The organism is Psychrobacter nivimaris, from assembly GCF_009812035.1.
Taxonomy (GTDB): Bacteria; Pseudomonadota; Gammaproteobacteria; order Pseudomonadales; family Moraxellaceae; genus Psychrobacter; species Psychrobacter nivimaris.
In genome coordinates, this window is the sequence record NZ_VZIZ01000005.1 from 1 (window position 1) to 42824 (window position 42824).

At 42.1% G+C, this 42824-nt stretch carries 35 protein-coding genes; 12 read left to right on the forward strand and 23 right to left on the reverse strand.

Annotation, left to right across the window (positions count from 1 at the left end; all coding sequences use genetic code 11):
* Positions 1–468: integrase core domain-containing protein (locus FQV37_RS01590; protein ID WP_160021012.1), on the forward strand; the 468-nt coding region annotated here is incomplete at its 5' end.
* 117 nt (positions 469–585) lie between these two features.
* Here the strand turns inward: FQV37_RS01590 and FQV37_RS01595 are convergent.
* The 7 genes from FQV37_RS01595 to fmt form a co-directional block, all read right to left on the reverse strand.
* On the reverse strand, positions 586–1047 hold the full coding sequence (locus FQV37_RS01595) for a hypothetical protein (RefSeq protein WP_134292684.1): 462 nt from the start codon (positions 1045–1047) through the stop codon (positions 586–588).
* 151 nt (positions 1048–1198) lie between these two features.
* Positions 1199–1828 (reverse strand): L-threonylcarbamoyladenylate synthase, encoded by a 630-nt coding sequence (locus FQV37_RS01600; protein ID WP_160021013.1) that lies wholly within the window; start codon positions 1826–1828, stop codon positions 1199–1201.
* 117 nt (positions 1829–1945) lie between these two features.
* Complete coding sequence (gene dprA, locus FQV37_RS01605) at positions 1946–3190, reverse strand: DNA-processing protein DprA (RefSeq protein ID WP_160021042.1); 1245 nt, start codon at positions 3188–3190, stop codon at positions 1946–1948.
* 75 nt (positions 3191–3265) lie between these two features.
* The gene (locus tag FQV37_RS01610; protein ID WP_420876961.1) at positions 3266–4375 is read right to left on the reverse strand and encodes a LysM peptidoglycan-binding domain-containing protein; all 1110 of its coding nucleotides are present in this window, start codon (positions 4373–4375) and stop codon (positions 3266–3268) included.
* 325 nt (positions 4376–4700) lie between these two features.
* Entirely contained in the window at positions 4701–6122 is a 1422-nt protein-coding gene (gene thrC / locus FQV37_RS01615; RefSeq protein WP_134292687.1) for a threonine synthase, read from the reverse strand.
* Positions 6123–6168: 46 nt separating this feature from the next.
* Entirely contained in the window at positions 6169–7740 is a 1572-nt protein-coding gene (locus tag FQV37_RS01620; RefSeq protein WP_160021015.1) for a transcription antitermination factor NusB, read from the reverse strand.
* Between the two features lie 65 nt (positions 7741–7805).
* Positions 7806–8876: a methionyl-tRNA formyltransferase gene (fmt, locus tag FQV37_RS01625; protein WP_160021016.1), complete on the reverse strand. Its 1071-nt coding sequence runs from the start codon at positions 8874–8876 to the stop codon at positions 7806–7808.
* 327 nt (positions 8877–9203) lie between these two features.
* On the opposite strand from fmt, the gene FQV37_RS01630 reads away from it, so the two are divergent.
* Positions 9204–11957 carry a response regulator gene (locus FQV37_RS01630; RefSeq protein ID WP_160021019.1) on the forward strand — a complete coding sequence of 918 codons (2754 nt, stop codon included), beginning with the start codon at positions 9204–9206 and terminating at the stop codon, positions 11955–11957.
* Between the two features lie 105 nt (positions 11958–12062).
* On the opposite strand, the gene FQV37_RS01635 is transcribed toward FQV37_RS01630, so the two are convergent.
* The 8 genes from FQV37_RS01635 to rpmH form a co-directional block, all read right to left on the reverse strand.
* On the reverse strand, positions 12063–12737 hold the full coding sequence (locus tag FQV37_RS01635) for a riboflavin synthase (protein ID WP_160021021.1): 675 nt from the start codon (positions 12735–12737) through the stop codon (positions 12063–12065).
* A gap of 431 nt (positions 12738–13168) precedes the next feature.
* Positions 13169–14224 carry a bifunctional diaminohydroxyphosphoribosylaminopyrimidine deaminase/5-amino-6-(5-phosphoribosylamino)uracil reductase RibD gene (ribD, locus tag FQV37_RS01640; protein WP_160021023.1) on the reverse strand — a complete coding sequence of 352 codons (1056 nt, stop codon included), beginning with the start codon at positions 14222–14224 and terminating at the stop codon, positions 13169–13171.
* Positions 14225–14337: 113 nt separating this feature from the next.
* Complete coding sequence (gene nrdR / locus FQV37_RS01645) at positions 14338–14796, reverse strand: transcriptional regulator NrdR (RefSeq protein ID WP_057762240.1); 459 nt, start codon at positions 14794–14796, stop codon at positions 14338–14340.
* An 86-nt stretch (positions 14797–14882) separates the two neighbouring features.
* Positions 14883–16271, reverse strand: coding sequence for a tRNA uridine-5-carboxymethylaminomethyl(34) synthesis GTPase MnmE (gene mnmE, locus FQV37_RS01650; RefSeq protein ID WP_160021043.1), 1389 nt, complete (start codon positions 16269–16271; stop codon positions 14883–14885).
* Between the two features lie 280 nt (positions 16272–16551).
* Positions 16552–18234 carry a membrane protein insertase YidC gene (gene yidC, locus FQV37_RS01655; protein WP_160021025.1) on the reverse strand — a complete coding sequence of 561 codons (1683 nt, stop codon included), beginning with the start codon at positions 18232–18234 and terminating at the stop codon, positions 16552–16554.
* Positions 18235–18449: 215 nt separating this feature from the next.
* The gene (yidD, locus tag FQV37_RS01660) at positions 18450–18830 is read right to left on the reverse strand and encodes a membrane protein insertion efficiency factor YidD (protein WP_160021026.1); all 381 of its coding nucleotides are present in this window, start codon (positions 18828–18830) and stop codon (positions 18450–18452) included.
* Position 18831: 1 nt separating this feature from the next.
* Positions 18832–19203 (reverse strand): ribonuclease P protein component, encoded by a 372-nt coding sequence (gene rnpA, locus FQV37_RS01665; protein ID WP_160021027.1) that lies wholly within the window; start codon positions 19201–19203, stop codon positions 18832–18834.
* 179 nt (positions 19204–19382) lie between these two features.
* Positions 19383–19517 carry a 50S ribosomal protein L34 gene (gene rpmH, locus FQV37_RS01670; RefSeq protein WP_007394757.1) on the reverse strand — a complete coding sequence of 45 codons (135 nt, stop codon included), beginning with the start codon at positions 19515–19517 and terminating at the stop codon, positions 19383–19385.
* A 590-nt stretch (positions 19518–20107) separates the two neighbouring features.
* Here rpmH and dnaA point away from each other — a divergent pair.
* The 5 genes from dnaA to FQV37_RS01695 all read left to right on the forward strand — a co-directional run bounded on the left by dnaA (position 20108) and on the right by FQV37_RS01695 (position 28114).
* Positions 20108–21547, forward strand: a complete 1440-nt coding sequence (gene dnaA / locus FQV37_RS01675; RefSeq protein WP_102094841.1) for a chromosomal replication initiator protein DnaA — start codon at positions 20108–20110, stop codon at positions 21545–21547.
* A gap of 160 nt (positions 21548–21707) precedes the next feature.
* Positions 21708–22883 carry a DNA polymerase III subunit beta gene (gene dnaN, locus FQV37_RS01680; protein ID WP_160021028.1) on the forward strand — a complete coding sequence of 392 codons (1176 nt, stop codon included), beginning with the start codon at positions 21708–21710 and terminating at the stop codon, positions 22881–22883.
* Positions 22884–23022: 139 nt separating this feature from the next.
* Positions 23023–24234, forward strand: a complete 1212-nt coding sequence (gene recF, locus FQV37_RS01685) for a DNA replication/repair protein RecF (protein ID WP_160021029.1) — start codon at positions 23023–23025, stop codon at positions 24232–24234.
* A gap of 511 nt (positions 24235–24745) precedes the next feature.
* On the forward strand, positions 24746–27361 hold the full coding sequence (gene gyrB, locus FQV37_RS01690; RefSeq protein WP_160021030.1) for a DNA topoisomerase (ATP-hydrolyzing) subunit B: 2616 nt from the start codon (positions 24746–24748) through the stop codon (positions 27359–27361).
* A 126-nt stretch (positions 27362–27487) separates the two neighbouring features.
* A complete protein-coding gene (locus FQV37_RS01695; protein ID WP_102078228.1) occupies positions 27488–28114 on the forward strand; it encodes a manganese efflux pump MntP in 627 nt (208 codons plus the stop codon).
* A gap of 106 nt (positions 28115–28220) precedes the next feature.
* Here the strand turns inward: FQV37_RS01695 and rlmF are convergent, their stop codons facing one another.
* Positions 28221–29258, reverse strand: a complete 1038-nt coding sequence (rlmF, locus tag FQV37_RS01700) for a 23S rRNA (adenine(1618)-N(6))-methyltransferase RlmF (RefSeq protein ID WP_160021031.1) — start codon at positions 29256–29258, stop codon at positions 28221–28223.
* 87 nt (positions 29259–29345) lie between these two features.
* Positions 29346–30101 carry a LysE family translocator gene (locus tag FQV37_RS01705; RefSeq protein WP_160021032.1) on the reverse strand — a complete coding sequence of 252 codons (756 nt, stop codon included), beginning with the start codon at positions 30099–30101 and terminating at the stop codon, positions 29346–29348.
* Between the two features lie 229 nt (positions 30102–30330).
* On the opposite strand from FQV37_RS01705, the gene FQV37_RS01710 reads away from it, so the two are divergent.
* Positions 30331–31131, forward strand: a complete 801-nt coding sequence (locus tag FQV37_RS01710; protein ID WP_160021033.1) for a crotonase/enoyl-CoA hydratase family protein — start codon at positions 30331–30333, stop codon at positions 31129–31131.
* 192 nt (positions 31132–31323) lie between these two features.
* On the opposite strand, the gene FQV37_RS01715 is transcribed toward FQV37_RS01710, so the two are convergent.
* Complete coding sequence (locus FQV37_RS01715; protein WP_160021034.1) at positions 31324–32142, reverse strand: hypothetical protein; 819 nt, start codon at positions 32140–32142, stop codon at positions 31324–31326.
* A gap of 366 nt (positions 32143–32508) precedes the next feature.
* Here FQV37_RS01715 and FQV37_RS01720 point away from each other — a divergent pair, with 366 nt between their 5' ends.
* From FQV37_RS01720 to FQV37_RS01730, 3 genes are all read left to right on the forward strand, one after another.
* Positions 32509–33666: a MalY/PatB family protein gene (locus FQV37_RS01720; protein ID WP_160021035.1), complete on the forward strand. Its 1158-nt coding sequence runs from the start codon at positions 32509–32511 to the stop codon at positions 33664–33666.
* A 241-nt stretch (positions 33667–33907) separates the two neighbouring features.
* Positions 33908–35518, forward strand: a complete 1611-nt coding sequence (gene guaA, locus FQV37_RS01725; RefSeq protein ID WP_160021036.1) for a glutamine-hydrolyzing GMP synthase — start codon at positions 33908–33910, stop codon at positions 35516–35518.
* 48 nt (positions 35519–35566) lie between these two features.
* Positions 35567–36553: a tetratricopeptide repeat protein gene (locus tag FQV37_RS01730; protein ID WP_102076599.1), complete on the forward strand. Its 987-nt coding sequence runs from the start codon at positions 35567–35569 to the stop codon at positions 36551–36553.
* A gap of 75 nt (positions 36554–36628) precedes the next feature.
* On the opposite strand, the gene FQV37_RS01735 is transcribed toward FQV37_RS01730, so the two are convergent.
* From FQV37_RS01735 to FQV37_RS01750, 4 genes are all read right to left on the reverse strand, one after another.
* Positions 36629–37477, reverse strand: coding sequence for an HNH endonuclease (locus FQV37_RS01735; protein ID WP_160021037.1), 849 nt, complete (start codon positions 37475–37477; stop codon positions 36629–36631).
* A 133-nt stretch (positions 37478–37610) separates the two neighbouring features.
* On the reverse strand, positions 37611–38615 hold the full coding sequence (locus FQV37_RS01740) for a YhdH/YhfP family quinone oxidoreductase (RefSeq protein WP_160021038.1): 1005 nt from the start codon (positions 38613–38615) through the stop codon (positions 37611–37613).
* Between the two features lie 187 nt (positions 38616–38802).
* Positions 38803–39780, reverse strand: a complete 978-nt coding sequence (locus FQV37_RS01745) for a zinc-binding dehydrogenase (protein WP_160021039.1) — start codon at positions 39778–39780, stop codon at positions 38803–38805.
* Between the two features lie 411 nt (positions 39781–40191).
* Positions 40192–40446, reverse strand: coding sequence for a DUF2798 domain-containing protein (locus FQV37_RS01750; protein WP_102078218.1), 255 nt, complete (start codon positions 40444–40446; stop codon positions 40192–40194).
* A 293-nt stretch (positions 40447–40739) separates the two neighbouring features.
* On the opposite strand from FQV37_RS01750, the gene FQV37_RS01755 reads away from it, so the two are divergent.
* Complete coding sequence (locus FQV37_RS01755) at positions 40740–41444, forward strand: aspartate/glutamate racemase family protein (RefSeq protein ID WP_160021040.1); 705 nt, start codon at positions 40740–40742, stop codon at positions 41442–41444.
* Between the two features lie 25 nt (positions 41445–41469).
* Here FQV37_RS01755 and FQV37_RS01760 read toward each other — a convergent pair whose 3' ends face one another.
* The gene (locus FQV37_RS01760; RefSeq protein WP_160021041.1) at positions 41470–42513 is read right to left on the reverse strand and encodes an NAD(P)H-dependent flavin oxidoreductase; all 1044 of its coding nucleotides are present in this window, start codon (positions 42511–42513) and stop codon (positions 41470–41472) included.
* Positions 42514–42824 lie beyond the last annotated feature (311 nt).

Here is a 42824-nt window from a genome sequence, read left to right on the forward strand (position 1 = left end):
AGCTGGAGCATGGACTTTATGCACGACGGCTTAAATGACGGTCGCAGCTTTAGACTGTTTAATGTGATTGATGATTACAACCGTGAAGCGCTCACCGTTGAGATTGACTTCTCACTACCAGCACAAAGGGTCATACGCACATTAGACCAGCTCATTGAATATCGAGGCAAACCTGTACAAATAAGATGCGATAACGGTCCTGAGTACATCAGCAATGCGCTCAAAGACTGGGCTGAGCAGCAAAGCATTAACTTAAGCTATATTGAACCTGGCAATCCACAGCAAAATGCCTATGTGGAACGCTTTAACAGAACCATGAGATATGATTGGTTAAATCAGGAGCTGTTTGATAACTTAGAGCAAGTACGCACACAAGCAGAAAACTGGTTATATCATTATAATCATGAGCGCCCAAACATGGGCAATGGCGGTTTTACGCCCATACAGAAACTCAATCAAGCAGCTTAATTCTATTTGTTAGGTGTCTTAGGTTTGGGAGGGTTACCACCCGTTTCGAACTTTCTTGACCATCCAAACGCATCATAATATTTCAGAAATAGTTTGATCAGCTCTTTATTTAATGGCTCAGCCTACGTCTTCAATATTTTCTTTCAATACTGGTAAAGCTGACATACCTGCTAATACGGCACTTACTCCTCCAGTTAAACTGATAGAGAACCATATCACTAAACCAAATTTAGAAAATATAAACCAAACAAAAAATAAAGCATTAATAAGAACTCCCATAAAAAAAGTTCTTATCCACCACCCATCTTGTATGTATATTTCTTTATACGAATGCCACTTTCCCATCATTAATGTAGTTGGCATCGCAAACAAGCCACCTGCAATAAGATAAACTGGAAAAAACAGTATGAACAATAGACCTATGCTGTTATCTGAGCTAAGAAGTGTCGCTATCCATGGAAAGATAATGAGCTCATACAGCGCACCTACGAATAAAAATAACTTAGTAACCTTCATTTTTGGATATTCAGCCAAACTTTCGTTCAAACTATGACTTGGCTGATTTAATTTATTTTTCATATGACTGCCTAAATCCTATTCAGGGCTACCGTCAGTATGTGATAAACAGTATTTGTGCCAGCATTATTGTAAAAATGTAGCTCATACAATAGAAAACATGTTGAGTAAGGCAAACAGGTAGCAAAAAAAACGTCTACATCTTTCTTGTCCACTAACGAATAACCAAGCCTGTCGTTGCGTCACGAATCTGGCTAGGTAAGGTATAACCCAATGTATCACCCTGCAAATAACCAATTTGCTCTTCGAAATAAGCATAGGCGGCTTCAAAGGTGCTAGCAGGCGTTTGCCCTGATGGGTTACAGCTTGTAGAAACCAATAGACCAAATAGGTTCTCTTCACTGACCATCTGTTGGCAAAGCTGACGAACTGTAGGATGCGAGATAACTCGAACAGCAATAGTCTCATGCTGACCGGTAATCCAAGTGGGCACAGTGCTCGCAAGCGGCTGAGGAATCGGTAATAACCAAGTATGTGCTTGGCGATTGTGCTGTTTATCTCCGCTACCGTCTGTCTGCCAGCTATCAATAATCTGCTGGCGCTGAACATCATCTAAAGAGGCTAGCAAAGGTGCTAAGCGAGACACACTATCAGTGACGACTATCATACCTTTGGCTTGTGGACGTTGTTTGATATCCAAAATACGCTGAACAGCCACTTGGTCATAAGGATCGCAACCAATACCCCAAACGCTTTCTGTGGGGTATGCGAGCAGTTGCCCTGCTTTTAGCCACTTAGCAGCTTGGATGGCAGAATTAGTAATAAGAGGTGTAGGTTGGCTCATGACTTAAATGGTTCGTAGAAGTAAATTCTAATAATACCACAAGAGAGATATTGTCTAGGAGAGTCTATAACTAAGCACTACCTATGCCAGTGTCTAATAGGGAATATTTACAATACTTTAAACGCGTAAATATCGTCCACCTTGTTCGCTGATAAGACCCATTAACTCAAGCTCCATTAGCTGCCCAATCAACTGCGGCGGTGCAAGCTTGGTTGCACTAATAAGCGCATCTAAATCTTGTCCATGCCAGTCAAGCTGCTCATAAATTGCAGTTAAATGCTCAGGCACAACGACTGTGCTGCGCGCAGGCTTTATCTCAGAGGATAGTTGCTGGCTAGTAGATTTGATTGAGTTTGTCTCTATCGCATCAGAAGTCTGAGTAATATTAGAGCGATTGCTATTAGAATTAGTAGCGTTTGCTGTTCTATAAGCGCCTTTATCGTAATCAAGCTGACCATTGACGTCCTCTAGTACTTGCTGAGGATGATAAACCAAGGTCGCGCCTTCACGTATCAAATGATGACAGCCCTCTGCATTGCTATTGTCAATATGACTGGGAATAGCAAAGACCTGTTTACCTTGTTCAGACGTGAGACGTGCTGTGATAAGCGAGCCGCTTTTAATTGTCGCTTCCGTTACGATGGTCGCGAGACTCAGTCCAGCTACCAAACGATTACGACGCGGAAAAGTATGTTTATGCGGCTGAGTGTGTGGTAACAGCTCACTAATAATGCAGCCACCTTGCTCAACAATTTGAGTAAATAATTGATCCCGATGATTAGGATAGTTCACATCGATCCCTGTGCCCATTACACCAACCGTCCGTCCCTGATGGTCAGGGTCTGCCTGTACTAGTGCGCCTAAATGTGCGCGTTTATCCACACCCATAGCCAGACCGCTAGTAATGATATAACCTGCTTGCGCTAAGTACTGCGCCATATCAAACGTGATTTTTTGCGCATGCGCGGTGGGTTTGCGGCTACCTACTATAGCGATTTGTGCTTGATGTAGGCGCGCGCTATTCCCACGATAAAATAATAAGGGCGGCGGGTCGTAGATTTGTAAGAGTTGGGCAGGATAGTCGGCGTCATCAGCGAATAGCAGACCATAGCGCCCATCTATCAATGCTTGCTGAATCTTATCGATATTGGCGAGTGTTTGCTCTGGCTGTTCATGACGTTTGAGATGGGTGTGGTGAATACCGAGCTGCTTCCATGCCTCTACTTTGGCTTGCCAAGCAAGCTGCGGATAACCGAAAGAAGTGATCAGTTTGTGATAAGCAGATAACGACGCATTCACCTCGTACCACAGCGCTAAGATAGCGCGCTGATCTTCGGATAAAGAAGAGGTGACTGCCGTCATTGTCATCTGTCTCGTATAGGCAAGCTTAGATTAGTATTTGGTTTAATATATTGCTTAATAAAGCCTTATAGCTATTTATAAATAAGGAGGTGGTAATAACTGATCACCAATACTAAGTGGTAACTCAGAGTCAAGTACATAAGCATAGCTGATGTGATCAAAGGTATTAAAAACCATCACCATACCGCTAGGCTCATTTGGTAGACGTACAGGCGTGTCATTGTCTTTAGTATCACGTACCAAAGGTCCTTTTTGATAAACCGTCAGCACATCACCTGGTTTAGCACCTTGTAAGCTACCCAAATTGATAGCGACCACACTACCCTTCGCAGCCGAGCTGATAGAGTCCATTACACGTACGATCATACCGCCGCGACTGACATTTGCAGGCGTTGGATAAAAAACAGGAGGAATAGCGTTGTCTAACTCTACAAACACCCGATCCCCTTCACGCACTTCTTTGCCATAGCTATCGATAAGCTGCAAGCTAGTCACACCATTACTTTCTGTAGAAGTAACGAGACCAGTCGCCACCTGCGTAACTTCTAAACCGATCACTTCTTGCGTTTTGGGGTCTACATATAGCTCACCCTCACGGTAAACACCGTAACGCTGGCCTACGATAAGCGGTACGCCTTTAGCATAGACTTTATCACCACGCGCAGTAATTAAGTTACGGTTTTTAGAAGCTAAAATATAAGGCGTGGTATTAAAGTCTTGGGGATTTACGATAAGCATTTTATCAAGCCAATGCTGAATAGCTGACCACGGAATAGGAGGAATGCTATTGGCCGTCGAGGTAATCGCGACCGTACTTGTACTTACACTTCCAGTAAGCTGCTTTTCAACGCCAGCACAGCCTTCACCAGTATCAACGCCAATCAGCGTTTTTCCTTGGATCACACAAAGGATAAGAACGTCATTGGGGTAGATAAGGTTTGGATTTTTGATTTGCTTATTGGTGGCCCAAATTTCTTTCCAGCGCCAAGGACTGTCTAGATAGCGACCTGAAATATCCCATAAGGTATCGCCTTTTTTGACGATATAACGATTGGGCGCATCAGCTTTGATAGTTGGCGGCGGATTGTTAGCTTGAGCCGTGCTCATCAACATGGCACTACTAAATGTCGTAACTAATAATCCTTTTGCCAGTGCTTTTGCTGTCTTTTTTAAGCTCATCTTCATCGTTATATCCACAATATGTACCACTGTGTTCGACATAAAGAACTGTACTTAACTTATCACTGCAAAAACCTCTAAAATTAATAAAAGTTTAATTATATCAGCAATTTACAAGTAAAATTCTCATGGCAATTATAGGGTAACTGTTCAGTGTAATTGGCTAGAATAATTCCTAAAAAAGCGCCTAGCACGATGATGACTTGCTGACGCCGTTTCTAATATTACAATTATATCTACCATAACACAATCATAAACACTTTATTACAATGGTGTAACTTTTACGCGGATATTTTTCCTTGCTGATGATAAGCCTAAAGACCGTTATTACTTAAGCAGAATTCGGCGTGACATGTTGGCGGATTTGTTCAGCAACCAGCTCAGCCTTATTATCCAGTACCACTACGTGCTGTGATAAATCTTCTAACCCTTCAGTATGCGCTGGACGAGCGATATCTATTTGACCTACTGCTTCCACAATAGTATCCGCAAACTTAACGGGTAATGCTGTCTCTGCACAAACAATAAGTTCACCATCTAACTGTAGCTCTTTAGCGACCTTGATACCATCAGCAGTATGTGGATCAACCAATTCACCATGCTGCTCATAAAGCGCTTTGATAGTCTGCAAGCGGTCGCTATGAGTAGATTTACCAGCAGCAAAACCGTAGCGGTTATTAACTGCTTCCATTAATTCAGACAAGTCAAACCCTCGACCTGATTTTACGCCGTCAAACAATTCATGAACGCGTGCGCTATCTTTTTCTAATAGCAAATAAACAAAACGCTCAAAGTTAGATGCTTTTGAGATATCCATTGACGGACTAGAGGTTACATAGGTTTTTTCAGTCGGACGCGGCTGATAAGCACCTTGATTAAAGAAGTCATTTAAAACGTCGTTTTCATTGGTTGCGACAATCAGACGGTCAATTGGCAGTCCCATTTCGCGAGCGATGTGACCGGCACAAATATTACCGAAATTACCTGATGGTACGCTAAAGCTGACTTTTTCATCGTTGCTCGTCGTAACCGCAAAGTAAGCTTTAAAATAGTAAACAATCTGCGCTAGGATACGACCCCAGTTGATAGAGTTTACCGTGCCTAAATTATAAGCGGCTTTAAACTCAGCATCTTGCTGTAGCGCTTTGACTATGTCTTGGCAATCATCAAACATACCATCGATCGCAATGTTATGAATATTGTTGTCGGTCAAACTATACATCTGCGCACGTTGGAACTCACTCATTTTGCCGTATGGTGACAGCATAAAGACTTCGATGTTCTCTTTACCTCGCAATGCATACTCTGCTGCACTACCGGTGTCACCACTGGTCGCACCAATGATCGTAATACGTGCGTCTTTTTTCTTAAGCACATATTCAAAGGCATTGCCCAAAAACTGCATGGCAACATCTTTAAATGCCAATGTCGGACCGTTTGATAATCCTAGAATATATAAATTGTCTTCGAGCTTGCGGACAGGAACAATCTCGTCAGAGCCAAATACATCAGCAGTATAAGTGCGCTCAATGATATCTTGCAAATCAGCCACAGGAATATCAGTGGCAAAACGCTGCATAATCGCCATCGCAAGCTTTGGATAGCTGAGCGTACGCCATTCATCAAGGGTTGCACTATCGATATTTGGATAATGCTCAGGCAACATCAAACCACCATCTGGGGCAAGACCCATCAAAAGCACATCACTAAAATCCATCGGCGCTGTCTGACCACGGGTACTGATATATTTCATTAGATTGTCCTGTCTACAATAATGTTATTCAATATTTAAAAACGGTTTATTCAGCAGTTTTTTGTAGCAATGCATAATAAAAACCATCGCCACTCGCGCTATCAATTGGTAAGCACTGACGACCGATTGCTTGTTCGATACCCCAACTGCAATCGTCAGTAAACTCAATCACTACTGCATCATTGTGATGAGTGATAAAGTCCTGCATTTGCTCGACGTTCTCTTGCTTTAAGATAGAACATGTCACGTACAGCAGATAACCACCAGCTTTGAGTTGTGGCCATAGATTATGCAAGATGTCTGCTTGTAGCAGCGCCGTTTGCTCGATGTCTTCTTCTGTACGCAGGATACTAATATCAGGATGACGACGAATCACGCCTGTCGCGGTACAAGGAGAATCCAATAATATCGCATCAAATACGGGTTCATTTGTCGCCGCTTTTTTATTTTTGCCATGCTGCCATCTGGTTGCATCTGCACAGACAATATTCAATGCGACGCTTTTCTCTGCTTGCTGCAAGTCATGCTGGCTTAGATTCAAGCGCTGTAAATTCTCACGAATACGTTCGATACGTGGTGCTTCATTATCGATAGCCGTTACCTTGATATCAGTAATCGCAGGTGACGTTTCAGCATCGTCTTGTTTCACGTGAAACAACGATGATTCATCGTTAGCGCTTATAAGCTCTAACCAATGAGCAAGCTTGCCACCAGGTGCCGCACAAGCATCTAGAATATGTATCTCATTATTCGTATTTTCCGTATCAGATTCTTCAGCACTGAGCTTAGCCATTAATGCTTTATTGATAATCGGTGCAGCTAACTGAGCATGCATATCTTGAACGCTAGCTGTTCCTAAAGCAAAATCAGGCAAAGCGTTAACGGCAGTGCTTTGATGTAGTCTAAGACCTTTGGTCGATAGCGTAGCAGCGGCAGACTTTGATGAGTTTGCTACCTTAAAACCAGTCGTTAGCTCAACGATATCTGCATCAATTTCTGCGCCATCCAATGCATGCTGATAGTCCTCTACCGAAGTAACCGCCGAATTCACTCGTAAAAACATCGGTGCTGGTTGGCGTAAGCCTTGTGTCAGCTCATCATACTGCTCGCTCCAATCTTGCTTAAGCTGGTAAGCAAGCCAATTCGGTAGACTATGCTTTTTATCGCATTTCTTACGGAATTTGCTTGGATTCTTGGCGACTTTACGCAAAATAGCATTCACCAAACCAGTCGAATGAGCAAACTCAATTTCTTTGGCTGCTTCAACGGTTTCATGAATTGCCGCATGGTCAGCCACTTCTAAATATAGCAACTGTACTAAGCCGACTTGAATGGTGGTACGCACTTCAACTTCGTCGATAGGGTTGTCTGCTAAGCTATCGAGCAAACGTGCCAGCGCATGCCATTGACGCAATGTCGTGAGCAGTAATGCATGAGCAAAGCCTTTATCGCCATCGTGCAGACTATTCAGTAACGGGTCAAGGACGCTTGAGAGCGACTGACCATTTTGAATAGCCAGTAAGGTACGAATCACACGCACGCGTACGCTGCCATTCATAATAAGATTGCTTGATGGTTTGAGCTTATTGTTTCTAGGCGCAGTACTGTTTTGTCTCATTAAATTTCATTTCCTTGACGTATGATCGATAGCGTCTTGTGCAAGTAGGTTAAATATAAGTAACGTTATTTTGTTTCTGACGTAAATTGATCGCCGTCATTTAATTGGTTGCCATGGCAAACTTGTTCAGCAGTCATCGGCTTACCACCCGCAAACTGTAAATGAGTAATGGCTAAAGTAGTGGCCGACGACTCGGTATCATTATCCTTACCACAAGCGACTAAGATCGCTTTTCGTCCGACACTGATAACCGTTCCAGCAGGTTTATTCGTTTGCTGCGATGTATTTACAGGTAAGCTAGCCAACACTTTGACGCGCTGCCCTGCTAGGAAAGTATAAGCACCCGGCCATGGTGTCAGCCCACGAATTTGGCGTTCAATAGCGGCAGCAGGCTGCGACCAATCAACTTCGCCTTCGGTTTTGACCAGCTTTTCAGCGTAGTTGGCTTGACTATCATTTTGAGCAATAGCTTGAGCTTGATAAGCAGCTAAATCTTTTAACACCGTACTAATGGCTGTCGCACCAAGTGCAGCCATCTTATCATGTAGGCTAGCAGCGGTATCATCAGAGGCAATACTTTCGCTAACTTTATAAAGCATGTCACCTGTATCAAGACCTTTGTCCATCTGCATAATGGTAATGCCGGTCTCATCGTCTCCGGCCAAGAGTGCACGATGGATAGGTGCAGCACCGCGCCAGCGTGGCAACAGTGAAGCGTGAATATTCAAGCAACCATGAGTAGGCGTCTCTAATACACCGATAGGTAGGATCAACCCGTAAGCGGCGACAATCATCACATCTGGCTGATAGGCGCGCAGAGTTTGCCTAGCAGCTAGCCCTTCTGCACTAGACTTCTTAAAAGTGACTGGTTGCTCTACAGCGATATCATGTGCCAACGCAACTTCTTTTACCGCAGAGGCTGACAGCTTCTGACCACGACCTGCTTTACGATCAGGCTGGGTGTAAACAGCAACTATCTCTATATTCAGCGCTTCTTGCTGCTTAATTAACGACTCAAGGCTAATAGCAGCAAATTCAGGCGTACCCGCAAATACTACCCTTAATCGGTTAGTAGTTGGGTTATCATGGTCAGTAAGCGAGTTGGATGTATCAAAGGTAGGAGCAGTTGTAGTCATAATCATGCATTATATAAGGTTTATTTGTTCATTATAGGTGAGTTTACGGCGCAGTGCCATGATTGTAATGACCTCAGTTCATGATAACCAATGACATTATTTGCCTTTATAATATCAAGGACATCGAACGTTCTATTTATATTTTTTACAAAACAATTTGGTGTTAATAACCACTCTCTGTAAACAGTAAGCCGTTATTCTGCTATAAATAGAAGGTAACACTAAAAATTTTAGACAATTCAACTGTCGTATAATTCACCTACTATATGTAGAAACTTCGTTTTTATTTCACTATATTCTTTCGTGTCGAGATAGGGCCACGCTTTCATGCAACAGTTTCAGTCCTTACAGCGCTTATTGATTTTTTATGCCTTGTCTCTCACGGTTATGTTACTGCTGTACTATGTCACACTGTTTGATGGGATGAAAAAACATAGTGAGCAACACAGCATAGATACTTTTTATGCCCTACAGCACAGTATTATTGAGCATGCAGCGCCTGTAGATAGTGAAATAAAAAGAATCTTAGAGCAACCTACTTTTGAGCACCTTAGTTATCAGCTGATTTTAATGACACCTTCTGGGCAGACCTATATTCATCATAATACCCGTCCCAATGAATCTGCTTTTTCTACCGTTGCTTTCCCTACCATCGGTACATCAGCTTCTAGCAGCAGCGACCATAGCTCCTATACAGTTAATAGCAATGAACTAACAGGAATCATTACTCTAAAAAGCGGACATCAGATTTATATCGTATTACGCCATGAACCTTTTGTTGTCGACTGGATATCTTACCGTTATTGGCTCCCCTTGATGGTCGCCATCGTACTGTTCTTCATGGCATTGCTCTATATGCTTAATCGTCGAACTAACTGGGAACAATTACTGGTTTATACGGATAATTTGAGTAGCCGCGCAAAAGAATCTTATACACCGCCGCCGTTTTTACAAAAGAAATCTACTACCGAGTTCATGCTGTTAGGTCATGCGCTAAGTCGCGTCAGCTACCAACTACATAATGACTATCGGCGTATAAAAACATTGACTCATCGGTTAGAACGTCTGGTTGATCAGGCGCCCTTACCGATGTTGATGAGTATACGACATGGTCAAATTAGTTTCTATAATCAGCGTTTTGAGCAAGTATTTACTCCTCCTACACAGAGAGAGCAAAGCTATGAACTGACTGATTTCGTTGAAGGGAAAGATGAGGCCACTCAAATACTCTTAAAAACTATTTCAAATTTACGCGTTACTCGCACACTGATAGTTTATGGCTTGGAAAATAAACAAGCCTACCAACTACACGTAACACCATGGTTCGGTGAACATGGGCAAGTTCACGGTTTCACTGTTATTTTCAATAATGTTGATGAGATTTTCCATCAGTCTGAACAACTACAGCTGCACAACCAACAACTGCAATTACAAATTGATGAATCAAACGAAGCCCAAGCATTTATAGGTCGTAAGTTAAGGATACCACTAGAGAAGATAATTGATTCGTTGGAACCCATCGACCCTTCAACATTGACGGCTCAGGGTAAAAAGACTCTAAATACATTGATTACAACCAGTCAAAGCATGTTGACTGTACTCAATAAGACTCTAGCAACAGAGGAAGTTGAAGTCAGAAAAACACGTTTGAGTATAGAAACGGTTGATATTTATAAGGTAAGCAAAGAGGTTAGCAATTTAGTCACAAAAGAAATAAGACAACAAGGGTTAGAATTGATCTATTTCTTTGCGCCGGACTGTCCTCGTTACATCGAAACTGATTACATTCGACTGCACCATATCCTATTAAACCTATTGAAAAACGCTATTAGTTTTACAACATCAGGCTATGTCGCGCTCACTGTTGATCGTGTACCTGAAGATAAAGTAACGCGAATAAGTAATCAGCCTTTAACTCCTAACAATGACACGACAATGCCTGCGCAGACATCTTATTGGATTCGGTTTAGCGTAAAAGACACTGGAGCAACTATTACTCCTGAGAGAAAAAATCAATTAGTCAATATCTTGAATCAAAGCAATCATAACTTAGTTGAAGACAGTAATATTGGCTTGAGTGATGCCAATAGCTTTGCTCAGTTACTCGGCGGTTTTATCGAACTAAGTAATACGGTGGATAAAGAAACGATATTTAGCCTCTACCTTCCTTATCCTCATGCCACTTATCAATCGGTATATCATCGTTGTTCGCAGCTGCCCCATATTCACCTTATCGCTGTCATCAATCAGCCTCTAGTTGCTGAACATTTACAACGTTTGTGCGAGTACTTAACGATATCCGTGACTATCTACAGCACTTTAGATAGAGCCACTGTACAGCAGCTAAAAAATAAATTAAAACAAGATGAGCAAACCATCATTCCTGTCTTGTTATTAGATTATGAATACAGCGAATCCATCACCTTATCAGCTCATGCGAGCAACAAGTATAGCGAGCAACAAGAAGTGTTAAACGACCTAGTCGCTACGCCTTCACTACCAAAGATATTACTTAGCATGAAACTTGAAAGGCATATACCCTCTATTTTACTAGGCCAATATGATGGATTTTTGACCAAACCCTTGGACGCAAGTTTATTACTTTCTGAACTGCTACGCTTAACCTTGTTTGCAAGGAAAACATTAAACATACTGGTCAAACATCAATATGACAGCAGTCTATCTTTTGTAGAAGATACACCTAAGAAAGAAATCTTGTCTCCACTGATTTTGGTCGTAGAAGACAGTCCTACTAACCAAAAGATAGCCTGCAAGATGTTAAGTAAGCTTGGTTATCGTAGTATTGTTGCAGAAGATGGACAGCAAGCACTCGAGAAACTCAAAAGCCAACGTGAAGAAATTTCTTTGATTTTGATGGACTGCCGAATGCCCATTATGGATGGCTTACAAGCCACACAAGTGATTCGCTCGCAAGGTGATAAAATACCAATTGTGGCGCTAACTGCGAATAATACAGAAGAAGATCGCGAGGCTTGTATACAAGTAGGTATGGACGAGTTTTTATCCAAACCCATTAGTAAGAAAGACTTAGAATCCGTTTTGCAGAGTTTTATACAATAAATCTATAGTGCAGATAAAAAATACCCTATCGATATCACTTAATCAAAGTAATATCGATAGGGTCAAAAACTTGGTACGAGGATAATATTTCAGTAAGCTTAATTGTTATTTCATAAACCCATTATCGGCCAAAAATGTTTCTGTGATTTGGCTTTGCGGGTTTGGCGCGTTCATACCCTCAGATTGAGGTTTATTTAGTAGTCGCTCTAGATAACGAGCCACGATATCTACTTCAATATTGACTTTATTACCTACTAACCAATGCTTAGCAATGTTAGTCACTTGAGCAGTATGCGGAATGATATTTAGAGAAACAATATTGTCACGCACTAAATTGGTCGTCAGACTAATACCATCTACTGTAATAGAGCCTTTGGTCGCTGTATAATGCGCTAGCTCTTGCGGTATCTCAATCTCAATATAGATAGAACGAGCATCTTGTTGTAATTTACTAACGACCCCTACGCCATCTACATGACCAGCGACAATATGACCACCAAAACGAGTCGTCGGTAGCATGGCCTTTTCTAGATTGACGGTATGTCCTGCTTTTAACCCTTCTAATGCTGTTCTAGCAATCGTTTCACGTGAGACATCAACAGAGTAGTAGTTACTTCCGAGCTCTACCACGGTTAAACAAATACCATTTGATGCAATAGAATCGCCTAGCTTCACGTCACTGAAATCCAAGTCATCAGACTCTACTGTCAAACGTATGTCACCGCCTGTCGCCTGCATCGATTTAACTTTTCCAACGCTTTCTATAATTCCAGTAAACATATTACCCTCATCTCATTACTGTATGGCCTTCATAGGCGAATATTTTAGTTTATCAAATCAGCTATCAATTCTTTATCACAACTTATTCAAATAACTGACAGTGAAACATCGTTAGACTTGACCTTTAATAGGATAGATTGTGGATAAGTAGAGATAAATCAATAGAGATATAGCTAGAAGTCGCTATAAAAACATAGTTATCCACAACAAATAAAAATTTCACATGAAACCTATTTATTTATGAATATACCGTTAAGGTATTGATTTATATAAATATTTATTAAAATAATCGAGATATAAACATCTTTTGTGTTTCATGTGAAACAAAGTTATACACAGTTCCATGTGAAACACGTAAATCAACAATTGATTTATCCATATTCTAAGCTTTTTTTTATAATTTGTGGAAAACCTACTTATACGAAGAATATCTATAAAGGTAATAAGGTTAATTTGAGGTCTGAGCCAAGCTGTTGATGACTTTCTATATCAAACCGTAACTGCTGAGCAAGGGACATAGGATTGAAATCAACCATTGGACGAGCTTGCTCACCAAGTAAACAAGGTGCTTGATATACGATTAACTCATCTACCAACTGTTGACTCAAAAAGCTACCTGTAACACTAGCACCTGCTTCCACCAACACATCATAGCACTGGTGCTCACTAACCAGTTTCGCCAACAACGCCGACAAATCGTCTTCATGCCAATAGATAGTATCTGGATGCCGGCATAGCTGATAATCAGACTGTAGGCTGTGCTTTAAACGCTGACGCCTATCAAGTATGACTATTTTAGGATTAGGTATTTTCTCAGGTGGCACGTCCAATTGTTCTGAGCGCACATTGAGTTGTGGGTTATCAGTTATTACAGTTTCACTACCGGTGATAATCGCGCCACTTTGTGCTCGTAGTTTTTGTACGTCTTCACGAGCAGCTGTCGAGGTAATCCACTTTGATTCACCAGATGCCATCGCTGTACGGCCGTCTAAACTGGTCGCTATTTTCAATCGTACATAGGGCATCTGAGTGCGCATAGCTTTTAGAAACCCACGGTTTAGTGCCTCTGCCTGCTCTGTCAGGACACCGACTGTTACCTCAATACCAGCTTGCTCTAATAGTTTCACACCGCGACCTGCGACCTGCGGATTAGGATCTAGACCTGCAATCACAACGCGATTTACCTTAGCAGCAACCAGCGCCAGCGCACATGGTGGTGTACGTCCCGTATGACTACATGGCTCTAATGTAACGTAAGCAGTTGCCCCTGCTGCCTGTGTACCAGCCTCTTTCAGCGCAAATACTTCTGCATGTGGCTCACCAGCTTTAGGGTGAAAACCTTGACCAATAATCTGCTCTGCCTGAACAATAACGCAGCCCACTGCAGGATTGGGTCTAGTAGTATACAAACCGCGCTTCGCTTGTTCGATAGCAAGCATCATAAAGTAGCGGTCTTGTGCATCTTGAGCATGGCTTTGAATAGACATAAGGCTGGTCTTAATAAATGATTGAGTGTTCTATATAAGAAAATAAGGTTCGAAAGCTGATTAACAATTAGGAATTACTTATCAACTAGGGCTTATTTAAAAGCTTACTTCGCCTACTTTTCATTTGGACGAATATTGGCAATTTCTTGATGAAATGCATCGATATCTTGAAAGTCGCGATATACACTAGCAAAGCGTACATAGGCGACATCATCCAAAGTTTTGAGTTCACTCATGATGATTTCACCCAAGACTTTACTACTGATTTCTCGCTCACCCATCTGCCTAACACGCTTTTCAATACGACTAATCATCGCCTCTTGTTCATCGATAGTAATAGGACGCTTTTGTAAAGGTAGTAAAATAGAACGGCGCAGCTTTTCATTATCATAAGGTTCAATCTTGTTGCTCGATTTGATAATCCTTGGCATGACAACTTCTACCATCTCAAAAGTCGTAAAACGTTCTTGGCAGCTGTTACACGAACGGCGTCGACGCACTTGTGCCCCTTCCGCAGCAAGACGTGAGTCAATAACCTTGGTCTCTGACGCATTACAGTACGGACAGTGCATAGCATTTCCTTATTTTACAATTGAGAATAAAAGCAGTATTTCTAAGATAGCTAATTTATTAAATAATAAAGAACACCGTGTTTCAGTTATTTACCAATACAAAAGCTACCAAATATTTTACCTAATAAGTCATCGGCGCTGAACTCACCTGTAATCTCACCCAAACTCTGCTGTGCTTGACGTAAGCTATCAGCAACCAACTCACCCGCTTCGAATACCGTTAATTGCTCATGGGCTTCTGCTAAGAAATTAGCAGTTCGTCTAAGTGCATCGAGATGTCTGGTACGAGCGATTAAGCTATTCTCTGGTGGATGAAAGCCTACTTTCTCACATAATGCTTCAACCAAGTTATCGATACCAATGCCTGTTTCACATGAAACATTAACCTGCTGATAACCTCTGTTCTTGATTTCAGCTTGGGTCATAGCAGCACTTTTTTCTCTGTTATTATCGCTCAATAAGTCGCTCTTATTAGCAATAATTAGTAAGCGTTTAGCTTCTGGCAATTCACCAAATAACTGTTCAGCAAGCTGTAACGGTGTGCTCTCTTCTTCAACATCGCGAGTCACATCATAGACCATTAGTAGCATATCAGCCTGCGTGATAGCAGTACGGGCACGCTCAATTCCGATACGTTCCACAGTATCTTCTGTCTCGCGTAGGCCTGCTGTGTCGGTCAGATGTAGCGTCAAACCATTGAGTACAACGGTCTCTTGCAGCGTATCACGTGTAGTACCAGCGACATCAGTCACGATAGCACGCTCTTGCCCTGCAAGGCGGTTAAGTAAGCTAGATTTACCTGCGTTTGGCCTACCTGCTAGCACGACATGGATACCGTCGCGCAAAAGCTGACCTTGCTTTGCCGTTGCTAAAACTTGCTGTATCTTATCTTGCGTCTGCTCAAGCTTACTTTGTATGACGCCATCAGACAAAAAATCAACGTCTTCTTCGTCGGGGAAATCAATCGCTGCTTCAACATGTAAACGAAGATGAATCAATTGTTCTAGTAGCTGGTTAATTTTTTGTGAAAACTCACCGCTTAGAGAACGAATCGCACTACTGGCCGCGGCAGCACTAGTCGCATCAATCGCATCAGCGATCGCTTCGGCCTGTACCAAGTCCAATTTATCGTTATCAAAGGCACGGTAAGAGAACTCTCCTGCACTCGCTTGCTTGGCACCTAGCTCAAAAACTCGTGCAAGCAACTGGTTTTGCAAAATAACACCACCATGCCCTTGTAGCTCAATAACGTCCTCACCTGTGAATGAATGCGGACCTTTGAAAAACAAGACGAATCCCTCATCGATGACAGTGCCATCAGCTTGATAAAAACGACAAAAGCTGGCCATCCGCGGCGTAAAAGCAGACTTACCTGTTAAAGCACATGCCATATCGTAAGCACGGCTGCCTGATAGACGTATGACACCCACACCCCCTCGCCCGAGCGGCGTTGCAATCGCAGCAATTGTAGCCAATCCAGATGTATTAGACTTTTCAGAAGAATTAGGTACGGCTAATGCTGTCTCTAAGGAATCCACAATTACTCTCAATGTTTAAAAGCTCCATTATAGACGTCTGGACTCATACTGACAAAGCAAACTTTGAAAGGTAGCCGCATCAGACATATTTTCGTTTTAATATTTATAAACTATGGATAATGTTGATAAGCTGTGGATAACATTTACCACTTATACACCACCTATAAAAAAACCACCGCTTGCGCGATGGTTTTTTGTATTTCTAAAAAAGAACTAATTAATCGACTACTTTTACCGTACGACGCTTCTGCTCTTCATCGACTTTCTTATTAACGATATATTGCTGAGTCATACTAAACAAGTTGTTGACTGTCCAATATAAAACCAAACCTGCTGGGAAGAACAACATGAACGCAGTAAAGATAATCGGCAAGAACTTCATGACTTTTGCTTGCATCGGATCTGCTGGCTGCGGGTTCAACTGCTGCTGTACAAACATCGACGCACCCATTAGCAATGGTAAGATAAACCATGGGTCCATCGCTGATAGATCTTGAATCCACAAAATCCATGGTGCATGACGCAGCTCAACACTCTCTACCAACACCCAATATAAAGCTAAGAAAATAGGCATCTGCATCAAGATTGGTAGACAACCTGCCATCGGATTGACTTTTTCTTCTTTGTATATCGCCATCATTTCTTGCGACATTTTCATCCGATCATCGCCATGCTCTTCTTTAAGCACTTTAAGTCTTGGTGCAATGGCACGCATTTTAGCCATCGAGTAGTAGCTCTTATTAGAGAACCACATCAAGGCAATTTTTACTAAGATAGTCAGTAAAATAATTGACCACCCCCAGTTACCAACAACCTTATGCACACCTTCCAAGATAGCAAATAAGACCTTTGATATTGGCCACAGCAGACCATAATCAACTGTTTTGTTAAGGCCTACCGCAACGTCTTTTAGCTCAGACTGAACTTTTGGACCTGCATACAGTGTTGCATTTAAAGTAACTTGTTTGTTTGGTGCTACGTTCACTGGTTGACTATTGAAGCCAATAAAGTAATCACTACCTGTTTCACGTGTAAAGAATTTGCCAGTGAAATTTTCAGGTGTCCAAGCAGATACAAAGTAATGCTGTACGATACCAACCCAGCCTTTATCGCTAGTCGTCGTCAACTCACCATCACTAAAGTCGCCAAATTTCAGCTTATTATAAGGATCATCTGGTGTACCCCAAGCGCCGCCTAGATAAGTCGCCATGCTCAGCGCGCCTTTATCAGACATACCAGGATCTTTACTATCATCACGCTTTAATTGCGCAAACATCTGACCTTGCCAAGCATTGGTAGACGCGTTTTGGATCTGATAGCTAATATCGATTGGATATTTATTTTCAGTGAATGTGAACGTTTTGGTAATCGTCACACCGTCTTTTTTGTAAGTAAGCGGCACTGACAACGTTTGCTGTCCATCTTCCATCACATAATTGTTAGCAGTATGGTTATAAGTCGCTCTACCTTCTGCTGTATCAATACCGTTCTGACCAATAAGTCCAGATTGAGCCACATACACACGGTTACTGTTGTTTTCTAACAATACGAAAGGCTTATCGCTATCGAGCGTTGCGTCATACTGCTTGAGCGCAGCATAAACAATATCACCACCTTCTGGATTGATTTTTATATCATAGCGATCAGTTGTTACCGTGATTAGACCAGCGTTTTTCGCAGGAGTCGCTGTCACAGCACTATTATCCACAGGTAATGTCTGTACCGGGATATCACCTGCTGCACCAGTAGTAGAAGGAATGTCAGCACCTACCGAACTCGTAGTTTCTGGCACCGCATCTACAGCTGGAGCATCGGCATAATCATCTCGCCATGCCAAAATCAGCAGATAAGCGGTAATTAGCATCGCAATGATGATCATCACCCGAAATATCTTTTGCATAAACCTTTCCTAGATTAAAAAATTAGGGAATGAAAAATTAGGGCATGTGTCATGACTGTCCTACACAGCTGTCCTGTCACATTGCAACTGCATCAGTAGTCATTTACATAAAATGTGCATCATTTTACTAAAAATCTGTCTTAAATGATACCAAGAGTGTGGATAACTTGTGGGTAACTTAACAGAGTATCGATCTGAGACTAAAGAGGGGGACTTCATGTTGATTTCATCAAATAATTAAGCTGTGAAACATAGCTAGTATAGTCTCGATAGACACCCAAACTCTGGAGGTTATTATTTGATACATCAGTAAAAGATATGTATTGATAGCTATAGCAAGCTAAGGGTAAGGGTACAAAGTCTATACCGTGCCCACCTAAAGGGTGACACCTGCTAAGACGTTTTAACAACAACCAACCACCCTTACGGGTGCCATGCCATGTTAAAGCTTGTTTGCCATAATTTGAGCATGTTGGATAATAGCGACAACGAGCAGGTATTATAGGACTAACTATTTTTTGATAAAAAACAATCAAATTAAAAAATACTTTATAGAAAATTTTATTTATATTTTTTATTTTTAATAAAATATTCATTTTATTTTTTTTCTATTTTCTTAAATATATTAATTATTTGATTTTTTATTTCTTTATTATCTATATCTTTAGTAGATTTTTTGACAATAAAAACAATATCTTTATTTTCCATTTTAAAAGCTTTCGTACGGAACTCTTCACGCACATATCTTTTGATCAGATTACGAGCGACAGCAGTAGGTACTTTACGCTTAGTAACAGCCATACCGACTCGCGGCTGTGCATGCTCGTTAGCACGTACAAAAGCCATTAAATGACTCTGATGAATCTTGCGCTCAGGTGCGTCAAATACCTCACGAAAGGCTGCAGGAGTAAGCAGGCGTTGCTGTTTAGTGAAACTAGCTGCAGGTGTATCTGATAGAGTATTGGACATAGTACAACCTAGTAGAATAACGATAGGAGAAATAATAACAAATTATAGAGACAAAAAAAGCGCCGATGTAGGCGCTTTTAATATATGGCTAAGTGTCAGTTGTGATGATTGACTATCGCAATCTATAAACAATAAGAACACAACAAGCACTATTAGCCATGCTTATCGCAATCTACTGATTATACAGTAAGGCGATGACGTCCTTTAGCGCGGCGACGAGCTAAGACCTGACGGCCTTTTTTAGTTGCCATACGAGCACGGAAACCGTGAGTACGTTTACGCTTGATCACGCTTGGTTGGAATGTACGTTTCATAACTCACCTATCAAAATAATGGACTAAATTCGTAATAACGGAGGATTATACCATTCAGTATAGTTTTGGTCAATAAACTAATTTGCTTTGTCCCTAAATAGGAAATACCTCATACGAACTTAGTAGAGATATTTCCTTAAAAACTTATTTCTAGTAATCAAATTTTATAGTTATATATTCTATGATTTACAAGGTTATCCACAGCTAGACTGAAATACTATAATAATAATTAATTAATATAAATATAGTATTGTTATTGTTGGGACCATGATTATCTGTGGTTAAGTCCATTTTCCTTTTTATTATCAAATTACTAGACTATGGGTAAGCCTGTGGATAAGCTGTGGGTTAAATATGGATAACTAGTTTATAAAAGTTATACACAAAATTATCCACAGTCTTATCCACAAAAAACGAGGTTTTATCCACAGGGTATCTGTGTTAAATTAGGCGCTACTTGATATACACCTTCGTATAGGGTGCTAGTACGAACTCTTTGGTTAATTGTTACGTGTAATATCGAGGCTTAGGTAGCAAGTTATATTGCTAAAAAATAACTATTATTTCAGATCACAAGGTCAGTACTTTTCATGATAGACACAGCAAATATTTGGGATAAATGTCTAAACGATTTGCGTTACAACGTCAAAGACAACGTGTTTACTATGTGGCTGAGACCTCTGTCAGCCCATCAAGAAGCGCAAACTTTGATTATTCTTGCTCCCAATGATTATTTTGTGACGTATATCAAGAAGAATCATCTTCAAGATATTCAGCAGTTGGTGACCAAACACAGTCAAGGTAGTATTGAAGAGGTCGTCGTACGTGTTGATAATGCTGGCCGCAATGCAGAAGATAATAGTCAATCAGGTTCTTTGTTTATAGAAGACGAGGTCTCCCCTACCCCATTCGAACATAAATTTGAATCTATTCATCATAACAACGCAAAAGCAGATATCGACGCGAACATGCGTCATAATGAGCCAGTTGAGTCTGCTGATACAAAATCATTAAGCTACCTGAACCCCGAATTTACTTTTGAAACCTTTGTTACAGGTAAGTCCAATAACTTGGCTTACAAGGCTTGTTATGAACTTGGTAAGCGCCAATCGAAAAATCGTCATAATCCTTTATTTATATACGGTCCTTCTGGATTGGGAAAAACGCATTTAATGCATTCTGTAGCTCATCGCTATTTAAAAAATAATCAAAGTTTTTATTATTTCACTTCTGAAAAATTTATAAATCAATTAGTTTATTCCTTAAGAAATAATAAAATAGAAGATTTTAAAAAGAAAATAAAAAAAGTAGATTTGTTAATTGTAGATGATATTCATGTATTGGCAGGAAAGACTAAAAGTAGTAATGAGTTTCTAACATTATTTGCAGATTTTACTAGTGGTGATAAACAACTTATTTTAGCCTCTGATCGACATCCCTCCCAAATGACAGAATTTGATGAACGATTTAGATCACGGTTTTCTTGGGGGTTAACAGTCGCTGTTGATCCTCCTGAGATTGATACTCGAGTACAAATTCTGCAGAAAAAAGCAGCCTCCTACGGTATGGTATTACCAAAGGAATGTGCGCTATTCATTGCGCAAAATGTGGTGTCTAATGTCAGACGTTTAGAAGGTGCCCTAAATCAGGTGTTTGCCAATGCTAACTTAACAGGGGCACAGATTACCCTTGAGATGGTGCAATACGCACTAAAAGACATCGTTGCGATGCGTGTGCAGGCAGTGAATATGGATAACATCCGTAAGGTAGTGGCTGAGTACTATGATGTCACGGTCAAAGATATTATGGGGCGCAAACGTACGCGTAGTATTGCAAGACCACGTCAAATAGCGATGGCTTTGTCGCGTGAATTAACAGGCGATAGCTTCCCTGAAATTGGTCAGTCGTTCGGTGGACGCGACCATACGACGGTGATGCATGCTTGTGATAAAGTAAATGAGTTGAGAGCAGCAGATCCTGCATTTGATAAGGATTATAAAACCCTAGCTCTGATGTTACAGGCAGGATAAAAGCGCTAGATATCGTTGTATTCTAGTAGATACAGATGGTTTATAATATCGAAAATATAAGTCCACAGATGCTTTGTAGATTATCGTCAGCAGACAAGGTATTATTAAGTTATTACGATAAATATTTATAAAAAAATCATTCAAATAAGAGTAATTAAGCATGCAATTATCGATCAATCGAGAATCGTTACTAAAAGCTATCAACTTGATCGCCAAAGCCGCTGATAAACGCCACAATATGGTTATATTGGGTAATATCAAGCTACAGCTATCAGAATCTGAGCTTATCTTAACAGCGTCAGATTTAGAGGTAGAGCTGACATCGACATTGAAATTGCCTGCTGGTGCTTGTGTAGAAGCAGGTACAACGACACTTCCTGCAACCAAGCTAAAAGATATTTGTAAATCGCTACCTGCACAGGCTCAAGTTAATCTAGCAACTCAAGCAAATGAGCGTTGCTTATTAACTAGTGGTAAGAGTCGTTTTACATTAGGAACATTGCCAAGCGAAGACTATCCGAGCTTGGGTAACCCTGAGAATATCACACCTCTGACTATCAGCCGTAATCGTCTGACAGATTTGATTCACAAAACGCAGTTTGCGATGGCGATTCAAGATGTACGCTATTACTTAACAGGTATGTTGTTTGACGTTTCACAGCAGCAACTGACAACGGTAGCAACAGATGGCCATAGATTGGCATTAGCCCGTAGTGTTATCAATGTAAGCGCAGATCTCAATATGCAGGCTATCTTGCCACGTAAGGCAGTGATCGAACTTGAGCGTCTAGCTTCTGAGCTTGGTAAAATGTTGGGTGATCAGGACAACGCAGTTACCCTAAGTTTTGGCCGAGAGTTTTTACAAGTAAGTTTGCCGTTTGGTGATGTAGATAGTGCAGGGCAAGTTAGCCAAGATCTAATGGTGACGTTTACCGCACGTTTAATTGATGGTAAGTTCCCTGATTATCGCCGTGTGATGCCGAGCAATACTGATAAATTGGCTTTATTCAGTCAAGAAAAAATGACAGACGTACTACGTCGTGTTGCCATCTTGAGTAATGAAAAATCTCGTGGTGTGGTCTTTAATTTTGCTAGCGATGGTATGGTCGAAGTACGTGCTAATAATGCTGAGCAGGATGAAGCAGTCGAGATGATACAAGCTAAGTATCAAGGTGAGCCGATGGAGCTGTCGTTTAATGCTGCGTATCTGCAAGATGTATTGGGCGTTATCCAAGGCGATTTACAAATGCATATGAGCCAATCGAATGCCTCTGTATTGGTCAATCAACTAAATGATGAGTTCCATCAATATGTCATCATGCCAATGCGTATATAGTGTTTTTTTTCTTTAGAGACAAACAAAATTGAATAGAAATAGTACGTTTTAAAGAACTTTGTTTTTAGTACTGAATATTAATTTTTAATAAACTTTTGCCTGCTAGATTAGCAGGCTTTAATGGGCGGCTATCGATACCATGATTGAACGTCTACAAATATCCCATCTTAGAAACCTTACTAAAATTAGTTTAGAGCCTGCTGCCTGCAACATAATTATTGGTGCAAATGGCAGTGGTAAAACCTCGTTGCTCGAATCTATATTCTTGTTATCAAGAGGTAAGAGCTTTCGTCATCACCAGCCAAAACGTTATATCCAACATCATCAAAATAACACGACTGTTCATGCTAAGCTCAATGATAGCCGTACTTTAGCTATTCAAAAGCAAGCAGATGCTACGACTATACTACGTCTCAATCAAACCACTGTTTACAACCAGAGTATCTTAACAGAGCAGCTACCTACGTTGCTGATAGATCCATCGACGATGGATATGTTGGAGCAGGGAAGTGCGAGCCGTCGACAGCTGTTAGATTGGTTGGTGTTTCACATGAAACAAGGGTTTCATCCACAATGGATGGCTTATCAACGCCTACTGAAACAGCGCAATAGTTTGCTAAAGAGGACTCGTCATTTAACCCAAGTACAGCTTTCTGAGCTGAAATCATGGGATAAAGGGTTGAGCAACCACGCTGCCTTGATTCATCATTATCGCGAGCAAGTATTTACTGAATGGCAGCCTTATTTTGCCAAGAGCATCGTACAGCTATTGCCTTCTTACGCTGAGCAACTGAGCCTAAGCTATAACGCTGGTTATGACACCAGTGTCGCGCTAGATGTGCAGCTTAATGAGCGGTTAGAGCAGGATTTGCAATTGGGATATACTCGTATAGGCAATCATCGTGCTGATATTCATGTGCATTGGCGTTCTGATGAGTCTATAAGTGATCAAACGACAGATGCGAGAACAGCAGCTTCAGTAAATAGTATCCAAACCAAATTACCGACTTTAAAAGAGCAAGCAGCAAACGTATTGTCTCGCGGTGAAAAGAAACTGCTCATTACTTCACTGCGCTTATCGCAACTACCACTGTTGCTAAACGATAGAGAGCGCAGTGACTCACTCAATGATGATTTATCATCGAGAGCGACACCTGTTGTGCTTCTAGATGATATCACTGCAGAATTAGATGATAGAGCTATAGAAATACTGCTATCGACCCTAGCTAAACTCCCTTGCCAAGTATTTATGACCAGTCTGGCAGACGATATTTTACCTTTAGTTCATGAACTTTGGCTACAACCGAATACGTTTCACGTGAAACAAGGAAAAATCTCATTTACTAACTAATACTTCATTTTTCTGCTTATACTTTTGATGATTACCCATCTACTTTAACTTCTCATTATTCAATACACTAGCCACTACTATCTGTCCTGACAGTTACTATGTTAAGACGACCTTTCACAGACCGTAAAACTCTCAGTAAACAGTGACTTAGAAGCAAAAAAATGTTAAAATAACCCTTTATTTTTGTCCTGTGCTCAGCAATTTATTTGATAGCATCATAGAAAAGATTTCTATTTTTCAATTATCTATAAGTATTTGATAATTATGTATTTTATTTATTTCAATAGTTTTGACAATGTCTAGAAAAACAAAGACTATTACTAATAAATAATTTACTAATTTTATCTCTGTGCAGCCTTTTTTGAGGCTAACGGTGGTTAGTGGTTTAGCTGCTCATATGCACTTTAGATTATGAATAATAGACGTTAATTCTAAGATGCCACTATGTAGCGGACTTTTTATAAGTGCGCTAATCGTAAATGGCTGATTATGGCTAGATTAAGGAATGTACATGAGTGATTCATTACCTATTGACCACGAGCAATTGATAGACGACAGTGCTACTGAAGCCACCGTGCCTACTGTAGTTTCAGAATTATTGCCTTCTGATTATAGTTCTAAAGATATTCGCGTATTGCGTGGGTTAGAGGCCGTACGTGTGCGTCCTGGTATGTATATCGGCGATACCGATGATGGCACAGGCTTGCATCATATGGTCTTTGAGGTAGTGGATAACTCTATCGATGAGGCGCTTGCTGGTCACTGTGATCAGATTGATATCGTTATTCACGAAGATGAATCTGTCAGTGTGATGGATAACGGTCGCGGTGTGCCTGTTGATATTCATCCAGAAGAGGGTGTATCAGCGGCGCAGGTTATTATGACGGTCTTGCATGCAGGTGGTAAGTTCGATGACAATAGCTATAAAGTGTCAGGTGGCTTGCACGGTGTGGGGGTATCAGTAGTTAACGCTCTGTCTCAAAAACTTGAGATGAATATCTGGCGCGAAGGCTATCACTACCATCAGACTTATACTGATGGCGTACCTGATAGCGATATCCAACAGATGGAAGCAACCGATCAGACAGGTACCCAAATCTGCTTTTATCCTAGCAGTGATGTGTTCACCGGTACAATTTTTGAGTACGATATCTTAGCAAAACGCTTACGTGAGCTATCATTTTTGAACTCTGGTGTGCGTATTGTTTTGACTGATGAGCGTATTGATAAGCGTCACGAGTTTGAGCATAAAGGTGGCTTGCTAGAGTTTGTTAGCTATATCAATGCTGGTAAAGACAGTATCAATGAAGTATTCCATTTTACCAGTCAGCAAGACGACGGTATCAGCGTAGAAGTCGCGCTACAGTGGACAGATACGTATAACGAAAAAGTACTGTGTTTCACTAACAACATCCCGCAAAAAGATGGTGGTACTCACTTATCTGGTTTCCGTTCAGCATTGACGCGTTGTTTGAACAGTTATATGGATCGTGAAAACTTATTCAAAAAAGAAAAGGTTGCTGCAACGGGTGATGATGCTCGTGAAGGGTTGACTGCAATTGTCTCTGTGAAAGTACCAGATCCAAAATTCTCAAGTCAGACCAAAGATAAGCTAGTATCAAGCGAAGTGAAATCTGCTGTTGAATCAGCGATGCATGATAAGTTCAATGACTATCTGTTAGAGAATCCAGGTGCTGGTAAAGCCATTGCGAATAAGATTATCGATGCAGCGCGTGCACGTGATGCGGCTCGTAAAGCACGTGAAATGACGCGTCGTAAGACCACTTTGGATATTGCAGGTCTGCCTGGTAAGTTAGCCGATTGCCAAGAAAAAGATCCAGTATTATCTGAACTATATATTGTGGAGGGTGACTCTGCAGGTGGCTCAGCTAAACAAGGTCGTAGCCGAAAAACGCAAGCAATTTTGCCATTAAAAGGTAAGATTCTGAACGTCGAGCGTGCTCGTTTTGATAAGATGCTATCATCTGCTGAGGTGGGTAACCTGATTACTGCATTAGGTTGTGGTATTGGTCCTGATGAGTATAATCCTGATAAAGTACGCTACCACAAAATCATTATCATGACCGATGCCGACGTTGATGGCTCACATATTCGTACCTTGTTATTGACGTTTTTCTTCCGTCAAACACCTGAATTGATCGAGCGTGGTTATGTATATATTGCTCAGCCACCGCTATACAAAGTGAAAAAAGGTCGTCAAGAGTTATACCTAAAAGATGATGAAGCGCTTAAAGCGTATCTATTGTCTTCAACGATTGATAATACCAAGCTACATATCAGTGCCGATGCGCCTGCGATTACTGGTCAAGCGCTTGAGACACTGCTTAATGACTATAACCAAACGCAGTTGATCAAAGCGCGTTTGCAGATTCGCTTCCCAGCGGTAATTTTGGACGCATTGACGCATACGCCAAAACTTAGCACTGATATGACTTATGATGAGTCTGCCATGCAGGATTGGAAAACAGCGATGCAGACTAAGCTTGATCACTTCGGTAGCGATCTAAGCCCTGAGATTGAATTGGTTAATATTCATGCACCGCAGCCAAAAAATATGGACGCAGCCGCAGCAGATTTATTGGGTATGACGCCAGTAGTAGGTACCGCAGAAGGCGAAGCGTCAGATAGTGAGGCTTTATCTACCAAGGCACAGTGGCTACCACGCGTCACGGTATACGTGCATCAACTGGCACACCATTATCTATTAGATGCTAGCTTTATCAACTCTGGTGAGTATGGCAAACTGCTACGTCTATCGAGTGAGTGGAATACATTGCTTGAGAGCGATGCCTTTATTCGCCGTGAAGCAAGTGCGGGCACAACGAAAGATATCCCAGTACGTGACTTTGATTACCTATGGCAACAAATGATGCTGGATGCGCGTCGTGGTCTAGCTATCCAGCGTTACAAAGGGCTAGGTGAGATGAACGCCGACCAGCTGTGGGATACAACGATGGATCCTGAAAACCGTCGTATGCTACGCGTTACGATCGAAGATGCTATCGCTGCTGACCATATGTTTACCTGTTTAATGGGTGATCACGTTGAACCGCGTCGTATCTTTATTGAAGAGAATGCGCTAACAGTATCGAACTTAGATATCTAAATTTAAAATTGGTTACTGACAATTTATAAAAATACCGCTTTAATATTCAAGGCGGTATTTTTGTTTCACGTGAAACTCATTTGTTAGTGTTGCTATTACCTAATAATTACAATCTGTGGAAATCAAATGATTGAAGTAATTTTACTCGCTATTGCTTTAGCGATGGATGCGTTTGCAGTGTCGATAGGGTTGGGTGCTAAGGCTCAAAAATATAGTCATCAATATGTACTGCGCTTGGCTATTTATGCTGCGCTTTACTTTGGTATCGCTCAGGGGATAATGCCTCTTATTGGATACTTATTAGGTGCGGCAATGTTGGGTTGGCTGGCCGCTGCTGCACCTTGGATTGGCGGTACTATATTGATTGCTCTAGGTGGGAAAATGCTTTATGAAGTGTTTACTGCTGATGAGTCAGATACTGACAGTGATGATCTGGACGTCAATGATGATGCTATTAACACTGATAGTGATACAGTAACAGCCACGAGTAAGCATGGACATATCAATCACCGCACTATGTTTACGTTAGCGGTTGCAACCAGTATTGATGCAATGGCGGCAGGGTTTACGCTGAATTTATTGGCACTGAATGCGTGGTTAGCTTGCTTAATTATCGCTGTAGTAACTGCTATATTTGGCTGGATCGGGGTCTATTTGGGACGTCGCTCAGGCACATGGCTAGAGGATAAAGCTGAAGCATTGGGCGGTATCGTGCTTATTGCAATTGGTCTAAAAGTGATGTTTTTTAGCTAATTTATTTAGATTTTTACTGAGTATTTATACAAAAGCACCGCTTTGAATATCAAAGCGGTGCTTCTTTGTTTCACGTGAAACTCGAATTGACAATTTTGCTTAGTGATTACTCTTCGTCAGTATCAAAACGCCAAGCTAGTACGCGAGTGCTTTTTTGACCTTGGCTCATCTCGATGATACGCATTTGAGCGACGTTTAGCTGCTTTAATAATAATTGCAATGGCTTAACGTTTTCAGATTTCGACACTAAAGTAGTAAACCAGCCAACGTGTTCTGCAAAGCTCTGACTTTCTTTTGCCATCTTGGTCAGGAAGGCAATCTCGCCACCTTCACTCCATAGCTCTTTATGCTGACCACCGAAGTTTAGGTTTTGCGCAGCGTTGCCTGATTTGGTTGAGCTACGGCTGATTTGCTCGCTTTCATTTTTACCACGATGACGCTGCAAGTTGTGTTGCTTGCGACTATTGGCTTCCATCGCTTCTTCTAATGAAGCATGAAACGGAGGGTTACAAACCACGACATCAAAATAATCTTGACGACCAATGATGTTTTTAAAGATAAACTTAGGCTCAGGCTGCAGCTTTACTTTGACCGCACTCTTTAGTTTTGGATTAGCTTCACAAATCAGCGCTGCGGTGTTGACTGAGATAGGGTCAATGTCACTTGCTGTAAAGCGCCAGCCATAGCTTTGACTACCAACGATAGGGTAGATAGCACTGGCACCAGTACCGATATCAAGGGCGTGAATTTCTTTACCCGTTGGCGGTGTGTTATCGGCGTTTACGTGAGTGGTTTGCGCCAGTAAATCCGCGATATAGTGAATATAGTCGGCACGTCCAGGAATAGGCGGACATAGATAACCTTCAGGAATGTCCCAAAATTTAACCCCGTAATAGTTCGCCAACAGTGCTTTATTTAGCACGCGAACAGCCTGATGATCCGAGAAGTTAATCGTCGACTCACCTTTAGGGTTGGTAATGGTGTGGTCAGCAAGCTCTGGTAAGGCGCGAGTCAGTATTGCAAAGTCATAACGACCTTGGTGCGGGTTGCGTGGGTGCAGCTGACCGAGTTTTTTCGCGGTCGCAGGAGATCTATTTCTGTGTTTACTATTTGCAGGGTTACGGGTCATGGGCTTACTTGTCATAATGTCAGGCTACGATATATGGATATAAGTAACCAGTGTAGCAGATTTCGCAGGTTGCTAATTGTTTATCCGCGCTTTATCGGTCGCTTATCGGTGACGTAATATCAAGTTAAGCCCTAATACGATCATCGCAGTACCCAATACACGGTCGATCCAATGCTCAAACCTTTGGAAGCGTCGATGTACCGCAGGGATAGAGAGTAGCATGACGACCGTACTAAACCACGCCATCTGTAACACCATCATCCATACACCATAAATAGCCAATTGCCAAAGCGGGATATCAGGCGACAATACAAGAGTAAAAATAGCTACAAAATAGATAGGCGCTTTTGGGTTAAAGACATTACAAAGAAATCCGCGACGCAACGTGGCAAAGGTAGATTCGCCATTACTAGACGATTTTTTGATAGTGGCTTCTCTTGTTGTAGGTGTGGTTTGGCTAGTAAGCGAATCTTGCGAAACGTGAGCGCTTGAACCTACTTGCGGGCCTACTTTTTTTAAAGCATGTGTTTTTTCTAAAAGATGAGCTGTTTCTAAATCTGCTGGTTTTTTAGGCTTAGCTTGGATACCTTGCCAACCTAAGTAAATCAGATAGCCACCACCCAACCATTTAATAGTAGTCAATAATGGCTGCGAATGAGCAATGACAGTCGCCAGTCCTAATACAGAATAGATAATATGGACGGCAAGACCTAGGGTAATACCGAGACTACAAATCAAACCTGTGCGTCGACCTTTTGCTAATGTCTGCTGCGAGACTAAGACAAAATCAGGGCCAGGTGAGGCCGCAGCTAATAGGTGTACGCTAGTAATGAGCAAAAAACCGTGCCAAAATTCCATAAAATACTCTGAACCATATTTAGACCTGCAACATAGTTGCACTTATCGTAAATGAGGTCAACTTTTATCGATTTTTGCACTATGCGAGTCATCTCTATTGCTTGTGTTATAGAACGAGGGTGTCTATATTAAAGGTGACTTATCGCTCAATTTCTATAGATAAATTATTGAGATTCGACTATATAACCACTCATTATATGCCAATGATTACTTTAACAAGGATGGAACCATGACTACGGATAGTAACGCCACAGAGAACCGCATCACTTATAACACACAAGGCCATGTTTGCCTTGTCGGGCTAAACCGTGCCAACAAACGCAACGCCTTTGACAGTCATATGATTGCCCAACTGTCTGACGCCATGACTCGCTACGAGCAAGACGACAACTTACGCTGTGCATTAATATTTGCCCATGGAGATCATTTTACCGCTGGGCTGGATTTGGTAGAGCTACAAGCCAAGCTAAACGATGGTGTGTTTGAGTTTAATGATGATCAAATAGACCCGTGGGGCATCGGTGGAAAACTGCGTACCAAACCTGTGGTCGTGGCGGTCAAAGGCACATGCTTCACTGTGGCTATCGAGCTGATGCTCAACAGTGATGTGGTCATCGCCAGTGACAACTGCAACTTTGCACAAATGGAAGTCCAGCGCGGCATCATGCCATTTGGCGGTGCGACGGTGCGTTTTGTCGCGGCAGCAGGTTGGCAAAAAGCCATGCCGTATCTACTCACTGGTAAAGCATTCGATGCGCAAACGGCTGATAGACTGAATTTGGTCAGTGAAGTGGTAGCAAATGGGACTGAATACGATCGAGCATTGACGTTGGCACAAGAGATCTGCAAAGCCGCGCCTTTGGGTGTGAGAGGGGCATTGTCTTCAGCACAAGATGCTAGCCTTAATGGGGCAGCGACTGCATTGGCCAATATCCATAGCTACTTACCACCGCTGTTTCATTCAGAAGATGCGAAAGAGGGTGTAATGGCGATGGTTGAGAGACGTGAGGCTGAGTTTAAGGGGCGTTAATACTAGTATGGTTTAAGAGTTATTTCTCATAAGCAAAAGATAAAAGTTCGATATGTGTGATTATCTTTTAAACTTCCGTAAAAGTCCTGTTTAGTCGAACATACCAGCCAAAAAAACCTCGCAATTGCGAGGTTTTTGTTTTATCTAGTATGACTGACTACAACAGCGTCAGTGTTGACCATTCAACTATAATTATTTAGCTTTCTGGTAGTAATCAACCATCATCGTACCTAAGGTGCCATTGTCATCGATTGTGACGATTCTGACCGTACCTGATTGTGCTGCGGTACTCGACTGAACTTGTCCAGCGTTACCTAACACGACTTGGTTATCTTTAGACGCTTTTGCCTCGTTACCGATAGCGATACTGTTCATGCCGCCTGCCATAGATTTATTACCGACCGCCACCGAAGTTGCGCCTTGTGCCATAGCCGCTTCACCAATAGCGGTAGAGCGCATACCGCTTGCATTGGCTAGATGACCAAACGCTTGTGCGCGTTCAGCGGTAGCTTTTGACTGCCAACCGATAGAGGTTGAGCCTAGACCAGCGGCATTAGCTTCACCGCCTACGGCTGTTGCTGAATTTAGACCTGCATTGGCTTTATTCCCGACAGCAACTGTATCATTATTGCCACCCGCCATAGCTGCCTCACCGACAGCGGTAGAGCGTACACCACTTGCATTGGCTAGATGACCAAAAGCTTGTGCACGTTCGGCAGTGGCTTTTGATTGCCAACCAATAGAGGTTGAGCCTAGACCAGCAGCGTTAGCTTGACCGCCAACGGCAGTAGCTGAGTTTAATCCTGCATTGGCCTGACTACCAATGGCAACGGTATCATTGGTGCCGCTAGTCGTGGCAGCATTGCCGAGAGTGATGGCGGTGCTGCTAGTTGCGCTTGCAGTCTGATGGTCAGTTCCTGTTGCCATAGCAGTGCAAGAAGCGGTTGCGGCAATGGCAAAGGTAAGGGCACTAATCTTTAGTACTGATTTCGGTAAAAAGTCCATTTTCATTCTTCATTCCTTTTTGTTAGCCTTGATGGCTTATTAGGTAGTTTGGGTAGATGTTGATAGATTATAATCATGGCAACATCAGCGCACTCTGGCACAAATAACTTTATGATAGATAGAGTCCGAAACCTTAATGTAGCATTAATTTTTAATCATTATTGAAATAATGTTTACTTTATATCTTTGAAGGTTATTTAAGCCGATAAATGGATAATTAAGGTCTAAAAGCACTTTAATTATTTGTAAAAAATCGAATGCGCCTTAATCTACTAGAGCAGATAGCGTAGCGTATATTGATAATATAGTGCACATATTGCGCTGTGTTTTCGACGTTCCAAACCATTATTATTCCAAATAAGAAGAGTACCAATGCAATATAACTTTGATGAAATAATCGACAGACGCGATACCGGGTCACTCAAGTGGCACTATAGCGATGAGACAATTGCGCTATGGGTGGCGGACATGGATTTTAAGGCTGCCGCACCGATATTAAGCGCGGTTGAGCAAGTCATGCAGCATGGCATTTTGGGTTATACCAAGCCTACTGATGCCTTATACAACTCGATTATTAACTGGCATGGCAGTCGTTATGACTTGCAGTTAGAAAAGCAAAATATTTTGTTTTCCCCTGGTGTCGTGCCAAGCCTAGCGCTGATGATGAATGTCTTTACCAAGGTAGGCGAGGCGGTAATGGTCAACGATCCTATTTATACACCCTTTATGAGCAAGGTTGAGCAAAATGGTCGCAAGCTTGTACTTTCTGCACTGAAAGAAGCCGAGGGTAAGTATCATCTAGACTTGGCCGATATCGAAGCCAAAATCATCGAGCATGAGGTTAAGCTTTATCTACTGTGCAATCCGCATAATCCTGGCGGGCGTGTATGGACGAGGGACGAGCTGGAAGCGCTACTTGCGATTTGTAAAAAGCACAACGTGGCGATTGTTAGTGACGAGATTCATCAAGATTTTACCTTGACTGGTCATACGTTTACGCCATTTCTGACACTAGCAAAAGGCTATGAGCACAATGTAGTCAGCCTGACTTCGATGACCAAAACCTTCAACATCGCAGGTATCAAAGGCTCTATGATATTTGCAACAGATGAGGCATTGGTCAAAAAAATCAGCCGGCAGCAGCAGTTAAATGATGAGTATGAGCTGAATCTATTTGCGTATACAGCCATGCGTAGTGCTTATGAGCATGGCGGTGAGTGGCTAGAGCAGGCGCTTAGTTATATCGAGGCCAATATTGAATTGACGGTGCAGTTTTTAAATAAGCATTTGCCTGATATTAAAATCATGCGCCCAGAAGCATCGTACCTAATCTGGCTAGATTGCTCCGCATATAGCCAAGACGATCAGGCATTATATGACGCGCTTAGAGCTGCCAAGGTTGAGTTGAGTGCGGGGTTCAAATATGGTGAGGAAGGGCATCTTAAAATGCGGATTAATGTTGCATGTCCTAGAGCATTGCTATTAGAAGGGTTGACTCGTATGCATGCAGCGTTGGGTGATGCTACGTAGTAAGTGCAGTAAGTAGTACGGGTCCTTGCTAAATGGAGAGGCAGATAGTCTGTTTGTCACTGGGCTTATGATTGGGCTTACTGTCTCTTCTGTTCTTATTTTTAGCCTATTTAGACGACTATCGAGTGAATTGAAGGTACGCCCTAATAATAATCGCGAATAATTCATCATCTAATAGCCAATAGAGGGCGTAAACTTGTTAAAATAGGGCACCAATTTATCTATTGATGGATATCGATTTATGACCACTGCTGCTGCCACTCCTGCAATCAAAGAAGATCGCATCTTAATCCTCGATTTTGGCTCGCAATATAGCCAGTTAATCGCTCGCCGTGTGCGCGATTCTGGGGTGTTTTGTGAGATGTTCCCTTATGACATTGACACTCAGCGCATCATCGATTTTGGCGCAAAAGGCGTCATCTTGTCAGGTGGCCCCGAGAGCGTCCACGCAGAAAACAGCCCACGTATCAACGATGCGGTATTTGACCTAGGCGTGCCAGTACTAGGTATCTGCTACGGTATGCAAGCAATGGCAGAACGTTTCGGCGGGCAAGTTCATGCCAGTGATATCCATGAGTTTGGTGCAGCGACCATCGAAGTAAATGGTCACTCGCAGCTGACTGACGGTATCGAAGACAGCAAGACTGACGGCGCGGCTGCCAAGCTAAACGTTTGGATGAGTCATGGTGACAAGGTCATCGAAGTACCTGAAGGCTTTGATATCATTGCTAACACGCCAAGCTGTCCAATCGCGATTATGGCCAATGATGACAAGCAATACTACGGTCTACAGTTCCATCCAGAAGTCACGCATACTCTACAAGGTCAAGCGCTGCTTGGTCGTTTCGTTCATCAAATCTGTGAGTGTGCAGGTGAGTGGACGCCAGACAATATCGCTGATATGCGTATCGCACAGCTAAAAGAGCAAATCGGTGACAAGCAAGTATTGCTAGGTCTATCGGGCGGTGTGGACAGTTCAGTCGTTGCCGCGCTATTGCACAAAGCAATCGGCGATCAGCTGACTTGTGTGTTCGTCGATAACGGCCTATTGCGTCTGCATGAAGGCGACCAAGTGATGCAAATCTTTGCAGAAAATATGGGCGTAAAAGTCATCCGCGTCAATGCAGAAGACTTGTTCTTAAACGCATTGGCAGGCCAGTCTGATCCAGAAGCCAAACGTAAAATCATCGGTAAAACCTTTATTGACGTATTCGCTGAAAGCGCGCGTCAAGTGAGCGAGCAGAGCGATGGTAAAGTTGTTGAATTCTTAGCACAGGGTACGATTTACCCAGACGTCATTGAATCTGCTAAGTCGCATCAAGGCAAAGCACACGTCATTAAGAGCCATCATAACGTAGGCGGTTTGCCAGATGACTTGGCATTTGAATTGGTTGAGCCGTTACGCGATCTATTTAAAGATGAAGTGCGTAAACTTGGTATCACGCTTGGTTTGCCGCCTAAAATGATCAATCGCCATCCGTTCCCAGGTCCAGGTTTGGGCGTGCGTATTTTGGGCGAAGTGACCAAAGAATATGCAGATATTTTACGTCAAGCTGATGCCATCTTTATGGAAGAGCTTGAGCGTTCAGGCTGGTATGACAAAACCGCGCAAGCCTTTGCGGTATTCCAACCAATCAAATCTGTCGGCGTGGTCGGTGATGGTCGCCGCTATGCATGGGTAATCGCGCTACGTGCAGTTGAGACCGTAGACTTTATGACTGCACGTTTTGCGCATCTGCCATATGATTTGATCGAGACCGTATCAAACCGCATTATGAACGAAATCGCTGAAGTATCTCGTGTGACCTATGATGTGTCGAGCAAGCCGCCGGCGACGATTGAGTGGGAATAATTATTCATATGCTATGATTGTAATATCAACGCAAAGGAGTGATGGACTATGAAACTGGTTCATGTGGGACAAAACGAGTGGATGTTTGAAGATGACGTTAGCGATAAGTCGGCTGACAATAGATCAAATGCGCTTGGCGCTGGTAGAGCGCTTAATCTTAAAATAAAAGCCTTTGTAGATGCCGAGGTAAAAAGAGGTCGTGATATCAACGATATTATGAATGAAGTCATGACCAAATTTCAGCATGAAATTGTGCAAGACTTTGATGAGCAGCCGCCAACCTCATTCCAAGTGATACAGATGACGCTGGAGAAAGAAGGTTATGAAGTGGCTCGTGATATTGCTCAGTTTTTAGTATTAGAGAATATGAATGACCCTGATGCTTACTTTAACTTAGCATTTTTGTGTGAGCAGCATGATGACAGCTTTTTAGCACTATTGAGTAGCCGCGAATGTATGCGCCTATACTTAGAGTATTTCCCCAAAAACTTTAATTGGCAAAAAAGTAAGCTGCCATGGGGCATCATGGAGAACCGTCCCTTTTTGCGAGCGCTGTTTCAGCTGGCAAATGTCTATGCTGACAATATGAGCTTTGATGAAGCCTGCGAGCAGGGAGAAAGGCTGCTACAAGTTTGCCCTAATGACAACCTAGGTATGCGTGAAGCGCTGATAGAATGGTACATGTTTACCGAAGAGTATCAGAAAATAATTCGAATTTGCGACAACTATCCAGAGGATATGCTTGCAAATATCGCTTTCGGTAAGGTGCTGGCTTACTGTTATCAAGATAAATTAGATAAGGCTGAAAAAGAGTGGGATATCGCAAAAGATAACTTGCCTGAAGTGGCGCATGAAATTCTTAAAAAGCGTCATCCTAGACCACGCGGTATGGGTATCAATAGTTATGGTATCGAAATTGGTGGTAAAGAGCAGGCTTATCTCTACTGGCAAGATATGGGCGATTGGTGGGAAGAAAATACTACCGCTCAAACCCTGATTGAGAAAAAACGTGCTGAGAAAAAGAAGAAAAAATAATTTGATTTAGCGGCACTTCTCTTTAGTTAAAACACTCAACTTAGTTGGGTGTTTTTTGTTTTAAACATAAAAGTTTTACTCGATAAGTTTTGCTTCGATAGCAGCAACTTTGTTTATTAACTTATTATTAAATTCTAAATGGCCTAAAGAGTAGTGAGCTTTTCGATGACAGGTAGGACATAACGCAATAACGTTTTGAGGTAAGTCCGCACCACCATCTGCCAATCTAGTTAGATGATGAACTTCCAGATAAGGTCCAGATTTAGTTTCAAATGGCGCTGTCTCATTACATCCCTCGCATAAACCATTAGCTCTTTTTTTAGCATACAGCTTAATTGCTGTACTACGGTTTTGAATAGACTGAATTTTTTCTTGAGTGCTTGCGTGGGTTGGTGTTGAACTTAAGGCAATTTCTCGTAATTGCTGTAATGATTTACCTTTACTAGGCTTAATGATATAAACGGCTTTAGGGGCTTTAACTACTTTAGATGGCAGGGTTTGAGTTGTATCAATATTTTTAGTATTAACCATATCTAGATGAAAAATGATAGCGACACGAAGCTCGCCATTTCTATCTGGCCGTTCTTCAATATGATGAAAAACGTAATTACAATACCCTAAAAACCGTACAAAGCCTCGTGATGTTGATTCGAAAAGTAGAATTTCTTTATTGTTTTTTTGATGATCATGAATTGCCAAATTACCTTTGGTCATTTTCATGTCACCTTCTTGGCCTTCACCCGTATATTTAAAGGTGCCGTTAGGGTCAAAATCATCAATATAGCCATATTCGCCGCCAGCATCGCCGGTAAAAATAAATACATATGGATGAGCGGCAGGAGTAGCTATACCTCCATATTGCTGGCCCTTATATCTACCGTGTATATCAGCACGCCTATTATAAATTTTTCCTATCTCAAACAATTTAACTTCCTTATTGTTAATATTCCATAAAACCAATATAGTAAACTTAAGTTTGTTAAAGTCAATTAAAAAAGCGGTGCTCTTTCAGATAAAGAGCACCGCTACTGTTTATAATATTTGTTCTGAAGAAAACCTAACCCTTCACATTCACTATATAACGCCCAACCACTTTGCTCGACATAAAGCGATCTAAGTATTCTGGCGTTTGCTCTAGCGTAATCTCTTCACCATAGCTTTCAAGATTAGGTAGCTTCATATCGGTGGCGACACGTTGCCAAATAGCTTCTTTATCAGCTAGCGGGATATAAACCGAGTCGATACCCAATAATGATACTGCTCTAGTGATAAACGGCATGACCGTCATCGAAAACTCAGCGCCACCTGCTAGACCACAGCTCGTCACCGCGCCGCCCGCTTTAGTCTGTTTGAGCAAGTTAGATAGGTAGTCGCCGCCGATAGTATCAATGGCGTTTGCCCATAGCTCACGGCCGACAGGTTTGTTACCGATTTCATTGATGGTATCGCGATGACGTACTTCGCTCGCGCCAAGCTCTTTTAAGTGCTCGCTTTGCTCTGGCTTACCTGAGAATGCAATCACTTCATAGCCGAGCTGCTTTAAGATAGCGATACTGATCGTACCTACGCCGCCCGTTGCGCCAGTCACAGCAACTGGACCATCACTGGGTTTTGCACCCATTTTTTCTAACTTTTGGACACTTAGCGCTGCGGTTAAGCCGCCAGTACCATAGGTCATCGCTTCTTTTAGCGTCAACGTTTCTGGGCAAGGCAGCGCCCAATCTGCTGGTATAGAGATCATTTGACCGAGACCACCGTCCGTATCCATACCAAGATCATAGCCGAATACCAATACTTCTTGTCCTGCGCTAAACGTGCCTGATTTATCACTGACGACCACGCCAGCTGCGTCGATACCTGGGGTGTGCGGGTACTGTTTGGTGATTCGTTTATTACCCGTGGCAGACATCGCATCTTTAAAATTTAATGATGAATAATGCACTTCGATAAGCAAGTCATTTTCCGGCAAGTCACTGACTTTGCGCTCTTGAATGCTCTTTTTGAATTCGCCATCGCTGGTTTCTTCGACGACTAGGGCTTTAAAGGTTGTATCGTTTGACATGGTTATATCCTTATTAAATATTATTATTTGGGTTGATAGGTAGTTGCTTATGTTTGCATTAGAATTACCATAACAACAGTACGGTTAAAATAAAAAAGCCCAAGGTATTATCTAATGAGTAATACAAATGGACTTTTCATATTTTTTGATACCTTTAATGACAGTCATTGCAAGGTTAGAGTATCGCTTAAGGCTTCAGGATAACTTTACCTTTTTTGCTTGATTGTACTTTTCCAGAGACGGCGGTTGTGATGTCGTCCAGACTATAGATATCTTCAATAGGGAGTTTTAGATCGCCGTTTGAAGCGCGTTCTAGTAGCTCATCGATTAGACGTTGTTTGTTTTCTAGATCCATCTCTTGGCTGGTTTTACTGCCCCAGAACCCTTTTACAACGGCCTGCTTAAAGATCAAGCTACCAGCGTCTAGTGCCATTGGCTTGCCTGACATGATACCAAATGAGACCAGCGTGCCTTTGCTACCCAGTAATGATAGTAGCTCGTTGCTCGACTCACCACCGACTGAGTCAACGGCTGCTGTGATCTTATCATCACCAATGATGGCGCGAACTTGGTCTTTCCAATTATCGTCAGCTGTGACGACATTGTTTTTGATACCGAGCGAGGTCAGCTCTTCTATCGCATCTTTACTACGTACGAGATTGATCGTATTTACACCGCGTGCTGCTGCTAGCATCGCAAGGGTTTTACCCACAGCGCCGTTCGCCGCATTATGAATAATCCATTGACCGCTATCTACTTCCAAAAATTCTAATAGCATTAAGGCAGACAACGGCATAGCGATGAGCTGAGCAGCCAATTCGTCTTCGATAGTATCAGGCATGTTAAATACCATGCTGGCAGGTGCGACAAAATACTCTGCCCACGTCTCATGCACACTAGCGCACGCCACACGTTGGCCGACGCTTAGATCTGTGACGTCATCACCCACGGCATCGATAATACCTAGCGCTTCACTACCACCGATGGCTGGCATCTCAGGCTTATAGCCATATTGACCACTTACCGTTAGCAAGTCATGGTTGTGTATAGGGGAGAGGATGGTTTTGATGCGGACTTCGTTGGCAGCTGGCTGCGGCATGGGGCTGTCGCCAACGCTCAATACGTCAGAAGGTTTGCCAAAGCTGTTATGAATAGCACTACGCATGGTGATTTCCTTTATATATTTATGATTTAATTTATGTGTAAGTGTATTAAGAGTATGAATAACCGACTATAAACATCATGTCATTGAGATCATTCATCAATGTATTTTTTCTTCTAGTAGAAACGATACCATGATAATGATGCTTAGAGGTTATCGACTAACAAAGACACTATACTTAAAAATAGACTGGTCGTCTAGGAGTTGGATACATTTGCGCTAACGGGATTTTGTTATAGAAAGCTTGGCTTACATCGGTCATATTCTCTAGCGTTAGATTGTCAATCGCATATATATGGAATACGGCATTAGGCCAGTTCAGTCTATTCTCTATAGAACCTTGACTTGCTTGCCCTATATCTAAACTATCTTATAACGACGATGACTCAGAATTATGATAGCTATCGATACTGTTTAATAAAACTCTATCCTACTCAGCACGTGCTCTTGTACTAGATAGGCGCAGATGTATGCACTTGGCCATGCAAACATAAAGGCCAGTCCCCATGAATGCATCAACTCCATAAAAAATCCGTCGATAAAGCCTTGTTTTACCACCAATAAGGCCGTCGAGATAATGAGTGACATCATCATCGCCATCAGACCGGTAAAGATGAGACGGTAGTATTTGCGGCGCGTACGTATTCTGATGGTGGGAAAATTGGCCATAGTATTCGGTGTCCTGAATGGTGCTAATGACACTTCACTTATGAAGTGAGTGTCGGTTTTATATAATAAATAGTGGTAGTGGCCGTTAGGATTTGCCATTGAGTACTATCATATCGCGTGCTGACCGATGAATAAAATGGTTATTATAAATGCTTAGATTCAGTATTGCTTCACGATAGCCACTTTTACTGTAGGACGTTTTTTATAGCAGGACAGTATAAAGAAATAACGCACTAAACTGGGTTAATTTTGCTACGATAAAGTCAATCACAGCAAACACATAGGAGCATGAAATGGCAGCTCAAAAGCAACGAACATTAGGCATCATCGGCGGTATGAGTTGGGAGAGTACCGAGAGCTATTATCGTCTGATTAACGAAGGTGTCAAGCATCAGCTTGGCGGTCTACATTCAGCAGATTTGTTGATTCATAGTGTGGATTTTGCATTGATCAATACGTTACAGGAGCAAGGCAGATGGGACGAGCTAGGTGTGATAATGGCTAACAGTGCTCAACGTCTACAAGCAGCTGGCGTACAAGGAATTATGATTGCCTCTAACACGATGCACAAACTGGTTGATGACGTGCGCTCCGCCACAGACTTGCCATTGACTCATATCGCTGATGCGACTACTGATGCTATCAAAAAACAAAATCTTACCAAAATAGCCTTACTTGGCACTCAGTTTACGATGACTCAAGATTTCTATAAGCAGCGTCTTATTGATGCGGGTTTACAAGTATTGATACCGGAAGATGAGGCGAGAGCAGAAGTACATCGCATTATCAAAAAAGAGCTGTGTGTCGGTGAGTTTAAAGACAGCTCACGAGAGTATTATCGTCAAGTGATTAAAGATTTGGCAGCGCAAGGGGCAGAGGGTGTGATCTTGGGCTGCACAGAGATTGGTTTACTTATCAAACAAGCCGACAGCCCCATACCTGTATTTGATACCACAGCTATTCATGCAGCTGCGGCGGTAGATTTTTTGTTAGAGTAGTGCGGACTGACAAAAATATTTAAGCCTATAACGCTTTTACCAGTCGCTCAAGCAGTTCAAACGTGCTTTCTTGTTTGACCAAAGTTACCCCTTGTCCTGCCCATAAAGATTGATGTTCTGCATCCATATTTTTAGAGGCATGAGCTCGCATAGATTTGGACATGGCATTTAATTGTGGGTAGGGCGGTAGCTCATCTGCACTCTCAAATTGAGCAAAATCACGTAGATAATCGTTTAATAAACCACGAGCGAGCTTACCTGAGAATAATCGAGTTAAGCGTGTCTCTGAGCTGCGCCTGCTGTGACTGGCATCGAGTAAGGCTTGTTTATAAGTATCATTGATACCGCATTGGTCGGTGGTCAAAAACGCCGTCCCCATTTGTGCAAGCTCAGCACCTGCCGCTTGTACTGCCTTGATATCCTGTCCCGTCATAATGCCACCTGCGGCAACCAGCGGAATATCCGTGCAAGCACGCGTTTGGCCAATCAGTGTCAATAATCCTAGAGGATCGGTTTCGCTTTGTGGTAACCAACCACCGCGATGTCCACCCGCTTCGACCCCTTGTACACATACCGCATCTGCGCCAATATCTGCCCATGCTTTCGCTTCTAGTGGATGATTGGCGGTACCGATGACGCGTGTGCCGAAACTTTGCAGACGCTGAACTTGCTCAGCACTGATAATGCCAAAGGTAAAACTGGCAACGGGAACGGGATTGTCATAGAGCACTTGTAGTTGCTCTGCGAAGCTCTGCGCTGGGCGTTGAGGTAGTGTAAATTCGATATTATTATCTTGATAGTACTCACTCAGCCAAGCAGGTGTTGCAGTATCAAAGGTCGTGGATTCTTGCTCAGACAATACCATGAGATTGACCATAAACGGACGGTCGGTGAGCGATTTAATGGTATCAATTTGGCTGGTCAAAACATTTGGCGCAGTCATGCCAGATCCTAATGAGCCCAGTCCACCAAAGTTACTGACGGTCGCTGCCAGTTCAGGTGTGGTTGCTCCTGCCATTGGTGCTTGAACGATAGGGTAGGTTAAGTTTAGAGTATCAAGTAAGGTCATGACGGGTAGCCTTTTATTAAGGTGTTTGCATGGCTTACTGTAGCAGAGGTAGGCGGTGCGCGTGTTAGATAGTGTTTATTTAGTTGCTGAATAAGGGGTGGGTTTTGGCTACAAGTCTGTAGTTAGATTATTTGACTATAGTTTTGTAGCTGAATGCTTGCTATATTAAATAGTTGGAATATACGTACTAGAATAATTATTAAAGAGAAAAAATATGAGCATTACTCCCAGAGGTATGAGTTTGCAAGAAGTGTAGTGGTCAACTAATTTAGGACACCTGATAAGAGGTTTTTGTTAAAATAGCGTCTCTC

Excerpts from the sequence above, each read along its gene's own strand:
- FQV37_RS01710 (WP_160021033.1), top strand. The coding sequence starts at position 30,331 with ATGACTACGGATAGTAACGCCACAGAGAACCGCATCACTTATAACACA.
- FQV37_RS01740 (WP_160021038.1), bottom strand. The coding sequence starts at position 38,615 with ATGTCAAACGATACAACCTTTAAAGCCCTAGTCGTCGAAGAAACCAGC.
- FQV37_RS01715 (WP_160021034.1), bottom strand. The coding sequence starts at position 32,142 with ATGAAAATGGACTTTTTACCGAAATCAGTACTAAAGATTAGTGCCCTT.
- FQV37_RS01755 (WP_160021040.1), top strand. The coding sequence starts at position 40,740 with ATGGCAGCTCAAAAGCAACGAACATTAGGCATCATCGGCGGTATGAGT.
- FQV37_RS01595 (WP_134292684.1), bottom strand. The coding sequence starts at position 1,047 with ATGAAAAATAAATTAAATCAGCCAAGTCATAGTTTGAACGAAAGTTTG.
- FQV37_RS01750 (WP_102078218.1), bottom strand. The coding sequence starts at position 40,446 with ATGGCCAATTTTCCCACCATCAGAATACGTACGCGCCGCAAATACTAC.
- FQV37_RS01610 (WP_420876961.1), bottom strand. The coding sequence starts at position 4,375 with ATGAAGATGAGCTTAAAAAAGACAGCAAAAGCACTGGCAAAAGGATTA.
- dnaA (WP_102094841.1), top strand. The coding sequence starts at position 20,108 with ATGATAGACACAGCAAATATTTGGGATAAATGTCTAAACGATTTGCGT.
- yidC (WP_160021025.1), bottom strand. The coding sequence starts at position 18,234 with ATGCAAAAGATATTTCGGGTGATGATCATCATTGCGATGCTAATTACC.
- FQV37_RS01705 (WP_160021032.1), bottom strand. The coding sequence starts at position 30,101 with ATGGAATTTTGGCACGGTTTTTTGCTCATTACTAGCGTACACCTATTA.
- yidD (WP_160021026.1), bottom strand. The coding sequence starts at position 18,830 with ATGAATATTTTATTAAAAATAAAAAATATAAATAAAATTTTCTATAAA.
- FQV37_RS01720 (WP_160021035.1), top strand. The coding sequence starts at position 32,509 with ATGCAATATAACTTTGATGAAATAATCGACAGACGCGATACCGGGTCA.
- FQV37_RS01630 (WP_160021019.1), top strand. The coding sequence starts at position 9,204 with ATGCAACAGTTTCAGTCCTTACAGCGCTTATTGATTTTTTATGCCTTG.
- FQV37_RS01695 (WP_102078228.1), top strand. The coding sequence starts at position 27,488 with ATGATTGAAGTAATTTTACTCGCTATTGCTTTAGCGATGGATGCGTTT.
- fmt (WP_160021016.1), bottom strand. The coding sequence starts at position 8,876 with ATGACTACAACTGCTCCTACCTTTGATACATCCAACTCGCTTACTGAC.
- dnaN (WP_160021028.1), top strand. The coding sequence starts at position 21,708 with ATGCAATTATCGATCAATCGAGAATCGTTACTAAAAGCTATCAACTTG.
- FQV37_RS01745 (WP_160021039.1), bottom strand. The coding sequence starts at position 39,780 with ATGCGTAGTGCTATTCATAACAGCTTTGGCAAACCTTCTGACGTATTG.
- dprA (WP_160021042.1), bottom strand. The coding sequence starts at position 3,190 with ATGACGGCAGTCACCTCTTCTTTATCCGAAGATCAGCGCGCTATCTTA.
- rnpA (WP_160021027.1), bottom strand. The coding sequence starts at position 19,203 with ATGTCCAATACTCTATCAGATACACCTGCAGCTAGTTTCACTAAACAG.
- thrC (WP_134292687.1), bottom strand. The coding sequence starts at position 6,122 with ATGAAATATATCAGTACCCGTGGTCAGACAGCGCCGATGGATTTTAGT.
- gyrB (WP_160021030.1), top strand. The coding sequence starts at position 24,746 with ATGAGTGATTCATTACCTATTGACCACGAGCAATTGATAGACGACAGT.
- FQV37_RS01620 (WP_160021015.1), bottom strand. The coding sequence starts at position 7,740 with ATGAGACAAAACAGTACTGCGCCTAGAAACAATAAGCTCAAACCATCA.
- ribD (WP_160021023.1), bottom strand. The coding sequence starts at position 14,224 with ATGTCTATTCAAAGCCATGCTCAAGATGCACAAGACCGCTACTTTATG.
- nrdR (WP_057762240.1), bottom strand. The coding sequence starts at position 14,796 with ATGCACTGTCCGTACTGTAATGCGTCAGAGACCAAGGTTATTGACTCA.
- recF (WP_160021029.1), top strand. The coding sequence starts at position 23,023 with ATGATTGAACGTCTACAAATATCCCATCTTAGAAACCTTACTAAAATT.
- rpmH (WP_007394757.1), bottom strand. The coding sequence starts at position 19,517 with ATGAAACGTACATTCCAACCAAGCGTGATCAAGCGTAAACGTACTCAC.
- FQV37_RS01635 (WP_160021021.1), bottom strand. The coding sequence starts at position 12,737 with ATGTTTACTGGAATTATAGAAAGCGTTGGAAAAGTTAAATCGATGCAG.
- FQV37_RS01730 (WP_102076599.1), top strand. The coding sequence starts at position 35,567 with ATGAAACTGGTTCATGTGGGACAAAACGAGTGGATGTTTGAAGATGAC.
- FQV37_RS01600 (WP_160021013.1), bottom strand. The coding sequence starts at position 1,828 with ATGAGCCAACCTACACCTCTTATTACTAATTCTGCCATCCAAGCTGCT.
- guaA (WP_160021036.1), top strand. The coding sequence starts at position 33,908 with ATGACCACTGCTGCTGCCACTCCTGCAATCAAAGAAGATCGCATCTTA.
- rlmF (WP_160021031.1), bottom strand. The coding sequence starts at position 29,258 with ATGACAAGTAAGCCCATGACCCGTAACCCTGCAAATAGTAAACACAGA.
- FQV37_RS01760 (WP_160021041.1), bottom strand. The coding sequence starts at position 42,513 with ATGACCTTACTTGATACTCTAAACTTAACCTACCCTATCGTTCAAGCA.